Annotated in this window: 55 protein-coding genes and 1 rRNA gene (1 of these 56 running past the window's edge); 51 read left to right on the top strand and 5 right to left on the bottom strand. The window is 60.3% G+C overall.

The features are described from left to right. The 4 genes in view from carA to G463_RS0108315 are tightly spaced (at most 3 nt apart) and all read left to right on the top strand, a layout consistent with a single transcriptional unit that may run on beyond the window. Nucleotides 1-203: the 3' portion of a glutamine-hydrolyzing carbamoyl-phosphate synthase small subunit gene (gene carA / locus G463_RS0108330; RefSeq protein WP_026974803.1), read on the top strand. 922 nt of this gene lie to the left of the window's left edge; 203 of the gene's 1125 nt are visible here — the last part of the coding sequence; the start codon falls outside the window, past its left edge; it ends in the stop codon at nucleotides 201-203. Further along, entirely contained in the window at nucleotides 187-3426 is a 3240-nt protein-coding gene (carB, locus tag G463_RS0108325) for a carbamoyl-phosphate synthase large subunit (protein WP_026974802.1), read from the top strand. The genes carA and carB overlap by 17 nt, the downstream gene beginning before the upstream one ends. Continuing rightward, a complete protein-coding gene (gene pyrF, locus G463_RS0108320) occupies nucleotides 3423-4202 on the top strand; it encodes an orotidine-5'-phosphate decarboxylase (protein ID WP_051322094.1) in 780 nt (259 codons plus the stop codon). Before carB ends, pyrF begins: the two co-directional genes overlap by 4 nt. Nucleotides 4203-4205: 3 nt before the next feature. Then, entirely contained in the window at nucleotides 4206-4874 is a 669-nt protein-coding gene (locus G463_RS0108315; RefSeq protein ID WP_051322093.1) for an orotate phosphoribosyltransferase, read from the top strand. 83 nt (nucleotides 4875-4957) lie between these two features. On the opposite strand, the gene G463_RS19465 is transcribed toward G463_RS0108315, so the two are convergent. Together G463_RS19465 and G463_RS0108305 are read right to left on the bottom strand one after the other, a co-directional pair. After that, nucleotides 4958-5572: a QcrA and Rieske domain-containing protein gene (locus tag G463_RS19465; RefSeq protein WP_051322092.1), complete on the bottom strand. Its 615-nt coding sequence runs from the start codon at nucleotides 5570-5572 to the stop codon at nucleotides 4958-4960. A 238-nt stretch (nucleotides 5573-5810) separates the two neighbouring features. Beyond that, nucleotides 5811-7097 carry a Glu/Leu/Phe/Val family dehydrogenase gene (locus G463_RS0108305; protein WP_051322091.1) on the bottom strand — a complete coding sequence of 429 codons (1287 nt, stop codon included), beginning with the start codon at nucleotides 7095-7097 and terminating at the stop codon, nucleotides 5811-5813. Between the two features lie 149 nt (nucleotides 7098-7246). Between G463_RS0108305 and G463_RS0108300 the strand changes: the two genes are divergently transcribed. After that, nucleotides 7247-8731: a DUF2254 family protein gene (locus G463_RS0108300; protein ID WP_169725447.1), complete on the top strand. Its 1485-nt coding sequence runs from the start codon at nucleotides 7247-7249 to the stop codon at nucleotides 8729-8731. On the opposite strand, the gene G463_RS0108295 is transcribed toward G463_RS0108300, so the two are convergent. Next, nucleotides 8720-10492, bottom strand: a complete 1773-nt coding sequence (locus G463_RS0108295) for an Rqc2 family fibronectin-binding protein (protein ID WP_026974797.1) — start codon at nucleotides 10490-10492, stop codon at nucleotides 8720-8722. The genes G463_RS0108300 and G463_RS0108295 overlap by 12 nt on opposite strands. A gap of 302 nt (nucleotides 10493-10794) precedes the next feature. Between G463_RS0108295 and G463_RS0108290 the strand changes: the two genes are divergently transcribed. From G463_RS0108290 to spoVM, 16 genes are all read left to right on the top strand, one after another. Further along, complete coding sequence (locus G463_RS0108290) at nucleotides 10795-13497, top strand: calcium-translocating P-type ATPase, SERCA-type (RefSeq protein ID WP_026974796.1); 2703 nt, start codon at nucleotides 10795-10797, stop codon at nucleotides 13495-13497. A 176-nt stretch (nucleotides 13498-13673) separates the two neighbouring features. Continuing rightward, entirely contained in the window at nucleotides 13674-14552 is an 879-nt protein-coding gene (locus tag G463_RS0108285; RefSeq protein WP_026974795.1) for a YicC/YloC family endoribonuclease, read from the top strand. A gap of 61 nt (nucleotides 14553-14613) precedes the next feature. Beyond that, nucleotides 14614-14880: an extracellular matrix/biofilm regulator RemA gene (remA, locus tag G463_RS0108280; RefSeq protein ID WP_026974794.1), complete on the top strand. Its 267-nt coding sequence runs from the start codon at nucleotides 14614-14616 to the stop codon at nucleotides 14878-14880. A gap of 5 nt (nucleotides 14881-14885) precedes the next feature. Beyond that, nucleotides 14886-15491, top strand: coding sequence for a guanylate kinase (gmk, locus tag G463_RS0108275; protein ID WP_026974793.1), 606 nt, complete (start codon nucleotides 14886-14888; stop codon nucleotides 15489-15491). A gap of 86 nt (nucleotides 15492-15577) precedes the next feature. Further along, nucleotides 15578-15784, top strand: coding sequence for a DNA-directed RNA polymerase subunit omega (rpoZ, locus tag G463_RS0108270; protein ID WP_026974792.1), 207 nt, complete (start codon nucleotides 15578-15580; stop codon nucleotides 15782-15784). A 135-nt stretch (nucleotides 15785-15919) separates the two neighbouring features. Beyond that, the gene (coaBC, locus tag G463_RS0108265; RefSeq protein WP_026974791.1) at nucleotides 15920-17140 is read left to right on the top strand and encodes a bifunctional phosphopantothenoylcysteine decarboxylase/phosphopantothenate--cysteine ligase CoaBC; all 1221 of its coding nucleotides are present in this window, start codon (nucleotides 15920-15922) and stop codon (nucleotides 17138-17140) included. Between the two features lies 1 nt (nucleotide 17141). Further along, nucleotides 17142-19577: a primosomal protein N' gene (gene priA, locus G463_RS0108260; protein ID WP_051322090.1), complete on the top strand. Its 2436-nt coding sequence runs from the start codon at nucleotides 17142-17144 to the stop codon at nucleotides 19575-19577. Nucleotides 19578-19656: 79 nt separating this feature from the next. Then, nucleotides 19657-20136: a peptide deformylase gene (gene def, locus G463_RS0108255; protein ID WP_026974789.1), complete on the top strand. Its 480-nt coding sequence runs from the start codon at nucleotides 19657-19659 to the stop codon at nucleotides 20134-20136. Next, the gene (gene fmt / locus G463_RS0108250; RefSeq protein ID WP_035486330.1) at nucleotides 20133-21107 is read left to right on the top strand and encodes a methionyl-tRNA formyltransferase; all 975 of its coding nucleotides are present in this window, start codon (nucleotides 20133-20135) and stop codon (nucleotides 21105-21107) included. Before def ends, fmt begins: the two co-directional genes overlap by 4 nt. Further along, a complete protein-coding gene (rsmB, locus tag G463_RS0108245) occupies nucleotides 21104-22480 on the top strand; it encodes a 16S rRNA (cytosine(967)-C(5))-methyltransferase RsmB (protein ID WP_026974787.1) in 1377 nt (458 codons plus the stop codon). Before fmt ends, rsmB begins: the two co-directional genes overlap by 4 nt. 68 nt (nucleotides 22481-22548) lie before the next feature. Next, nucleotides 22549-23589, top strand: a complete 1041-nt coding sequence (gene rlmN / locus G463_RS0108240) for a dual-specificity RNA methyltransferase RlmN (RefSeq protein ID WP_026974786.1) — start codon at nucleotides 22549-22551, stop codon at nucleotides 23587-23589. A gap of 40 nt (nucleotides 23590-23629) precedes the next feature. Next, on the top strand, nucleotides 23630-24394 hold the full coding sequence (locus G463_RS0108235; RefSeq protein WP_026974785.1) for a Stp1/IreP family PP2C-type Ser/Thr phosphatase: 765 nt from the start codon (nucleotides 23630-23632) through the stop codon (nucleotides 24392-24394). Next, nucleotides 24391-26370, top strand: a complete 1980-nt coding sequence (pknB, locus tag G463_RS0108230) for a Stk1 family PASTA domain-containing Ser/Thr kinase (protein ID WP_026974784.1) — start codon at nucleotides 24391-24393, stop codon at nucleotides 26368-26370. Before G463_RS0108235 ends, pknB begins: the two co-directional genes overlap by 4 nt. Before the next feature lie 24 nt (nucleotides 26371-26394). Beyond that, complete coding sequence (gene rsgA, locus G463_RS0108225; protein ID WP_026974783.1) at nucleotides 26395-27270, top strand: ribosome small subunit-dependent GTPase A; 876 nt, start codon at nucleotides 26395-26397, stop codon at nucleotides 27268-27270. After that, a complete protein-coding gene (gene rpe, locus G463_RS0108220) occupies nucleotides 27267-27935 on the top strand; it encodes a ribulose-phosphate 3-epimerase (protein ID WP_026974782.1) in 669 nt (222 codons plus the stop codon). Before rsgA ends, rpe begins: the two co-directional genes overlap by 4 nt. Nucleotides 27936-28042: 107 nt before the next feature. Next, the gene (gene spoVM / locus G463_RS24020; RefSeq protein ID WP_084171400.1) at nucleotides 28043-28123 is read left to right on the top strand and encodes a stage V sporulation protein SpoVM; all 81 of its coding nucleotides are present in this window, start codon (nucleotides 28043-28045) and stop codon (nucleotides 28121-28123) included. Between the two features lie 132 nt (nucleotides 28124-28255). Here the strand turns inward: spoVM and rpmB are convergent, their stop codons facing one another. After that, nucleotides 28256-28447 (bottom strand): 50S ribosomal protein L28, encoded by a 192-nt coding sequence (gene rpmB / locus G463_RS0108210; protein WP_026974781.1) that lies wholly within the window; start codon nucleotides 28445-28447, stop codon nucleotides 28256-28258. A 160-nt stretch (nucleotides 28448-28607) separates the two neighbouring features. Between rpmB and G463_RS0108205 the strand changes: the two genes are divergently transcribed. The 7 genes from G463_RS0108205 to G463_RS19460 all read left to right on the top strand — a co-directional run bounded on the left by G463_RS0108205 (nucleotide 28608) and on the right by G463_RS19460 (nucleotide 36810). Beyond that, entirely contained in the window at nucleotides 28608-28973 is a 366-nt protein-coding gene (locus tag G463_RS0108205; RefSeq protein WP_026974780.1) for an Asp23/Gls24 family envelope stress response protein, read from the top strand. Nucleotides 28974-28983: 10 nt separating this feature from the next. Next, nucleotides 28984-30627: a DAK2 domain-containing protein gene (locus tag G463_RS0108200; protein ID WP_026974779.1), complete on the top strand. Its 1644-nt coding sequence runs from the start codon at nucleotides 28984-28986 to the stop codon at nucleotides 30625-30627. 6 nt (nucleotides 30628-30633) lie between these two features. Then, nucleotides 30634-32673 carry an ATP-dependent DNA helicase RecG gene (gene recG, locus G463_RS0108195; RefSeq protein WP_026974778.1) on the top strand — a complete coding sequence of 680 codons (2040 nt, stop codon included), beginning with the start codon at nucleotides 30634-30636 and terminating at the stop codon, nucleotides 32671-32673. A gap of 62 nt (nucleotides 32674-32735) precedes the next feature. Beyond that, on the top strand, nucleotides 32736-33572 hold the full coding sequence (gene asd, locus G463_RS0108190; RefSeq protein WP_035486327.1) for an archaetidylserine decarboxylase: 837 nt from the start codon (nucleotides 32736-32738) through the stop codon (nucleotides 33570-33572). Nucleotides 33573-33976: 404 nt separating this feature from the next. After that, nucleotides 33977-35125 carry an NAD-dependent epimerase/dehydratase family protein gene (locus G463_RS0108185; RefSeq protein ID WP_026974776.1) on the top strand — a complete coding sequence of 383 codons (1149 nt, stop codon included), beginning with the start codon at nucleotides 33977-33979 and terminating at the stop codon, nucleotides 35123-35125. Nucleotides 35126-35133: 8 nt separating this feature from the next. Beyond that, nucleotides 35134-36288: a glycosyltransferase family 4 protein gene (locus G463_RS0108180; RefSeq protein WP_026974775.1), complete on the top strand. Its 1155-nt coding sequence runs from the start codon at nucleotides 35134-35136 to the stop codon at nucleotides 36286-36288. A 12-nt stretch (nucleotides 36289-36300) separates the two neighbouring features. Further along, complete coding sequence (locus G463_RS19460) at nucleotides 36301-36810, top strand: GtrA family protein (protein WP_051322089.1); 510 nt, start codon at nucleotides 36301-36303, stop codon at nucleotides 36808-36810. A gap of 57 nt (nucleotides 36811-36867) precedes the next feature. On the opposite strand, the gene G463_RS19455 is transcribed toward G463_RS19460, so the two are convergent. Then, nucleotides 36868-38199, bottom strand: coding sequence for an Asp-tRNA(Asn)/Glu-tRNA(Gln) amidotransferase GatCAB subunit A (locus tag G463_RS19455; protein WP_051322088.1), 1332 nt, complete (start codon nucleotides 38197-38199; stop codon nucleotides 36868-36870). 359 nt (nucleotides 38200-38558) lie between these two features. Here G463_RS19455 and rsmD point away from each other — a divergent pair, with 359 nt between their 5' ends. The 23 genes from rsmD to G463_RS0108055 form a co-directional block, all read left to right on the top strand. Next, the gene (gene rsmD / locus G463_RS0108165) at nucleotides 38559-39131 is read left to right on the top strand and encodes a 16S rRNA (guanine(966)-N(2))-methyltransferase RsmD (protein WP_026974774.1); all 573 of its coding nucleotides are present in this window, start codon (nucleotides 38559-38561) and stop codon (nucleotides 39129-39131) included. After that, nucleotides 39128-39613: a pantetheine-phosphate adenylyltransferase gene (gene coaD, locus G463_RS0108160; RefSeq protein ID WP_026974773.1), complete on the top strand. Its 486-nt coding sequence runs from the start codon at nucleotides 39128-39130 to the stop codon at nucleotides 39611-39613. The genes rsmD and coaD overlap by 4 nt, the downstream gene beginning before the upstream one ends. A gap of 22 nt (nucleotides 39614-39635) precedes the next feature. Further along, nucleotides 39636-40445, top strand: a complete 810-nt coding sequence (locus G463_RS19450) for a patatin-like phospholipase family protein (protein ID WP_245575738.1) — start codon at nucleotides 39636-39638, stop codon at nucleotides 40443-40445. Between the two features lie 64 nt (nucleotides 40446-40509). Next, the gene (locus G463_RS19445; protein ID WP_035486322.1) at nucleotides 40510-41016 is read left to right on the top strand and encodes a YceD family protein; all 507 of its coding nucleotides are present in this window, start codon (nucleotides 40510-40512) and stop codon (nucleotides 41014-41016) included. Between the two features lie 35 nt (nucleotides 41017-41051). Further along, nucleotides 41052-41228 carry a 50S ribosomal protein L32 gene (gene rpmF / locus G463_RS0108145; protein ID WP_026974772.1) on the top strand — a complete coding sequence of 59 codons (177 nt, stop codon included), beginning with the start codon at nucleotides 41052-41054 and terminating at the stop codon, nucleotides 41226-41228. A 144-nt stretch (nucleotides 41229-41372) separates the two neighbouring features. Further along, entirely contained in the window at nucleotides 41373-42026 is a 654-nt protein-coding gene (gene fapR / locus G463_RS0108140; protein WP_342663818.1) for a transcription factor FapR, read from the top strand. After that, nucleotides 42010-43032: a phosphate acyltransferase PlsX gene (plsX, locus tag G463_RS0108135; RefSeq protein ID WP_026974770.1), complete on the top strand. Its 1023-nt coding sequence runs from the start codon at nucleotides 42010-42012 to the stop codon at nucleotides 43030-43032. The genes fapR and plsX overlap by 17 nt, the downstream gene beginning before the upstream one ends. Then, nucleotides 43029-44018, top strand: a complete 990-nt coding sequence (locus tag G463_RS0108130) for a beta-ketoacyl-ACP synthase III (RefSeq protein WP_026974769.1) — start codon at nucleotides 43029-43031, stop codon at nucleotides 44016-44018. Before plsX ends, G463_RS0108130 begins: the two co-directional genes overlap by 4 nt. 34 nt (nucleotides 44019-44052) lie before the next feature. Next, nucleotides 44053-44994, top strand: a complete 942-nt coding sequence (fabD, locus tag G463_RS0108125) for an ACP S-malonyltransferase (RefSeq protein ID WP_026974768.1) — start codon at nucleotides 44053-44055, stop codon at nucleotides 44992-44994. Further along, nucleotides 44994-45764: a 3-oxoacyl-[acyl-carrier-protein] reductase gene (fabG, locus tag G463_RS0108120; protein WP_051322098.1), complete on the top strand. Its 771-nt coding sequence runs from the start codon at nucleotides 44994-44996 to the stop codon at nucleotides 45762-45764. Before fabD ends, fabG begins: the two co-directional genes overlap by 1 nt. A 115-nt stretch (nucleotides 45765-45879) precedes the next feature. Then, a complete protein-coding gene (gene acpP, locus G463_RS0108115) occupies nucleotides 45880-46113 on the top strand; it encodes an acyl carrier protein (protein WP_026974766.1) in 234 nt (77 codons plus the stop codon). Nucleotides 46114-46187: 74 nt separating this feature from the next. Continuing rightward, the gene (gene fabF / locus G463_RS0108110; RefSeq protein ID WP_035486338.1) at nucleotides 46188-47435 is read left to right on the top strand and encodes a beta-ketoacyl-ACP synthase II; all 1248 of its coding nucleotides are present in this window, start codon (nucleotides 46188-46190) and stop codon (nucleotides 47433-47435) included. 60 nt (nucleotides 47436-47495) lie between these two features. Then, nucleotides 47496-48257: a ribonuclease III gene (gene rnc, locus G463_RS19440; RefSeq protein WP_084171398.1), complete on the top strand. Its 762-nt coding sequence runs from the start codon at nucleotides 47496-47498 to the stop codon at nucleotides 48255-48257. Further along, nucleotides 48238-51813: a chromosome segregation protein SMC gene (gene smc / locus G463_RS0108100; protein WP_026974764.1), complete on the top strand. Its 3576-nt coding sequence runs from the start codon at nucleotides 48238-48240 to the stop codon at nucleotides 51811-51813. Before rnc ends, smc begins: the two co-directional genes overlap by 20 nt. 71 nt (nucleotides 51814-51884) lie before the next feature. After that, nucleotides 51885-52805, top strand: a complete 921-nt coding sequence (gene ftsY, locus G463_RS0108095; RefSeq protein WP_026974763.1) for a signal recognition particle-docking protein FtsY — start codon at nucleotides 51885-51887, stop codon at nucleotides 52803-52805. A gap of 17 nt (nucleotides 52806-52822) precedes the next feature. Continuing rightward, entirely contained in the window at nucleotides 52823-53215 is a 393-nt protein-coding gene (gene ylxM / locus G463_RS0108090) for a YlxM family DNA-binding protein (RefSeq protein ID WP_245575744.1), read from the top strand. Beyond that, nucleotides 53208-54644 (top strand): signal recognition particle protein, encoded by a 1437-nt coding sequence (gene ffh, locus G463_RS0108085; protein WP_026974761.1) that lies wholly within the window; start codon nucleotides 53208-53210, stop codon nucleotides 54642-54644. Before ylxM ends, ffh begins: the two co-directional genes overlap by 8 nt. A 22-nt stretch (nucleotides 54645-54666) precedes the next feature. Continuing rightward, nucleotides 54667-54939: a 30S ribosomal protein S16 gene (rpsP, locus tag G463_RS0108080; protein ID WP_026974760.1), complete on the top strand. Its 273-nt coding sequence runs from the start codon at nucleotides 54667-54669 to the stop codon at nucleotides 54937-54939. Nucleotides 54940-54974: 35 nt separating this feature from the next. Beyond that, entirely contained in the window at nucleotides 54975-55214 is a 240-nt protein-coding gene (locus G463_RS0108075; RefSeq protein WP_425387063.1) for a KH domain-containing protein, read from the top strand. Nucleotides 55215-55287: 73 nt separating this feature from the next. Beyond that, nucleotides 55288-55707: a YlqD family protein gene (locus G463_RS0108070; RefSeq protein ID WP_026974758.1), complete on the top strand. Its 420-nt coding sequence runs from the start codon at nucleotides 55288-55290 to the stop codon at nucleotides 55705-55707. Between the two features lie 94 nt (nucleotides 55708-55801). Next, nucleotides 55802-56338: a ribosome maturation factor RimM gene (gene rimM / locus G463_RS0108065; RefSeq protein WP_026974757.1), complete on the top strand. Its 537-nt coding sequence runs from the start codon at nucleotides 55802-55804 to the stop codon at nucleotides 56336-56338. 16 nt (nucleotides 56339-56354) lie between these two features. Continuing rightward, nucleotides 56355-57113, top strand: coding sequence for a tRNA (guanosine(37)-N1)-methyltransferase TrmD (gene trmD, locus G463_RS0108060; protein ID WP_026974756.1), 759 nt, complete (start codon nucleotides 56355-56357; stop codon nucleotides 57111-57113). A gap of 388 nt (nucleotides 57114-57501) precedes the next feature. Next, nucleotides 57502-57671 (top strand): 16S ribosomal RNA (locus tag G463_RS0108055); the annotation flags it as partial.

The raw sequence follows: 57671 nt of genomic DNA, 5'->3' as shown, positions 1-57671 counted from the left end.
CAGAGCTGGTGCTGACGCACGTGAACCAGAATGACGGCACCGTGGAGGGGCTGGCCCACAGGCGGTTCCCCGTTTTCTCCGTGCAATACCACCCGGAAGCGCGTCCGGGCCCGGACGACTCGGACGGCCTGTTCGACGAATTCATGCAACGGATGGACGATGTTCGCGAAGGGAGATGGACGCCTCATGCCGAAACGCACTGACTTGCGCAAAATCCTGGTGATTGGCAGCGGTCCCATCACCATTGGTCAAGCTGCTGAATTCGACTACGCGGGGACGCAGGCGTGCCAGGCGCTGCGGGAAGAGGGTTATGAGGTGATTCTCGTCAACTCCAACCCCGCCACCATCATGACCGATCCGGATATGGCGGACAAGGTGTACATTGAGCCCCTGACGCCGGAGTATGTCACGCAAATCATTCGCCGGGAGCGGCCGGACGGGCTGCTGCCGACCCTCGGCGGGCAGACCGGCCTCAACCTGGCGGTTCAGTTGGCAGCGGTCGGGGTGTTGGAGGCGGAGTCGGTGGAGTTGCTCGGCACGCAGTTGAGCGCCATCGAGGAGGCCGAGGACCGGGAAAAGTTCCGCGACCTCATGCGCCGCCTGAATCAACCGATTCCCGAGAGCGCCATCGTGACGGACGCGGAACAGGCGCGGGAGTTCGCGCGAAGCATCGGTTTCCCCATCATCGTTCGCCCCGCCTACACGCTCGGCGGCACCGGCGGGGGCATCGCGAACAACTGGGAAGAATACGAAGAGATTGTGGAACTGGGACTGACCATGTCCCCCATTCACCAAATCCTAGTAGAGCGAAGCATCGCCGGTTTCAAGGAATTGGAGTATGAAGTGATTCGTGACGGCGCGGACAACTGCATCGTCGTATGCAATATGGAGAATTTCGATCCGGTCGGCATCCACACCGGGGACAGCATCGTGGTGGCGCCGAGCCAGACGCTGTCCGATGCGGATCATCAGATGCTTCGCTCGGCCAGCCTGAAAATCATCCGCGCGCTCGGCATTGAGGGCGGGTGCAACATCCAGTTCGCGCTCGACCCGCTTTCGCAGAAGTACTACGTGATTGAGGTGAACCCGCGCGTCAGCCGCTCCAGCGCTCTGGCGTCCAAGGCCACGGGTTATCCGATTGCCCGCGTGGCGGCCAAGATTGCGGTGGGCTATCACCTGGATGAAATTCTCAATCCGGTGACCGGTGAGACCTATGCCAGCTTCGAGCCCAGTCTCGATTATGTGGTGACCAAAATTCCGCGCTGGCCGTTCGACAAGTTTCAGAGCGCCAACCGCACGCTGGGCACGCAGATGAAGGCGACCGGAGAAGTGATGGCGATTGGGCGCAGTTTCGAAGAATCCCTGATGAAGGCCATTCGCTCGCTCGAGATCAAACGCGATTCACTGTGGACCAAACAGGCGGTGGAATGGTCTGACGACGAAATGGACCAGCGGCTGCGGGTGGCGGACGACGAGCGCCTGTGGGTGATTGCGGAAGCGTTTCGGCGCGGGGAGACCGTGGAGTCCATCCACGAAAAGACGCGCATAGACCGGTGGTTCCTGCGCAAGCTGCAAGGACTGGTCGCGACGGAATTGGAGCTGCGCCGACTGGGAGAACGGTCCGCGGACCCTATCGCGGTGCTTCGGGAACGCCCGGAGTGGTTCCGCGAGGTGAAGGCGCACGGTTTTCCGGATACGGCCATCGCTCGCTGGCTCGGGGTTTCGGTGGAAGAGGTGCACAAGCTGCGCACGTCGCTTGGGATCCGGCCTGTTTACAAGATGGTCGATACGTGCGCGGGTGAGTTTGCCGCGGCAACGCCGTATTACTACAGCACGTATGAAGAAGAGGACGAGGTCGAGATCACGGAAGGCAAGAAGAAGCTGCTGGTGCTCGGTTCCGGACCCATTCGCATTGGTCAGGGCATTGAGTTCGACTACTGCTCCGTACATGCCGTGTGGGCCATCCGGAAGGCTGGATATGAAGCGGTCATCATCAACAACAATCCGGAGACCGTGTCCACGGACTTCAGCACATCGAATCGCCTGTACTTCGAACCGCTGCATCTGGAGGACGTCATGCACGTCATTGAGCGTGAACGTCCGGACGGCGTCATTGTGCAGTTCGGCGGCCAGACTGCCATCAATCTGGCCGAGCCGCTCGCGCGGCTTGGCGTTCCGATTGTGGGGACCGCGGTGGAGGATATCGACAAGGCGGAGGATCGGGAGAAATTCGACGCCCTCCTGGCCGCGTTGGACATCCCCCGCCCGGAAGGCTATTCGGTCACCTCGTTGGAGGGCGCGCTGGAGGCCGCGCGGAACCTGGGCTATCCCGTGTTGGTTCGCCCTTCCTATGTACTCGGGGGGCGAGCCATGCAGATCATCTACGAAGACGACGAATTGCGCGCATACATGGCGGAAGCCGTGGAGGTGTCGCAACAACATCCGGTGTTGGTGGACCGGTACGTGCAGGGCGTGGAGGTGGAAGTGGACGCCATCAGCGACGGGGAGACCGTGGTGATTCCCGGCATCATGGAACACATCGAACGCGCTGGCGTCCATTCGGGGGACTCCATCGCGGTGTATCCGCCGCAGTCGCTGTCGGCGGCGGTGAAGGAGCGGATGGTGGATTACACCATTCGAATCGCTCGCGGACTTCGCGTGCGAGGTCTGGTCAACATCCAATTCGTGGTGCAGGGAGATATGGCCTACGTGCTGGAGGTGAATCCCCGTTCCTCCCGTACGGTGCCGTTCCTGTCCAAGGTCACGGACATCCCGATGGTGCAGCTCGCGATGCGCGCAGCCCTCGGCGAATCGCTGGCGGACCTCGGTTGGAAGACGGGATTGATGCCGGAAGCGGACTTCGTATCGGTGAAGGTACCGGTCTTCTCGTTTGCCAAACTGCGCCGCGTGGATATCACACTGGGGCCAGAAATGAAATCGACGGGCGAGGTGATGGGAACCGAACGGACGTACGCCAAAGCCCTTTACAAGGGGATGCTGGCGGCGGGGATCACGGTCCCGCTGAACGGAACCATTCTGGCCACCGTCGCGGACAAGGACAAGGCGGAGTCACTGCCGATTCTGCAAGGGTTCGCGGAGATTGGGTTCCGACTTGCCGCGACCGAGGGAACGGCCAAGTTCCTGCGCCAGCACGGTCTCGAAGTGGAAGTGGTCAACAAACTCGCGCAGGGTACGCCGAATTTGGTGGACGACATTCGCGAGGGCCGCATTCAGCTGGTGATGAACACCCTGACGAAAGGGCGAGCACCGGAGCGGGACGGATTCCGCATTCGTCGAGCCGCGGTGGAGCACGGCGTTCCGTGTCTGACGTCGCTCGACACAGCCGCCTCCCTTCTGGATGTGCTTTCGACGCTTCGTCTGGGCACGGTGCCGCTGGCGAACCGTCGCGCGGGGGTGCGTGCATGACAATATCCGATGCGGGGCTCCGCGACCTTTTGGGTGGCCCGGACTACGCGTTCGCCCGGGCGCACTCCTACATCGCGCTGGACGTTGCCTCCGAACCGCAGGCGCTGGCGCTCGTGGACGCATTCGGTGAGGCGGTCAACGGCTACAAGGTGGGCCTCGAGCTGTTCCACTCAGCCGGTATCGCGATGGTGGAACGGTTGGTGCGAATGGGCAAGCGGGTCTTCCTGGATGTGAAATTGCACGACATCCCGAACACGGTGGCCGGTGCGCTGCGGGCCCTGGCGGACACAGGCATCGAGTTGGTGAACGTTCACGCTGTCGGCGGTGTGCGCATGATGACCGCGGCGCGGGAGGCGTTGCCACCCGCTGCGGGAAGACCGAAGCTGATTGCCGTCACGGTATTGACGAGTTTGGGCGAAGCGGAACTTCGAAATCTCGGGTTGCCGGAGGCAGCGGAATGGGTGCCGCGGTTGGCAAAATTGGTATATCAGTGCGGGCTCGACGGTGTCGTAGCGTCCGCTCTGGAGGTGCCCGGCATTTACGCAGAGCTCCCCGCGCACTTTTTGACCGTGGTGCCGGGAATTCGCCCGCCGGGGGCGGCAGTGCACGACCAGGTTCGCTCTGTGACGCCGGGCGAAGCCATCGCGGCTGGCGCGTCTCACCTGGTGATTGGCCGAGCCGTGACTCGCTCTGACCAGCCACTGCAGGCGCTGCAGCGGATCTGGGATGACATGGAACGGGCGCACCGATCTGCGGTGCGGGAGAAAGGGGAATGAAGAATGGCAACACCGGCAGCATGGCTGTTGGATAGCCCGCTCAACGTACAGGAAACCTTGGCGCGGGGACTGCTTCAAATTCGAGCCGTGGAACTGAGGCCGGATGATCCGTTCACGTGGTCGTCCGGATGGAAAGCGCCCATCTACTGCGACAACCGGAAAATCCTTGGCTATCCGGTCGTTCGGGATGTGGTGGTTCGCGGTCTGCAGTCCATCGTGGCCCAGTTCTATCCTGGAACGGACATTGTGGCCGGCGCGGCGACGGGCGGGATTGCCCACGCCGCCATGGTCGCGGACAGGCTCGGATTGCCGACCGCCTACGTCCGGAGCAGTGCCAAAGGCCACGGTCGCCAACGCCGGGTCGAGGGGCGTTGCGACGCCGGCATGTCCGCCATACTCATTGAAGACACGCTGTCTACGGGCAGGTCTGCGTATGATGCGGTGGAAGCGCTGCGGGAAGAGGGCATTCACGTGCTGGCCGTGTGTGCCATCTTCTCCTACGACTTTGCGCAAGCCGCTGAGCGGGCGGCAGCCAGCGGTGTCCCGGCGTATCGCCTGTTGGATTACAGCAAGCTGATATCGGTCGCCACAGATTCGGGATACATCGAACCTGCGGATGTGGACCGCCTGCTGCAGTGGCGGACTTCGCCGGAAACGTACGGCCGCTCCTAGCCGAGCCTCGAGGTGCAGCGATAAGACGCATCCGCGGCGACGGCCGGTCGCGGACGACGAGTCGGCGCTTCATGGGCAAGCCTTCAAATCGTGGGACCGGGCAACTGGTTCCACGTTTCTTTCTTTCGGCTGACCGCTTGGCCCACGTAGATGGAGCCGTCGGCGTCCACTTTGTAGTCGTACACCGCCAGCGGGTCTGGCGCCGGAGAATTGGGCGTGGGCACGCCGTAAATGTTGTACATGCTGCCGTGGCACGGACAAAGAAACCAACTCTGCCCATTGTTGTACTTCGGAGCCACCGACTTCCCATTGTCTTCCGATCCGTTCACGTGACAGCCCAGATGCGTGCAGACATGGGACATAATCATCAGTTTGTTCTGATATTTGATGACAAAGACGTCGTTATCCTTGTCCTGGGAGTTCCAAGCGTCATCGATGTGCTCCTGGAACTTGACGTGTTTTGGCAGCTTGTCATCGAAGTCCGACACTTTCCAGTCGGTCTTGTTGAACGTGCCACTGCCGCTGCGGTGAAGCGGATCGAAAACGCTTGCCACCAGGGGTGCGCCAACCAAAGTACCCATGAACGCACCGGTTCCTCCCAGAACATAGGTGAGAAATTGACGGCGGGTGAGGGATTTGTCCAGTGCGGTCAGGTGTTCGGATGCAGGGTCCGCGGGCTGGCGTGGACGGACGTTCATACGCATACCTCCTCGCAAAACTCCGAATGATCTGAAGTCGGTGCGTGTGAAAAGGTGGGAACGGAATATACCAATCCTATGGTATCACGGGATGAGTCCACGGTATAGAGAGAGTTTGTCCGAGACAGAAACGACCGCCAACGCGGTGGGACCGGTTGGCGGTCGTTGGGCGCCCGTTTGCGCGGGCGGAGGGGAGTCCCAGCGCACCGCGCGTCAAAGCGGGGCTCGGCGCAGGCCCTTATACCCACCCGCGCCAACGCATGGCTTCCGCAAACGGCTTGATGCCCATCATGTACGCCGCCAAACGGGTGGAGACTTTATACCGTTCGGTCGTCTTCAGGACGTTGTGGACAGAGTTGACCATCATCGTTTCGAGACGGCGGTTGACCTCTTCCTCGGTCCAGTACCAGCCTTGGCTGTTTTGCACCCATTCGAAATACGACACCGTGACACCGCCAGCGTTCGCCAGCACATCGGGGACGACCAAGATATTGCGTTCGGCGAGGATCTCATCCGCCCCCGGCGTGGTGGGCCCGTTTGCCGCCTCCACGATGATGGAAGCTTGAATGTCGTGCGCGTTCTTTTCGGTGATTTGGTTCTCCAACGCGGCTGGAATCAGCACGTCGCACGGCTGCACCAGGAATTCCTCCTGCGGCAGCACGTGGTCGAACGCCGGTGTGACCATGCCGAACGAGTCGCGTTGGTCGAATAGTTCAGGGATATTCAATCCGTTTTCGTCATAAATGCCGCCGCCGGCGTCGCTGATGCCGACCACTTTCGCGCCCATCTGATGCAGAATCAGCGCGACGTTGCTGCCCACGTTGCCGAAGCCCTGCACCAGCACGCGCAAATCCTGCACCCGCCGCTGCTGCGTGGCGGCCGCTTCGCGCATGGCGACGCAGACACCGAGGGCCGTGGCTTTTTCGCGTCCCTGCGAGCCGCCCAACACCAACGGCTTACCGGTGATGAATCCGGGTGAATCATACTCTCGGATGCGGCTGTACTCGTCATACATCCACGCCATGATCTGAGGGTTGGTGTACACGTCCGGCGCAGGGATATCCTTGGCCGGTCCGACGATTTGGCTGACCGCGCGAACATAGCCGCGGGCCAGGCGTTCCTGTTCGGCGACGGACATCGCCCGCGGATCGCAAATGATGCCGCCCTTGGCACCACCGTAAGGCAATCCGAAGATGCCGCACTTGATGCTCATCCAAATGGATAGTGCCTTGACCTCGTCCAGCGTCACGCCGGGATGAAAGCGGATTCCACCTTTGGTGGGGCCGACCGCGTCATTGTGCTGAGCGCGGAATCCGGTGAACACTTCGACGCGACCGTCATCCATCCGCACCGGGATGCGTAAGGTCAATACGCGCACCGGCTCCTTCAGGAGTTCGTACACCGCATCGCTGTATCCAAGTCTGTCCAGGGCCGTTTTGACGACGTTCTGCGTATTTGTCAGCACGTTTTCACCGGGCGCGGGCATGTTGGCGCCGGCCGCCAGTCGTTTGCTGACCTGTGTCATATGTGACGCTCCTCTCACAGATGCGGGGCCAGGTTCGCCCCACGTGTACCTGTCTCCGTTTCATAATAAATCAGTCGGGGCAGGATGGAAAGTGGAACGGCGGGTACACGTCCATTTTTATCCGGTGCGTTGAAGGTGAGGTGCAGATGATGAACGAGTCGAGAGTGACGCGCAACCCCGTGTGGTCCCGTGTGCGCGGCGTCACGTCATCGGTGGCGTTTCACGTGCTGGTGTCCGCCCTCATCCTGGTGTTGGTCTTCCTGCACCCGCCGTTGATGTTTTTTGGGGACACCGACACCGCGCGCAACTACTTGAACACCATCATTTCTTCTCTATCCACCATTCTGGCGCTCTGCATCTCCATCATTCTGGTTGCGATTCAGTTGACGGCCAGCAACTACACGCACCGCGTGCTGGACTTCTACATGCGACTGCCGTACAACGGCTCTCTGTTCTTATTCTACCTGGTGACCATCATGCACAGTTTTATTTTGATGGCGGTCATTCGCGACCCTGAGCGAGATCCGCTTCCCGCCACGTTGGCCCGCGATATGAGCGCGGACCTGGTGATGGTGGCAATCTGTTTCGTCAGCTTGCTGCTGTACATGTACGCCGTGGTCCAGTTGCTCAAACCCGAACGCATCATTGAACTCGTGCTCCGCGACTACCAGCGCGCATATCGGCGCGGGAATTTTCGAGGTGCTCTGGACAACGTGGAGCAGCTCTGCGACATCGCCAAACGGGCAGCATCGTTCAGCGATTCGGTGACCGCCATGCACTGCGTGGAAGCGCTGCTCGACATCGGCAAGGCGTTGCCTCTGCCCGCTCGCCGGGATGATCCGATGCTCACCGTGCACGAGAACTTGATCAATCAATGGATGGAAATCCTGAGCGTGGCCGTCAAAGATAAGGAGACCGGGCTCATCTATGCGGTGCTGGACGGGCTGCGGGTCCAAGGCGAGCACTACATTCACCATCAGGCGTGGCAGCCGTCGGAGTTGGTCATTCGCGCGTACCGCCACCTGACGTTCAGCGATTTTCTGGCGGATGGACACGTGTTTTACGCGGACAAGGTGGCGGACCGACTGTATCACCTCGCCCATTGTGCGGCGGCGCAGGGTGAGCGCGGTGAGACGTTTTCGGTGCGCACGTTTGACGTGATTCGCATGGTGGGTGAAACGACTTTCCGCGAAAATCCGTCGGCGGTCGCCAGCCTGCTGGATGGATTTCTCCTGTCCGAACGCTTCGCGTCCACGCTCGCCGCCCTGCACAATCCGGCGCAACAGGAAGCGGGGCTCATTCTCTACTTTCAATTGTGGAAAGTGTTCGTGTCGTCCGCGGGGCGGCGGGACGTGGCTCGCTGGGCCGTGTGGTGGGAGGAAACCATGCCGCCGGCGCAGCGGCGGCTGGGACGGGAACTCGCGGTGTTGCTCGGGGTGCATGAACAGGCCGTGGACGCGGTGGAAACGATCTGTCGGATTTGGCACGCCCACGTGGCTGACATGGACTTTGCCGCGTCGGAGCAGGCGGGCCAGAGTCACGTGTTGGCCCTGTTTGACGGGTGGTCCTGGCCGAGCGTGGTGGCGCGTGCAAAATCGTTTGGCGCCAAGGATGAACGTCCATCAGGTTGTTGACGACGCGGGTTGACGCGCCATGATGGCGGCCACGCTCGGCCGGTCGGGGGTCACGTACAATGTGTGCTGATGCTTGTAGAGCACGTGGCCTGGACGGCTTCCGCTGGGTTTCCACACATTTCGGATCTCGGTGTAGTCCACCGCCACGTTCGCTGAATCCCGCCCTTTGCTGAAGTACGCGGCCAGCAGCGCCGCTTCGTGAAGGGTGCGCTCGGGCACAGGCCGGTTGCGCGGCGCGCGAATGACCACGTGACTGCCGGGCATGTCTTTGACGTGCAACCAGACGTCGAAGGGCTGGCTGGACTTCAGGGTGAGCCTGTCGTTCTGAGCATTGTTGCGTCCCACCAGAATGGTGTATCCATCCGTGCTGACGAATGTGTCCGGTTGCCCGGTGGCGGGCTTGTTCCGCGGTGACGGCTTGCGTCGTTGCCGCCGAAGCGGCCGTTCGGACAGGAATCCTTCCTTCACCAATTCCTCGCGAAGCCCTTCCAATTGGTTCGGGGTGGCGTCCTGCAAGTGAACGAGCACATTTTCCAGATACCGCATGTCGTCGTCCACCTGTGCCAGTTCCTGTTCGAGCAGTGGCAGCGCCCGCTTCTTTTTGCTCGCCTGCTTGAAGTAGCGCTGGGCGTTCTCGATGGCGCTTTGCGCCGGATGAAGGTCGATGGTGAGCGGGCGGTCTTCGTCGTAGAAGTTCGGCAGGGTCACCTCGCTGGCACCCTTTGGCACGAGATGCGGATAGGCGGTGAGCAGTTCGCCCCGAATCCGCAGCTGTTCGTGGTCTTGACTGTCCTCCTGTTGCTCCAACAGCTTCTGACGCTTTCCGCGCAGTTTGTCCAGGTGTTGGTTGACCACTCGCTCCAGTTCGGACGCCATGTGCGACGTGTGGATGCGCCCCATCCATTCGCGGTACAGCGCCTCCACCGCAGCGCCGATGCTTGCCATCGTCTGGTGAGCGGGCAAGTGCGTTAAGAGAAACGGCGCGGCGGCTTGCGGAACGCCAAGCGCATCCAGCCCAAGGCTCGCTGGTTCCGCTCCTTGGAGAACCGCCTGGAACACCTGCTGGATGGCCTGGACAACGGCGCCCGGCGCCAGTGATCCGGCCCGGTGCAGAATCTCGGCCGCCGCCAGCGGCCCCATGCCCGCGACCAACTGGCTGAGCTTCAGCTTTTGTTGCTTGGCGGGCAATGAGGCCAATTCCAGCAGCTCAATATCGTCTGCCGTGACCTGGTCGAACGACCTCTTGTTGAGCGGTGGAGCTGGTTGATAGTCAAGCCCCGGGAGCACCTGTCGGACGCGCGACATATCCCTCGTCACATGCACGATGCTGTCGATGATGCGCTGCGGGCGCCCGTCCGGATCTGTGGTCGTCAGAATCACGTTGCTGTGCTTTCCCATCATCTCGACGATGAGGAGATACGTCACCAAATCCCCGATGTCGTTCTGCGCCTCGAACGCCAGTTCCAGCACTCGGTCCCATCCCTGCTGGCGGATGGCCACGAGCCTGCCCGACTCCAGCCGCTTTCGGAGGAGCATGCAGAACATCGGCGGTTCTTCCGGATTTTGTGGACGTTCTCCGTGAAGCAGATGAACTCTCGCGTACTGGCGGTGAGCGGACAGCAGCAGACGTTCCGTCCGGTCCTTGGTCCGCAGCGTCACGACCAGTTCACGAGCATTCGGTTGGTGAATTTTTTCAACTCGCGCCCCAACCAGGCTGGCTGACAGTTCCCGGCACAGGGCGTGAAGGGTCAATGCGTCCATGAGCTACCTCTCTTTTCTTGCGAGTTTCGCGCAGTGGGGACCGCGGTAGCGGCCCGTGTTCCTACTGTACCAAAAGTCGCTGCGCGGCGGCAGGTGGCACGGTGTCCGCGAGGTTGCGCGTGGGACATGTTTGCTGCGGTACAAGCATACAGATTACGAGACAGGAACCGAGCGTTTTGCGGACGCGCGACCGGTGGCGGCCGGCGGCCAACGCATTCCGCGGGCCTCCTCGCAGCGCCTCCGCCTGCTGCAATACCCGTGGACGCCGCAAAGCGCCAAGGAATCACGAAGGGGTGGCACCAGTGGAGAAAATCTGGCATTCGCTGTCGGCGAAGGACTGCCTCGGTCTCTTGGAGAGCGGGCCCGGCGGGCTCTCCGAGGCGCAAGTGGAGGAACGTCGACAAACGCACGGGTTGAACCAATTGATTGAAGGCGAAAAGGTATCGCTGCTGACCCTCTTCTTCAACCAGTTCCGGGATTTCATGATTCTCGTTCTGCTCGCGGCGACCCTGATCTCCGGGTTGCTGGGTGAGTATACGGATGCCATCACCATCGTCGCCATCATCGTGCTCAACGGCATCCTTGGGTTCATCCAAGAAGTCAAAGCGGAACGGTCCCTGGCGGCTCTGAAGGAACTAACCGCGCCGATGGCGCGCGTCCGGCGCGACGGGCAGGTGGCGACCATCCCCGCTCGCGACCTGGTGCCCGGTGACATCGTGCTCCTGGAAGGCGGAGATCGGGTGCCTGCCGATGGGCGGATTTTACAGGCGCACGGCCTGGATGTCGAAGAATCGTCGCTGACCGGCGAATCGGTGCCCGTGACAAAACAGGCGCAGGCCATCGTGGATCCTGTCTCCGCGCTCGGCGACCGGGTCAACATGGTGTACATGGGCACGCTCGTGACGCGCGGCAAAGCCGAAGTGCTGGTGACGGGCATCGGGATGAACACGGAAATGGGCAAGATTGCCGGGTTGATGCAGCAATCCGAAGAAACCCTCACGCCGCTTCAGCGCCGGCTGGATCAACTGGGCAAGGTCCTGGTGTGGGTCGCGCTCGCCATCACGCTGCTGGTGGTGGTGACCGGTGTGCTTCACGGCCATAAACTGTATGAAATGTTCCTCGCCGGCGTGAGTTTGGCCGTGGCCGCCATTCCGGAAGGACTGCCGGCGATTGTGACGATTGCTCTGGCGCTCGGTGTGCAGCGCATGATCAAGCGGCACGCCATCGTTCGCAAACTCCCGTCGGTGGAAACACTCGGCTGCGCCAGCGTGGTTTGCTCTGACAAAACGGGCACCCTGACGCAGAACCGGATGACCGTGCAGCGCGTGTTTGCGAACGGCGAGTGGTACCAGGTGAGCGGGGCCGGTTATCAGCCGGTCGGGGAGTTCCTGTACGAGAATACGCCCATCCAGCCGCTGCGCCGCCCGGCGCTCAAGTGGTTGGTGGAAATTGCTGCGGCGTGCAACAACGCCGTGATGAAGCTGCAGAAGGTCGATGGCGGCGAGGAATGGCAGTGCGAGGGCGATCCCACCGAAGGCGCGCTGCTCGTGCTGGCCCGCAAGGCGGGCTTCGACAACCCGGAAGCAGTGTACGAACGGCTGGACGAATTGCCGTTCGACTCGGATCGCAAATTGATGTCCGTGCTGGTGCGGCGCGGCGACGAGGTATATCTGCTCACGAAGGGAGCCCCGGACGTCCTGTTGGAGCGGTGCACGCACGCGTTGTCCGGCGGGCGGGAGGAGCCCATGTCCTCCAGTTTGCGGAAACAGGCGCTGCAGGCAAATCAGAAAATGGCGGGATCCGCGTTGCGCAACCTGGCGTTCGCGTATCGCCGATTTCGCAGCGTCGAAGCGGCAAAGTCGGAGAAAGATCCGGAATCCAACCTCGTGTTTGTGGGCATGTGCGGCATGATGGATCCGCCGCGCGAAGAAGTGTTTGAGGCCATCCGCAAATGCCACACGGCCGGCATTCGAACGGTGATGATCACGGGCGATCACCAGGAAACGGCGACCGCCATCGCCCGCCAACTGGACATTCTGCCGGCGGAGGGCCGCGTATTGTCCGGCGCGGAACTCGATGGATTAGATGACGATGCGCTGCGCCGGGCGGTGGAACACACGTATGTGTACGCGCGCGTCACGCCGGAGCACAAATTGCGCATTGTGAGAGCGCTTCAGGCCAACGGCGAAATTGTGGCCATGACGGGAGACGGCGTGAACGACGCGCCGGCCATCAAGCAGGCCGATATCGGCATCGCGATGGGGATGACCGGCACCGATGTGGCCAAGGAAGCGTCGGCATTGGTGCTCGCGGACGACAACTTTGCGACGATTGTCGCGGCCGTCGAAGAAGGACGCGGTATCTACGACAATATCAAGAAATTCATACGCTACCTGTTGGCCAGCAACGTGGGAGAAATCGTGACCATGTTTGCGGCTATGCTGGCGGGATTGCCTCTTCCGCTGCTGCCGATTCAAATTCTCTGGGTGAACCTGGTCACCGACGGATTGCCGGCCATTGCACTCGGGGTCGATCCCGCCGAAGAGGAGATTATGAATCGGCCTCCGCGAAAGATCAGCGAAGGGATCTTCGCGAATGGTCTGTGGTTGAAAATCCTCAGCCGCGGCATTCTCATCGGGCTGGCGACCCTGGCGGTCTTTCTGTGGTCGCTCTGGACGTCCGGCGACGTGGCGGAGGCGCAGACCATGGCGTACAGCACTCTGACCTTGTCTCAGTTCATTCTCGTCTTCGACTGCCGCAGCGTCGAGGGCGGCATTTTCCATCGCAGTCTGTTCGGCAACGTTTGGTTGTTGATGGCGGTCGCGTCGTCGCTGGTGTTGTTCCTGTTGACCATATACGTGCCCGCGTTGTCGGCGGTGTTCAAGACCGTTCCGCTGGGACCTGGAGCCTGGGGGGTGGTCCTGGCGGCTGCGGCGGTGCCGACCTTCGCGCTGTCCCTGCGTCGGGCCGGCCGCAAAGCGTGGAAAGCCAAAGCGGCTGCGTGAATGGGATTTGGTGGCGGTTGACGATGCCGGCGAGGCATCGTCAACCGTTTTTCGCGTTCTTTCATGATGTTTGGCGTAATCTTATGAAAACCGGACCTTTCAAGAGCATGGATGAGATAACTTGTCTTCATGGCAATGGGTGGAGTAGAATAGGATCACGTTGAGGAGGCTCGACCATGGCACTGTGCAGCATGACGGGGTTTGGACAAGCGGTGGTGGAACACGGGAATTACCGGTTGAAGGTGGAGATCCGCAGCGTGAATCATCGATTTGCCGAATTCTCCATCCGGGCCCCACGAGACTGGTTGGCCGTGGAAGAGCCGGTACGGGCTTTGTTGAAACAACGGATTGCCAGAGGGCGTCTCGATGTGTTCATCACCGTCGAGGAAACGGCGGTGGCGCCGCGGCCGGTCATGGTGGACTGGTCGATGTTTGACCGTTTGTGCGACATTGAGCGGGAGGCCTGGGAGCGACAGGGGGTGGCGGAGAAGCCGCCGTCGGTGCTGACATGGCTCACGTACCCCAACGTTTTGCAGTCCATGCCGGTGCCGGTGGATGTCGACGGGCTGCAGGAGGGAATCCTGGATGCCGTGTCGCAGGCCTGTGAGATGCTGGTGGCCATGCGCGGGCGAGAGGGTGCGCGAATGGGGGCAGATCTGTCCGCCAAGGCAAACGCGCTGGAAGAGCGCATCGCGCAGATGGAGCAATTGGCCGACCGCCTGCACCACGAGCTTCACGACAAGTTGCTGCGTCGCCTGCGGGATTTGGTAGACGCGGTGGACGAGTCCCGGCTGCTGACCGAGGTCGCGCTGTTGGCGGAGCGGAGCACGGTGGATGAGGAGTTGGTTCGCCTGCGGAGCCACCTGTCGGAATTCATGTCCTTGTTGGCCGCGGGCAGCCCGGTGGGGCGCAGGTTGGATTTTATTGTCCAGGAAATGCATCGCGAAGTGAACACCATCGGAAGTAAAGCGACGGATGCGCGACTGTCGTCGCTGGTGATTGATGCGAAAACGCTCGTGGAACAGTTGCGCGAACAGGTTCAAAACATTGAATGACGGGCTTTGCTCTGCCGTTTCGGCGATGGCGGCGCGGGTCCGGGAAAAGGGGAGCTTCGCGGTGAGCATCAAACTGATCAATATCGGATTCGGAAACATTGTGTCTGCGAATCGGATCATTTCCATCGTCAGTCCGGAGTCGGCCCCCATCAAGCGGATCATTCAGGAGGCTCGGGACCGTGGCATGCTGATTGACGCCACGTACGGACGCAGGACGCGCGCGGTGATCATCACGGACAGTGACCACGTCATCCTTTCGGCGGTGCAGCCGGAGACGGTGGCGCATCGCTTGACCGCCAAGGATCAAATGTTGGACGATGAGGAATGAGGCAGATGACAACCCGGAAATCTGGGATTTTGTTTGTTGTGAGTGGACCCTCGGGCGCTGGCAAGGGTACGGTGTGCAAAGCGTTGATGGAGCGCAGACCGGAACTGTGTCTGTCTGTGTCCGTCACGACGCGTGCGCCGCGCCCGGGAGAAGTGCATGGGGTGAACTACTTTTTCGAGACCGAGAACACTTTCGAAGCCATGATTGCTAACCAGGAGTTGTTGGAATGGGCCAAGGTGTACGATAATTATTACGGGACGCCGCGCAGCTTTGTGGAAACCAAGCTGGCAGCGGGGTATGATGTTCTATTGGAGATTGATATTCAGGGGGCAATGCAGGTCAAACAGACCTATCCGGATGGGGTATTCATCTTTTTGATCCCTCCGTCCGCCACGGAGTTGGAAGCCCGCATCTTGGGGCGGGGTACGGAAACCGAAGAGTCGTTTCAAAAGCGATTCGGCGCTGCCCGCCACGAGCTGCAGATGATGAAGGAGTACAATTACGTGGTGGTCAACGATGTGGTTGAAGCGGCATGTCAACGCGTGGAGGCCATCATTGAGGCGGAGCACTGCAGCGTGTCGCGCAACCTGTATCTGCTCTCTGAATGGTGATCATGATTGCAAAGAAGTCGGCCTCCCGGCTGCACATGCACGGGGTGGACACGAAGACTTCGCGTCGGAAAGGGGTTGTCAGGACCATGTTGTATCCATCCATTGACCGATTGATGGAACTGGTCGATAGCAAGTACAGTCTGGTGGTTGCCACCTCGAAGCGGGCGCGCGCCCTGCAGGAACGGGAAGCGGCCAGCCCCGGATCGTCGACCACGCGGAACGTGAGCCGCGCGCTGTGGGAGATTGCGAACGGTCAGGTGAAGTACTTCCGGACTCGCGACGGAATTAAGTAAACATCGACAGAGATACGCATCGCTGGAACAACCGTCCGGTTGTTCTTTTTTACGTCAGGCTTTCCGTGCCTGCACCGTGCCTCGTCAGTGATTCCGCGTTGGCGGCATGGGGGCACCACGAGGGGGGAATCGGCGATGGCGAAGACCATTTTGCTCGGTGTGAGCGGGGGGATTGCGGCGTACAAAGCGGCGTCCATCTGCAGCACCCTGGTGAAGCAAGGACACGATGTACACGTGGTCATGACCGAACACGCGACCCGGTTTGTCGGGCCGCTGACGTTTCAGGCGCTGAGTCGCAATCCGGTATTGACAGACACGTTTGAGGAACCGAATCCGCATGAGATAGCACACATCGCCATAGCGGACCGGGCGGACGTATTCGTCGTTGCCCCAGCGACCGCCAACACCATCGCCAAGTTGGCGCATGGCCTTGCGGACGACATGTTGTCCACGATGGCGCTGGCGGCGCGCTGTCCGGTGCTGGTGGTGCCGGCGATGAACGTCAACATGTTCGCGCACCCGGCGGTGGTGGACAATGTGGCGCTGCTGCGGCGGCGCGGTGTGTACGTGATGGAACCTGGCACCGGTTTGCTCGCCTGCGGATGGACCGGCAAAGGACGCCTGCCGGAACCGGAGGACGTAGTGGCAGCGATTGAGCGGTTGTTGGAGGCGCGGCAGGACCTCGGTGGATTGCGGGTGGTGGTGACCGCCGGTCCGACGGTGGAGGATCTGGATCCGGTGCGGTATCTGAGCAACGGGTCCACCGGAAAGATGGGCTACGCCATCGCGGAGGCGGCGCGACAGCGGGGAGCGTCGGTCTGTCTCATCTCGGGTCCCACGGCGCTGCCTCCGGTGGCGGGCGCCGAGTTCATTCGGATCCGCTCCACCGAAGATCTGCTGGCGGCGGTTCAGGAACAGATGCCGACGGCGGATGTGCTCATTGGAGCGGCGGCGCCGGCGGACTTCCGGCCTACGGAGCGCCTGGCGCACAAGTGGAAGAAGTCGAACGGCATCCCCACCTTGACGCTGGAGCCGACGCCGGACGTGTTGGCAACGGTCGCCCGTGATAAACGACCTCATCAGGTTTTTGTGGGATTTGCAGCGGAGACGCAGGATGCGGTGGAACAGGGTAGGAAAAAACTGGAACAAAAGAACCTGGACCTCGTGGTGGTGAACGACGTCACCGAGGCGGGGGCCGGGTTCGGCGTGGACACCAATCGCGTGACTCTGGTGCGTAGAAACGGTGCGGATGTTGTGCTGCCGCTGATGTCCAAATTCGAGGTCGCGAACGCTCTCTTGGATCAGGTGGTTGACGTCCTGCACAGGAAACCGGCCGCAGCGCAGGAGCGCGATTGACGTGAGCGCGGTGGTCGTTGAGGTTGTGGTGGATGTGCGAAGCCGCGCCCTCGACCGAACGTTCGACTATTTTGTCCCGGATGTCTGGGCGGATGTGATTCAGCCGGGGCATCGCGTGTTCGTCTCGTTTGGAAAGCAGTACCGGCAAGCGTATGTGATTCGCAAACGCGAGGCGGATTCGGCGCAGGGATTGAAGCCCGTGCTCGAGTTGTTGGACGAGTTTCCCGTTCTGCCGCCGACGCTGCTCGCGCTGTGCGACTGGGTGCGCCAACGCTACGGGTGCACATGGGTGGATGCGATTCAGGCCGCTCTGCCGGCGGCGTTTCGCATGCAGCAGCGCCGGGTGTACGCGTGGAGCGGCGGTGCCCAGTGGGAGCCGGGGGATGCGGTGGAGGAAAAGGTCTGGCGTGTGCTTCGCGGCGGCCCGCTGTCATTTCACCAGTTGACGGCGCGCTGCGGCGCCGACGCGGCGTGGGTGTTGGAACGGTGGATCCGCACCGGGTTGGTGCGCGAGCAAGTGGCACACAAAGATCAGACCGGGGCGCAGACGGAATTCGTGCTGCGCCCCGTCGTGGACGCGGCGGCGCTGTGCGATGCTCTGGCGGCGCGGCGGCAACGCGCGCCGCGGCAGGCGAGTGTATTGGCTCAATTGCTGGATGCGGGGGAACTGCCGCTGAAGGCGGTCGGCATGCGGCCTTCTTCGCCGGCGGTGCAGGCGCTGCGGCAGGCGGGGCTGGTGGCCGTGGCCGAACGCCAGGTGCACCGGAGCCCACAGCCGATGGTCACGGAGGACAGGACGCGGGAGCAGCCGTTGACCGTGTGGCAGGCGCGGGCGCTGGACCAGATTCGCGATGCGATCGCGGCGAACCGACCTTCGACGGTGGTGGTTCACGGCGTGACGGGCAGCGGGAAGACGGAGCTCTACATGCGTGCGCTGGATATTGTGTTGCAGCGCGGTGGCAACGCCATTGTGTTGGTTCCGGAAATCGCATTGACGCCGCAGTTGGTCGGGCGATTTACGGCGCGCTTCGGTCAGCGCGTGGCCGTGCTGCACTCTGCGCTGTCGAACGGGGAAAAGCGGGACGAGTGGCTGCGCATCCGCCGCGGCGATGCGGACATTGTCATCGGCGCCCGTTCCGCGGTCTTCGCGCCGGTTCGTTCGCTCCAATTAATCATCATCGATGAAGAGCACGAGCCATCCTACAAACAGGACGAAACCCCGCGGTACGATGCTCGCGATGTCGCCGAGCAGCGCGCGCAAGCGGAAGGCGCGGTGCTCGTCTGCGGATCGGCCACGCCGTCGCTGCGCGCCCTCGAACGGGTTGCCGCAGGTGAAGCGAGGTTGGCGACGTTGCCGCAGCGGGCCAACGGACAACCGCTGCCACCGGTCCTGGTGGTGGATATGCGCGAGGAACTGAAGGCGGGGAACCGCAGTTTGTTCAGCCGCGCATTGTTGTCAGGACTGGAAGAGGCGGTGGCGGCGGGGCGGCAGGCCATTCTCTTTCTCAACCGGCGAGGCTACGCATCGTTTCTGTTGTGCCGCGCCTGCGGTCAGGTGCCGGAGTGTCCGAACTGCGACATTTCTCTGACGCTGCACAGGGGCAGGCACGGAGATTGGCTGCGTTGTCATTATTGCGGGTACACCGAGAACCACTCAGAGACCTGTCCGGCTTGCGGCGAACTGGCCCTGCGTCCGCACGGCGTCGGTACGCAGCAGGTGGAGCAGGTGCTGCATGAACAGTTCCCGGATTGGCGGCTGCTGCGGATGGATGTGGACACCACGCGGCGAAAGGGTATGCACCAATCCATCGTCTCACAGTTCTTGAACGGTGCTGCCGACGTCCTCATTGGAACGCAGATGGTGGCGAAAGGACTGGACTTTCCCAACGTCTCGTTCGTCGGTGTCATATCCGCCGACACGATGTTGGCGGTGCCGGATTACCGGGCGTCGGAACGAACCTTCCAACTGTTGACCCAGGTGGCAGGACGGGCGGGGCGCGCGGATGTGCCTGGACGAACCGTGGTTCAGACGTATCAACCGGATCACTACGCCATCACCGCTGCGGCAAGGCATGATTTCAATACGTTTTATCAGACGGAACGGCGGCTTCGCGAGGCGTTTGGCTACCCGCCGTTCTGCGAATTGGCGGTGTTCATGGCGAGCCATCGCGAACGCAGCTACGCGGAGGGGGCTGCCCGCCGATTTGAGCGGGAACTGCGCCGGCGCGCGGACGCAAACCCGCAGTTGACGGTGCTCCCGGCGGTCCCGGCCGGTGTGGAACGAGTCGAGGACCAATACCGATTTCAAGTTGTGGTAAAGTATTCACAATGGTTTGATGTGCGCTCGCCCATCCTGTCCGCCTTCCACGTGGTGGATGACAAAATGCGGCCCCTCGGTGGATTCTGCAGCTTGGATGTGAACGCGGGACGCATCTGAATCCAATCGGCTTTCGCGGGTCGGCGGTCGGAAATGGCTCGCCACCCCTGGACATATGCGGTTGAAAGGAGACTGTTCGTTGTCAATCAGAATCATTCGGACCGGAGAAGATCCTGTGCTGCGTCAGATTGCCAAACCCGTGCCGGAGGTCACACCCGCCATCCTCAAATTGCTGGACGACATGGCGGAGACCATGTACCATGCGGAAGGGATTGGCTTGGCCGCCAACCAAATTGGTATTGCAAAGCGCCTCGTGGTGGTGGACGTCGGCGACGACAACGGGCGCCTCGATCTCATCAATCCGGAGATTCTTTCATCATCCGGATCGCAGACCGATTATGAAGGATGTCTGTCGCTGCCCGGCATCCGCGGTCCGGTCACCCGTGCCAGTCACATCCGCGTGAAATTCACGCAACGGTCCGGGGAGACGGTGGAGATGGACGCGGAAGGACTGCTGGCGCGCTGCATCCAGCATGAGGTAGACCATCTGAACGGGATTTTGTTCACGGATTACGTGAAGGCGGAGGATATCGTGTACGAAAAGGAGTCGCGCCGATGACCGCGGGGAACATCCGAGTGGTGTTCATGGGAACACCGGATTTTGCGCTGCCAAGCCTGCGGGCGCTGGCTTCACATCCTGCGTGTCAGGTGGTGGCGGCGGTGACACAGCCGGACAGGCCGGTGGGGCGTAAGCGGGTGGTGACGCCGCCACCTGTAAAGGTGGCCGCGGAGTCGCTTGGGATTCCGGTGCTGCAGCCCGTGCGGGCCGGAGCGCCGGAGACGCTGGCCGAGCTTGCGGAACTGGCGCCGGATGTGATTGTCACGGCTGCGTACGGACAGTTGCTTCCCCAGCGGCTGCTGGACATCCCCCGCTGCGGCTGTCTCAATGTGCATGCCTCGCTGCTGCCCCGCTGGCGCGGTGCTGCGCCCATTCAACGCGCCATCATGGCCGGAGATGCAGAAACCGGCGTGACGGTGATGGTCATGGTGAAGGCGCTGGATGCGGGCCCAATGGTGGCGGTGGAGCGCGTGCCGATTCGGGATGAAGACAACGCCGGTACCCTGCACGACAAACTGGCGGACGTTGGTGCGGCGCTCCTGTGCCGTGTGCTGCCCGACTACGTGGCGGGTACCCTGGTGCCAACGCCGCAGCCGGAAGTGGGAGTGACGTACGCGGAGAAGATCACCCGGGCGGACGAATGGATTGACTGGCGCCGCAGCACGACCGAGATTTGGCGCCATGTACGGGCGCTCGCCCCGCTGCCCGGCGCCGTGGCCGACCTGCAGGGCACACCGGTGAAAATTCTGGCTGCGTCGCCCGTTCCCGCTGGCGTGGCGCTGTCGGACGAGACGCCGGGAACCATCGTTCGGAATCCGCAGGTGGGAGTCTGCGTGCGCACGAGGGATGGATGGATTCGCCTGGAGACCGTCCAGCCGAGCGGGAAGCGGCGGATGTCCGCGGAGGACTGGATGCGTGGAATGGCCTCCGATGGACTGGTGTTCAATTCGAAAACTGAGGTGGACGCATGACGGCAGCAGCACGGATGGCGGCGTTTGCAGCGCTGCTGGACGTGGAAATGCGAAATCGATACGTAAACGTGGCCCTTCAGCATGCGTTGGACGAACGCGGGCTGAAGGGGCGCGACCGTGCGCTTTGCACGGAGTTGGTCTACGGGACCGTGCAGAGGCAGCGGTCCCTTGACACGTTGCTTCAACCATTGGTGCAACGGTCGGTGTCCGACTTGGATCCGCCGGTTTTGACCATATTGAGAATGACTGTGTATCAATTGACATATCTGACAAAGGTTCCGTCCTACGCCGCTGTCCACGACGCCGTGGAGCTCGCCAAAGCACATGCCCGTCGGGCGGCGGGATTCGTGAACGGCGTGCTGCGGGCCTTCATGCGCCAGCCAGGGGCACCGTTGGACCGGCTTCGGGAGGCCGCGTCGGAGGGCGGCGCGTGGGCCGACCGAATGGGGATTTTGCATTCGTATCCAACGTGGCTGCTGGAGCGGTGGGCGGGCACGTTTGGCCGGGAGAGTGCGGAGCGTCTGGCTGTGGCCTGCAACCAGGCAGCCAGTTTTTCCGCCCGCGTCAACCGTCTGAAGGCGGCGCCAGATACGGTGTTCGCAGGGCTTGAACAAGCGTACGGCGACATTGCGGAGCCGTCCCGGATTTGGCCCGACGGGATTCGGTTTCACCGAGGTGTGGAAATCTCTCGGTGGCCAGCCCTGCAAACCGGAGAGGTGGCTGTCCAGGATGAAGGCGCGATGCTGGCGTCTCCGTTGCTCGCGCCTCCGAAAGCCGGACGCGTGCTCGATATGTGCGCCGGATTAGGGACCAAGACCATCCACATTGCGGAACAGATGGGCGATGTCGGCGAAGTGATTGCATGCGACATCCATGCCCACAAGCTGCAGCACCTGCGGCAGGCCGCGGAACGCATGGGCGTCACATGCATCCGGCCACTGCTGGCGGATGCCCGGTCGTTGCCGGACAGACCCGGGTTTGCGGGGCAGTTCGACGCCGTGCTGCTGGATGCGCCCTGCTCCGGCCTCGGAGTGCTCCGGCACCGGCCGGACATTCGGTGGCGCCGCACCCCTGAGGACGTGGCGTCCCTCGCGGACTTGCAGCGGCAGTTGCTCCGTGCGGCGGCCAGGCTCGTCAAGCCAGGCGGCGTTGTTCTATACGCCACCTGCACGCTGCTGCCGGAGGAAAACGAGGACGTCGTGCAGTCCGTGCTCGACGACGGGGACGCCCATCTGGAATGGGCCGGCGTCCATCTGCCTTCGTTGCCACCGCCGCTGCGGGATGGTGCCCGGATGGGACGCTTGTTGATTCGCCCTGACGAATTTGGCACGGATGGCTTTTTCTATGCGCGTTTGATGAAGAAGAACCCGTGAGGGATGGGCCGCTGCGCCAAGCGGGCCGGCGGCGCGAAGCCCGGCACGGACGACAAGGAGCTCTGACGATGACGCACCTGTACAATATGACACTGGCGGAAATGGAACAGTGGTTGGCCGACATGGGCGAGCCCAAGTACCGCGCCAAACAAATTTTCCAATGGTTATATCAGCATCGCGTCACATCCTTTGACGAGATGACCAACCTGCCCAAAGCGTTGCGCGAGCGCTTGAGCGCCGAAGCGAAACTCGGTACCGCGCGAGAGATCACTCGACAGGTGTCGCGCGTGGACGGAACGGTGAAGTTCCTCCTCGGATGGACGGACGATGTGACGGTGGAGACGGTGTTGATGCGGCACGATTATGGCAACAGCGTGTGCGTCTCCACGCAGGTTGGTTGCAAAATGGGATGCACCTTCTGCGCCTCCACGCTCGGCGGCATGATCCGCCAGATGACGGCGGGTGAAATGGTGGAACAGCTGCTGTACAGCCAGCGCCTGTTGGATGAGTCCGGAGAGCGCGTCTCCTCCATCGTGTTGATGGGATCCGGGGAACCCATGGACAATTACGACGCGGCCATGAAATTCATTGACATCGTCAACGATCCGAACGGGCTCAACATCGGCCAGCGCCACATCACCATTTCCACCGTCGGCCTGGTGCCGGGCATCCGGAGACTGGCCGACGACGGACGGCCCATCACGTTGGCGGTCTCGCTGCACGCGGCAACGGATGAGCAGCGCTCGGCCATGATGCCGGTGAACAAGGCGTATCCGATTGCGAAACTGCTCGAGGCCTGCCACTATTATCATGAGAAGACGGGCAAACGGATTTCCTTTGAATACGCGTTGATTGGCGGAAAGAACGATAGTTTGGAAGACGCCCGTCGATTGGCGGAGTTGCTGCGGGATTTGCCGAGCCACGTCAACCTCATCCCGGTCAACTACGTGCCGGAGCGCAATTACCAACGGACGCCGAAGGAAGAGATCCAGGCGTTTCTGACCGAACTGCGAAATCTCGGCGTGAACGCAACGGTTCGCCGGGAGATGGGGCACGACATTTCGGCTGCCTGCGGTCAATTGCGGGCGGAACACGCCGGGACGGTGTAAACGCCGGCGAAGGGCAAGTGCTTCGATGGAGGGATGGGGAATGCTTTACGCAGCGCGGTCGCACATCGGACTGGTTCGCCAGGTGAATCAGGACAGTTACGCGGTGCACAACGACGTTGGACCGTGGCAGCTGCTGGTTGTGGCGGACGGTATGGGCGGAGCTTCCGCAGGGGAAGTCGCCAGCCGCATGGCGTCGGAGGAAGTCAGCCGCTTTGTGCGCAACGAATTCGAAGCGTTCGCGGATCGGCCGCAGGAACTGTTGGTCGGCGCCGTTCATGCCGCGAACCGAAAGATCTGGGAGGCGGCGAAGACCACCGACGAATACGTCGGCATGGGGACCACGCTCGTAGCCGCGCTGTTCAACGAGGAACAGGTGATTTTTGTCCACGTCGGAGACAGCCGGGGCTATCTCGTACGCACACAGGTTCTGCAGCAGGTGACGAAGGACCATTCCCTGGTCGCCGAGCTGGTGCGCAGAGGCCAGTTGACCGAGGAGGAAGCCCAGCGCCACCCGCAGCGCAATATTGTGACGCGGTCACTCGGCACGGCGGAACAGTCCGATCCCGACGTGGAGGTGCTGGCCTGGGGGCCGGGAGACGTCCTGCTTCTGTGCACGGATGGCCTGACCAACCTCGTGACGCACCAGGAGTTGTCCAACCTGCTCGCCCCCCTTGGCGAGTCGGCGTCCGCCGACGATGTCGAGGCGGCGGCCGACGGACTGATTCGGCTTGCACTCGAGCGCGGGGGACATGATAACATCACGCTGGTGCTCGTTGTTCACCGGGAGAGGAGCGATGAGCAATGAGTCAGCGCTTGGGTGATCGCTACGAACTGCAGGAACAGATTGGCGGCGGTGGCATGGCCGTCGTGTATCGCGCGATTGACACGCTGCTCAATCGCCAGGTTGCTGTGAAAATGTTGCGGTCCCAATTCGCTGGGGATGAAGAGTTTGTGACACGATTTCGGCGCGAAGCACAGTCCGCTGCCAGTCTTTCGCACCCGAACATCGTGAATTTGTACGATGTGGGCGTAACACCCAATCTGGACTACTACATCGTGATGGAATACGTGGATGGTCCGACGTTGAAGGATGTGATTCGCGAACGCGCACCGCTGTCGGTGAAGGAGACACTCGACATCGCGCGGCAGATTTGCGACGCGCTGGAGCACGCGCATGACCACCACATCATTCACCGCGATATCAAGCCCCACAATATTCTGCTGACCAAGTCGGGGCACGTGAAGGTCACCGATTTCGGCATCGCGCGGGCCGCCACCAGCACCACCATCACCCATCACCAGAGCCAGTCCGTGCTGGGGTCGGTGCACTATTTCTCGCCGGAGCAAGCGCGCGGCGCAGCCACGGATGTGAAGAGCGACATTTATTCGCTCGGTGTGGTCATGTACGAGATGCTGACCGGGCAATTGCCGTTTTCCGGGGATTCGCCGGTCAGCGTCGCGCTGAAGCACCTTCGCGAGAAGTTTGTGGAACCGCGACAGATTAACAAGTCCATCCCGCAGAGTGTCGAAAATATCGTCCTGCGGTGTTTGGTGAAATCGCCCGAAGCGCGCTATCCGAACATGAAGGCGGTCAAGGATGACCTGCGGGATGCGCTGCTGCATCCGAACGTGCCGAAGTTCACGGTGCCGGACGACGTGTCGGATGAGACGATTGCCGTTCCCGTGGTGGGAGGGCGCATCTCCGACGCCATTCCGGAGGCGGAGAAAGCCAAGAAGGCCAAGAAGGTCAATCCCACGCCTCGAAAGAGGCGCTGGTTGGGCGTGCTCGGATGGACCGGGGTGGCCGTTGCTGCTGTCATCATCGGTGCGCTGGCCGCCTATTACATCGTCATGCGACTGGTTCAGGTCCCGGATATCGCGATTCCTGACGTGCGCAACAAAACGGTCGCGGACGCGGTGCAGGCGTTGGAAAACGCAGGCGTCAAGAAGTCGCAGATTCAGGAACAGCAAGAGACCAACGCCAAGCCGAAGGGAATTGTCTACGACCAGGACCCGGAGGGGCCTACGCATATTAAAGAAGGTCGAGTCATTACCCTGTACGTGAGCAACGGTCCTCAGCAGATGCAGATGCCGGATCTGTCGGGCATCCCGTTTGATCAGGCCAAGCAAGAACTGATCAGCATGGGCCTGAGTGGTTCCAACATCTCCGAGCAGCAGGTGCAGAGTTCGACGGTTGCCGTGGGGAATGTGGTTGCCTCCACCCCGTCGGCGGGATCCGCCATCACAACGAATACACAGGTGACCCTGCAGGTGAGTCAGGGAGACATGGTCACCGTGCCCAGTGTCATCGGCATGACCGAGTCGGACGCGAAACAGGCGCTGATTGCCGCTGGACTGCAGGTGGGGCCCACCTCATATGTGTCCGGCAACGGAGTAGATGGCACGGTGCTCGATACCACGCCGTCCAAACCGGGCGCCAAAGTTCCTGCCGGGACAACCATCAACCTGTACGTGATCCGCAACAACGGTGAGTCCGGCGGCGGGGCATCGACGTCGAACAACACCACTGGATCCGGCGGTGCACCGGATAACACCGAGACGAAGTCGGTCAACGTGCACGTGCGGACCACGCCCGGACAGTCGATTCACGTGCAGATTTACAAGACGGATGCAACGGGTACGCGCGTTCCCGTGGTGGACCAAACCATCCACGCGACGCAGACCTTCTCGGTGACTCTGTATCTCGCGCCGAACACGAGCGGAGAGATTTTTGTGTATCAAAATGGTCAATTGACCAACGATCAAAAGATTTCGTACTAATGGTCAGAAGGGGGAGAGCCAAGCGTGCTTCACGGCACCGTTATTCGCGCGTTGTCGGGATTTTACGATGTCGTGACGGAGGAAGGAATTCGCCGCTGCCGGGCGCGCGGCGTGTTTCGCAAACGGGGCATCACCGTCTTGGTGGGTGACGCGGTGGCCGTGGAACCCATCGGGGGTGCGGAGGGCGTTGTGGTGGAGGTGTTGCCGCGCAAATCCGCACTGGTCCGCCCGCCCGTCGCGAACGTCGATTTGGCACTGCTGGTGTTCTCCCTGAAGACCCCCCTGTTCCACCACGGTCTGTTGGACAGAGCGCTGGTCACCGCGCAGGCGGGAGGGATTGAACCGTTGATTGTGGTGACCAAGTGCGACCTTGGCACCGAGGCGGAGATTGCCGCGGCAACGGCGCCGTATCGACAGGCGGGGTACGAGACCCTGGCTGTGTCTTCCCTGACGGGGATGGGTGTAGATCAGGTTCGAGTTGCGATGGAGGGGCGCGTGTCGGTATTCGTGGGTCCATCCGGAGCCGGGAAATCATCGCTCGGCAACGCGCTGGCCCCTGCATTGGGATTGAAGATGGGGGATGTCAGTGCAAAATTGGGGCGCGGACGGCACACCACCCGCCACGTCGAGCTGTTCCAACTGGGCGAACGCACGTTTGTGGTGGACGCGCCGGGGTTCAGCCAATTGGAATTGAACATTCCTTCATCTTCGCTGAGGAAGTATTTTCCGGATTTCGAACGCCTGGCCGAGGGGTGTGCGTACCGGGGCTGCCTGCACATCGATGAAACGGAGTGTGCGGTGCAGCGCGCGGTGGCGGAGGGGGCCCTCTCCAGCGATCGATATGCCAGTTATCGCGCATTGTATGAAGAAATTCGCCACAAGGAGGAGACCCGGTATTGAGCATTCGCATAGCACCGTCCATATTGGCGTGTGATTTCGGTGCGTTCGCCGAAGAAACGGCCGCCGTACTGGCGGCGGGGGCGGATTGGATTCACGTGGACATCATGGATGGCGCCTTCGTCCCGAACCTGAGCATGGGGGCCGGTGTGGTCGCTGCACTCCGCAAGCGATTCGATTGCGTGCTCGATGTTCATCTGATGGTGGAACGGCCGGAGCGATTCATCGATGATTTCGCGGACGCGGGGGCGTCCATCATCACCGTACATGCCGAGGCCACCCCGCATGTTCACCGGGCGATTCAAGCGGTTCGGCAGCGAGGATTGATGGCCGGCTTGGCGTTGAATCCGGGGACCGGATTGGACGCCGTGCGGGAATTGGCGACGGACATCCAACTGTTGCTGTTGATGACGGTCAACCCGGGGTTTGGCGGACAGCCGTTCTTGTCGAGCTCCGTGGATAAAGTTCGGCGCGCGCGCCAACTGCTGGATTCGCTCGGCTGCGCGGATGTGCCCATTGAGGTGGACGGCGGCATCTCTCCAACCACCATCGGTCCCGTCAAGGCGGCGGGAGCATCGGTGTTTGTGGCCGGATCGTCCATCTTTGGTGCCCCCGACTACGGCGCGGCCATCGCCTCCCTGCGTGCCGAAGCAGAGGCAGCTCGGTGATTTCCGGGCTCCTGTGCACATATCCTGTGTTATGGAATATATATACCGATGTCAGCAGGGTATCATCGTGTGCTGTGTAGGGTTGAACACAGGGAGGCGAAGCGACGGTGAAGTTTTATACCATCAAACTTCCCAGATTTGTCGGTGGCATCGTCAAAGCATGCATCGGTGTGTTTTCGAGGGACTGATGCGGGTGCGGCATGTCATACAAGGACAAAACAAAAAGGGCACCGCTTGGGTGCTCTTTTTGTTTGCGCTTGATTCAACTGAAAACCGATTCATCGATGCCCGCCGACCCGGCGAACATCGTGGCCGGCGTATTATACAGCGCGTTTCACTTTGCCCGCCTTGAGGCAACGTGTGCATACCTTGATGCGCTTTACGGTACCGCCCTGATTGACCTTCACGGACTGGATATTCGGCAGCCAACGGCGCCGCGTTTTATTCTCCGCGTGGCTCACGAGGTTACCGGTTTGCGGTTGCTTGCCGCAAATCTCACAGCGTCTTGCCATTGTTCCGCACCTCCCTTTTGAGCCGCATCTATTCCATCATAGACCGCTTCACTCGCTGTGGTATTGTAGCACAACCCTTTCCGGCCGCGCAACTGCGCTTTCATTCCACCACCCGGATATAGTACAATTGCACACAGCAGCAGTTGCAGGGGGTGCCCTCATGCCAAAGACAATGGAGACGCCTTTGGGGACCATCGCCGTCTCCGAAGATGTGATTGCAACGACCGCAGGGTTTGCGGCGATGGACTGCTATGGATTGGTCGGCATGGCGTCCAGAAAACAGGTGAAAGACAGTTTGAGCGAACTGCTCGGACGGGAAAATCCGGGGCGCGGTGTGGAAGTTCGCGTGCGCGACGATGAGGTGCAGGTAGATTTGTACATTATTGTGAGCTACGGGATAAATATTTACGAAGTGGCTCAGAACGTTCGGGATAAAGTGCGGTATGTGCTCACCGAGACCATCGGTATCGCCGTTGATAAAGTCAACATCTTCGTGCAGGGCGTGCGCGTGACCACGGAGCGATAGGAGGACAGCAATGACCACCCAATATGTATCGGGTGCCGCGTTCGTTGCGTTGCTGCGTGCAGGGCATGCGCGTTTGAAGGAAATGCGGGATTCCGTGAACGCACTCAACGTGTTTCCGGTGCCCGACGGCGACACCGGCACGAATATGGAGATGACGCTGGCTTCCGGTGTGGCCGCGCTGCCTGATTCCATGGAAGCCAGTTTGAGTGAAGTGACCCAGGCGCTTGCGACCGGTTTGATGATGGGCGCACGCGGGAACTCGGGTGTCATTCTGTCTCAGTTGTTTCGCGGTTTTGCCAAGGCCGGGCGGACCCGTGACGCGTTGGATGTCGTCACGTTTGCCCGGGCTTTGTATGAAGGGGTCCAAATTGCTTACCGCGCGGTCGCGAAGCCGGTGGAAGGCACCATTCTCACGGTGGCGCGGGAGGCGGCTGCCGCTGGTTTGCGCGAGGCCCGACAGGGCCATGATTTCGCCGCCTGGATGGACCATGTGCTGGATGCGGCCGCGCGGGCGCTGCAGCGGACGCCGGAACTGTTGCCCGTGTTGAAGCAGGCGGACGTGGTCGATTCCGGCGGTCAGGGATTGGTGTTTATTTTCGAAGGGTTCGCCCGATGGTTTCGCGGAGGATTGGCCGGAGGGCCGATATCGTCAGCCGAGGATCAACCGATGCCCGGTCAGAGCCAACAAGCGATGGCACCCGCGTTGGACGGTGAATTCGGCTATTGCACAGAGGTACTGGTGCGCGTGCCTGCTGCGGAAACGGACCGGATTGAGGCGGCGTTGCGTCAGCAACTGACAGTGTACGGCGATTCGCTGTTAGTGGTAGCGGCCGAAGATTTGGTGAAAGTGCATGTGCACACCCTGCATCCGGGCCGAGTCCTGGAAGACGCGCTTACGTATGGGCCGCTCGTAAAGATTAAGATAGACAACATGACGGAACAGCACGCGGAGTGGACCATGCATCACGCTGCCAGACCGCCTCGACCTGCGTCGCCGTCGAAGGAGCTCGCCGTGGTGGTGGTGGCCGCAGGGGACGGGATGCGAGACATTTTCCGCAGCCTTGGGGCCGATGTGGTGATTTCCGGCGGGCAGACGATGAATCCGAGCACCGAGGAGATTGTGATCGCTTGCCAATCCACCGGCGCCGCCTCCGTCATCGTGCTGCCGAACAACAAGAACATTGTGATGGCGGCTCGACAAGCGGTTGAAATCCTCGACGATTGCATTCACGTGGTACCGACGGCGACCATTCCCGAAGGCATCGCCGCGATGATGGCCATGCAGGCCGGCATTCCCGTGGAAACGTTGGTGCAGCGGATGCGGGAGCGCAGCGCGTCGGTCCACTCGGGCTTGGTCGTTCGCGCTGTTCGAGACAGTGTGTTTCAGGGGATGGAGATTCGCGAAAATCAGTTTCTCGGCTTTGACAATCAGCGCTTGATTTACGTCGGCAATGCCCGCAGCGAAGCGGTGCGCGCGGTCGTGGAAGCGATGGCTGCAGAGGATGCCGAACTGCTGACGGTATTTTACGGAAATGACGTGTCGGAAGACGAACTGCGTACGCTCGTTGACGTCATTACGTCGGAGACGTCGCTGGAAGTGGAACTGAAGTACGGTGGACAGCCGATATACGACTATATTTTTTCCTTGGAGTAGATTCCCATGCTCCGATCGATTCCGGTTACCCATGTTCCCGGTGTTGGTCAGGCCAAGCAGCGCTGCTTGGCCGAATTGGGTATTGAGACCGTTCACGACCTGCTGCACTATTTCCCGCGTCGTTACGAAGACCGGCGCCCCCGGCCGCTGGAGGCGTTCGGTCCATCGGAACGGGTGACGGTGCGCGCGGTGGTGGAAGGGGATGCGCAGGTTCGATGGCACGGCAAAAAGTCGGTGTGCTTGGCCACGCTGCGTGTCGACTACCGCCAGCGGGTCCGAGGGATGTGGTTCAACCAGCACTACTTGAAACCGAAACTGACCGACGGGCGAATTGTGACCGTCACCGGCCGGTATGATCCGGATCGACAAACGCTGGTCATCTCGCACACGGATTTCGGGGGGCGGCAGGCGGAGGATGGCTTGGTGCCGGTGTACGCGGGCAGCAAGGCGCTGGGTTCCTCGCAATTGCAGGGTATCATCCGGAAAGCGCTGGAACGCTATGCGGATCAATTGGAGGAGCTGTTGTCGCACGACCTGATGCGCAAGTATCGCCTGTGGACACACCGGCAAGCGGTATGCAAGATGCATGAGCCGACTTCGACTGAAGATTTGCGCCAGGCGCATCGGCGCTTGGCATTTGAAGAATTTTTTCTATTTCAGCTACAGTTGCAGTGGTTTCGCGCCACGGTTCAGCCAACGCAGCAGGGAGTGGCGCGCCGCGTCCCGGACGATGCCTGGGACACGTTCCGCGCGTCGCTGCCGTATCCGTTGACCGGCGCCCAGGAGCGGGCCTGCTTGGAAATTGCCAACGATCTGGGGAGCCCGACGGCGATGCATCGACTGCTCCAGGGCGATGTGGGGTCAGGAAAAACCTGGGTTGCGTTTTGGGCAGCCTACGCCGTGTACCGCAACGGGGAACAATCGGCGTTCATGGCGCCCACCGAAATTCTCGCGGAGCAGCACATGGCGGCTGCATCCCAGCGGCTGACACCGCTCGGGATGACCGTTCGACTGTTGACCGGAAGCACGCCGGAGGCAGAACGTCGGCGGCTGCTGCAAGAAATTGCGGACGGCAGCGTGCATTTGGTGATTGGGACCCACGCCCTATTGACCGAAGATGTGGAGTTTGCCAATCTGGGATTGGTGATCACCGACGAACAACACCGGTTTGGGGTGTCACAGCGCGCCATTCTGAGACAGAAGGGACGGGCGCCGGATGTGCTCTACCTGTCCGCCACACCGATTCCTCGGACGCTGGCGTTGGCGGTTTACGGGGATTTGGACGTCACGACGCTGAATGAACTGCCGGCTGGGCGACAACCCATCCGCACCGTTTGGCTGCGAATGTCCGAGGAAGCTGCGGCCATTCGTTTGGCGCGCAGGGAACTGGCGGCCGGACGACAGGTGTACGTTGTGGCCCCGCTGGTCGAAGAGTCGGAGCACATGGCTGACGTCAGGTCCGCCACCGAACTGGAGTCGCACCTGCAGGCGCAATTCGCAGGTTATGCGGTGGCGCTCCTGCATGGGCGCATGCCGTCCCGGGAGAAGGATGCGGTGATGCGGGCATTTGCAGCGGGCGATGTGCGCGTGCTGGTGAGCACCACGGTGATTGAAGTGGGCATTGACGTGCCGAACGCTTCGGTGATGTTGATATACCACGCTGAACGATTTGGGCTGGCGCAGTTGCACCAATTGCGCGGTCGAGTGGGGCGCGGTCCACACGCCAGCCACTGTCTTCTGCTCTCGGACGCCAGTTCCGAATACGCCGTGGAACGGCTGCAGACGATGGTGGCCACGCAGGACGGATTCGAGATTGCCGAGAAAGATCTGGCGCTGCGAGGACCGGGAGAATTCCTGGGCGTCCGTCAGAGCGGTCTTCCGGAATTCAGCGTTGGGGACTTGGCGAAGGACTTCCGGATTATGGAGGTGGCGCGAGACGAGGCGGCGGCACTCATCAAGAATCCGGACTTTTGGCTTTTGCCCGCGTATCAATCGTTGCGGCGGACACTGCGCGAGGTGCCGAAATCGTCGTATTATCGAGATTAACAGCCCGCCGTCGGTGTTGTCGGAGGTGGCGGGCTTTTCGATGAAGAAGTGGGAGTGTACTGATGAAATCCATACTGGGCAGAGTAAAGTTGCGCGTGCTTCCGAAGCGGACCTTGACGGAATGGGTAGGCCATGCGGCGCGCAAGCGTTGGAGTCGCCACCTGATTCCGTGGTATATCCGGCATTACCAAATTGATTGTTCGGAGGCCGAACATGCACCCGAGCAGTATCGCTGCCTGGTGGATTTTTTTGCGCGGGGCCTGCGCGCGGATGCGCGGCCGATTGCGGAAAGCGGCGTGGTGTCGCCTGTGGATGGCACGGTCAGCGAAATGGGGGATATCCAATCGGGAACGCTGCTGCAGGCCAAAGGCAAGACGTATTCCTTGCGTGCTTTGGTGGGCGGCGAGGATTTGGCCGATGCCTTTCAGGCGGGCAGCTACATCACCATTTACCTGAGCCCACGCGATTACCACCGGATTCACGCGCCGCTCGACGGACGTGTCACGTACTGGCGGTACATTCCCGGAAATCTGTACCCGGTGAACGCTGCGGGCGTGGCTCATATTCAGGGTTTGTTCGTGCAAAATGAGCGATTGATCACGCAGTTGGCCACTGACTTTGGCACGTTGGCGCTGGTCAAGGTTGGCGCCACCATTGTCGGAAGCATTCGGACCCCATACGGCCCCCAGTATGAACGGCCCATGCGTCGCAAGCAGCGCTGCATGCAGAGCCAGCACGTGTCTTTACCGGTCCAGCGAGGGCGGGAACTGGGGCGGTTTGAGTTCGGATCGACGGTCATCCTGCTGTTTCCGCCGGGCATGGTCGACCAATTCACGGTACGAACCGGAGACATTGTACGCATGGGACAGCAAATCGCCATTTTGGCCGGTGAGCGCTGAGGGCGCGCCTGGCGACGGATAGATGTTCATCACCTCGGGAACACTGCTCTTGAGGTGATGGCTGTGCAACCGATTCGACGCGCCGTGCGGCTCTGCGGTAAAGGGGTGCGCTGGTACTGGAAATGGATGTGTTACGTCGGCGAAACCTACGGTGATTTTCACGGCCCGTGGTGAACCGGGCGCCTGCGGAACACGCTGGCGCTCATCTTTCACCCGTTTCTTCATCCTTCGTATGGACAACCTCACGTTTGACTCCTATGGCATGACAACGCTTCTCTTGACACGCTTCCACAGAGGTCTGCCACGTTGACCAGAATCACAGTTGCCCGACGCTCGCAAAACTTGTACAGTGGAGTAGAAATACCCTCAGCAATTAGAATGTTGACCGATGAGGTGACCATTGGATGAAGATTTTGATAGCCGGCGGAGACGGGTTTTGTGGTTGGCCGACCGCCCTGCACTTTTCTGCGCGAGGACACGAAGTCGCCATTGCAGACAGCATGATTCGCAGAAAGTGGGACGAAGAACTGGGTACACAGTCGCTGACGCCCATCGTTTCGTTTGAAGAGCGCATTGCGGCGTGGAAAGAAGTCTCCGGGCTAGATATTCGTACATACGTGGGAGATTTGACCGATTATGAATTTGTGGAACATGTGTTCCGCGATTTCGAACCGGAGGCCATTGTTCATTATGCGGAACAGCGGTCCGCTCCGTATTCGATGATTGATCGCGAGCATGCCGTGTTCACTCAGGTGAACAATGTGGTAGGCACCCTGAATGTACTGTATGCCATTAAAGAAATCACTCCTGAATGCCACCTGATCAAATTGGGAACAATGGGAGAATATGGGACGCCTAACATCGATATTGAGGAAGGGTACATTCGCATTCAACACAAGGGACGAGAAGATGTGCTCCCGTATCCGAAACAGCCATTCTCGTTCTATCATTTATCCAAAGTGCACGACAGCCACAATATCATGTTCACATGCAAATCGTGGGGGATCCGGGCTACGGATTTGAATCAAGGGGTAGTGTATGGTCTTTGGACCGACGAAACCCGAAAAGATCCGAGGTTGTACAATCGGATTGATTACGATGGTGTCTTTGGCACGGCGCTGAACCGGTTCTGTATTCAGGCGGCGGTTGGGCACGATCTGACGGTGTATGGAAAAGGGGGCCAGACGCGGGCATTTCTTGATATTCGGGACACGTTGCAGTGCGTGGAGTTGGCCGCGCTGCACCCGGCGGACTTTGGGGAGTTCCGCGTGTTCAACCAATTCACCGAGCAGTTTTCGGTGCTCGATTTGGCGAAGCGCGTCGTCAAGGTGGCGGCGGATATGGGCATGACAGCGAACATCGCGCACCTGGAGAATCCCCGTGTGGAAAAGGAAGAGCATTATTACCACGCCGTACACACCAAACTGCTGGACCTTGGCTTGCAACCCCATCTTTTGTCGGACGAGCTGATTCGCGACCTGATTGAAACGGCCGCCAAATACAAAGACCGGGTTGATTTTGGAGTGATTGCGCCAAACGCCACGTGGAGGTAAGTCGAACGATGCGGATTGCCATGTTCACGGAAACGTTTCTTCCCGGGACGGACGGCATAGTGACACGTCTATGTGCAACGTTGAAGCACCTGAAAACAGCAGGACACGAGGTATTGCTGTTTGCTCCGGAAGGCGGTCCGGAAACCTACGAGTCCGCAACGGTCATCGGCGTCCCATCGTTTCGATTCACGCTCTATCCGGAGAAACGGTTCGCGTTGCCCAGACGTTACATTCGGCGGCAACTGATGGCGTTCAAACCGGACTTGGTACACGTGGTCAATCCTGCGTTTCTCGGTCTCGGCGGGATTTATTACGCCCGCCGCCTCGGCATTCCGCTGATGGCTTCCTATCATACGAACGTGCCGACATATGCGCGTCATTACGGACTGGCGTGGCTCGAGCCGGCGCTCTGGTGGTATTTCCGGACTTTGCACAATCGTGCGAGCATCAATTTGGCCACCTCTCGGGCCATGGTTCAAGAGCTGGTGGCCCACGGTTTTCGCAATGTCGGGCTGTGGGAACGAGGCGTGGATCTCAACCTATACGCGAACGCCACATCGTCGCCGGATTTGCGGCGTCGGTTCGGGGCCACCGGCGATGGGGACAAGGTGCTGCTGTATGTGGGCAGGTTGGCGCCCGAAAAAGGGATTGAGCGGCTGCGTCCTTGCTTGGATAAATTTTCAAATGTCCGACTGGCCATCGTCGGAGATGGGCCGCATCGAAAGCAACTGGAAACGGTGTTTGCCGGTACGCCGACCGTCTTCACCGGGTATTTGCACGGGCCCGAGCTCGCTGCCGCGTACGCGTCGGCGGATGGCTTTGTGTTTCCCTCGACCACTGAAACGCTCGGGCTGGTGTTGTTTGAGGCGATGGCAGCCGGGTTGCCGGTGATGGCAGCCGACAGCCCTCCCACGCGGGAGGTGCTCGAAGATGGTGCCGCCGGCGTGATCTTCAATCCTGACCATCCCGAAGACATGATCCGCGCCATCCAGTCCGTTTTGTTCGATGAGGATTGTCGTTCTCAGGTGCGGGAGCGGGCGCGAATCTTGGTCCAGAATGTGGATTGGGCGCGGCCGACCGAGCAGCTGCTCCAGCACTATCACCAACTGTTGGCGAAGCGCGTACCGGTGATAACGGACGTCGTGCAACAGGGGCGTTCGTGAGGAGGCAGGGGATTGTCCATCCACTCCACAGTCGCACTGGCGATGCGGGCCGGGGCCGCAAGTCGTCGATACGTGAAATTTTTGACCGTCGGATCGCTGAACGCCGCGGTGGATCTACTGGTGCTCAATGGACTGGCGCTCTGGTTCCAACCGAGGAGCGCCGCCGCGTGGACGGTGTGCAACTCCGTCGCGGTCATCTGTGCCATTGCGAACAGTTACTTCTGGAATCGGCGCTGGACGTTCGCGGACACGGCGGACGGCAGCCTGCGGGAGAGGCTGGGGTTCCTGGCACAGGCGGTGGTGAACCTGCTGGTGAACGACGGGATTTTGTACTGGTCCAGTGGCATAATGGCACGGATGCAGGTTTGGCCTGCGGTGATTGAGAACAACGTGGCGAAGGGATTGGCGATGTTGGCCGCGTCCACGGTGAGTTACGCCTGCCTGAGGGGTTGGGTGTTCCACCGTCACCGCATGTCGGCCGTATGGCACGGACTGATGGGTGAACCTCGGAAAACTGAATAATCGCTTCCGCATGAACGGGCTGATCCGGGATGTACGCATCCGGCCAGCCCGTTTCCATTACCGGTAAGCGGGCGCCAGGGTGCTTTTGCCAAGCACGTCCTCAATGCTTTCGGCAATGTCGAGCAAACGCGCGTCGGTGTTGCGCCATCCCACCAACTGCAGTCCCACCGGCAGCCCGTCGATGGTGGTTCCGCACGGAAGCGTGATGGCCGGCAGTCCGCTCAGGTTCCAAGGGTTGGTGAGTCGGGTCAGATGTGCGCGAACGTTGACTTCCAGCGACTTCACGTGCGCTTTCCACTGGCCGATATCGGTGGCTGGCAGTCCCACGGTGGGGGTGACAACGGCCTGCACCCGATCGAACACTGTGGTCAGCGATTGAACAAAGTCCCGGCGCAATCGCTGGGCTTCAATGTATTGCGCGCCCGTCACGTCAGCGCCTGCTTCCAAGCGGCGGCGGACATCCTCTCCGTACACCTCCGGATGTGCGGCGAGCAGCGACGCGTGTACGGCCGCCGCCTCGCTGGCGATGGTCCGCCGCTGCATTTCCGGAACGTCGCTCATCATGGGGATATCGACTTCTTCGAATAACACTCCGTTGTCCCGCAGTTTCTGCAGTGCTGCGTGCATCACCTGTAGCACGGAAGGATGGCAGCGTTCAAAGAAGAAGCCGGTTGGCACACCGAGACGAACCGGTGTCGGCGTGCGGCCGCGCTCGAAGGTACGCACGGGGCGGTGCAGGGTGTTTGCGTCGTTTGGGTCAGGACCGGCCAACAGCGCCATCATCAAGCGCGCATCGGCCACCGACCGTGTCATCGGGCCCACATGGTCGAGCGAAGGGGCCAGTGGAAACACGCCGTACGTGCTCACCAGTCCGTGCGTCGGTTTGAATCCCACGTGTCCGCACAACGCGGCCGGGATGCGAATGCTCCCTCCGGTGTCGGTGCCAAGCGCCGCAACGCTCAGTCCGGCAGCCAGCGCGACCGACGATCCGCCGCTGGACCCACCGGCGATTTTGGAAGTGTTCCACGGGTTTCTCGCGTTTCCGAAATGCGGATTTTCTGTGGTGGTTCCGTATGCGTATTCGTGGAGATTGGTCTTTCCAAGCACGATGGCGCCCGCCTGTTCCAAGCGAGAAACGGCGGTAGCGGTCGCCCGCGGCAGATGGTTGACGTAGTGCTTCCCGCCGTACGTGGTGTACAGGTGTGCGGTGTCAAGCAGATCTTTCACAGCAATCGGCGCACCCGCCAACGGACGGTGCTCCTCACCGCGAGTGCGCCGGGCGTCGACGGCTTTCGCCTGTTCCAGTATTGTGTCGGAGAGACTGAGGAAGGCGTTGAGACTGGCGTTGTGCCGAGTCAGTCGCCTGAGATAATGCTCTGTCAGTTCCACACTGGAGATGTCCTTTCGTTGAAGGGCCCTCATTGTTTCTGTGAGCGTCCACGTGTGTGGCTGCAATCCCCAAACCCGCCTTTCCCGGATGCAATTCTGTTGAGGGGATTATAGCAGAAAACCCACGCCCGGGTACGCGTGGGTTTCTGCGATCCGCGCAAGCGCGGACCATTCTGGGAGAGGAGAAACCGGAGGGAAGCGCTTATGGGGAACGTAAGCCTTCACCCGCGGTTGCCTACAACAGCTCTCGCCGTTGTTATCCATAGTGTTGCCGGTTTTACCGGAAGTATACCTGGACATGCAGATTTTTCTGTGCCATTTTCGTGTGGTACAGTGGTGGAGAGAAAGTGGTGAATGGAATGCGCGTAATTGCCGGTGCGTGGAAAGGCATGCCGCTGCACGCCCCACGGGGGACGGCAGCTCGCCCGACAACGGATAGAGTCAAGGAATCGATGTTCAATTTGCTCGGTCCTCACTGGTCCGGCCGGACGGCGGTGGACCTGTTCGCCGGTTCTGGAGCCCTTGGCCTGGAGGCGTTGAGCCGCGGCGCCGAGTCGGCCATTTTTGTCGATCCGAATCCTCTGAGCGTACAGGCCATTCTGGCGAACATACGCCGCTGCAAGGCGGAAGCGCAGACCCAGGTCTGGCGAATGGACTGGCAGACGGCGTGGGCCAGGGTGTGCGCCGAAGCGGTGGATGTGGGTTGGGTGTTTGTCGATCCCCCGTATGCAAAGCAGCTGTGGCTGCCCGTCCTCGAAACCGTGGCGAAAGGAACTGTCCCCGTTCTCCACGGGGTGGTGTGTGAACATCCGCGCACCGTGTCACTTCCCGAACGCGTGGGGCCGCTGGAACGGGGTAAACACCGGTCCTACGGGGATATCGCGGTATCTATTTATTATGACGAGAGAGAGAACGCGGGGGATGAACGATGAGACGCGCGGTTTATCCAGGCAGTTTTGATCCACTGACCAACGGACACCTCGAGGTGCTGCAAACGGCGGCACAGCTGTTTGACGAAGTGGTGATAGCCATTCTCGTCAACCCCGATAAGCGCCCCTTGTTCTCCGTGGAGGAGCGCATGCAGTTGATTGCCGAGGCGGTGAAGGGGATTCCCAACGTTCGTGTCGACCAATTCCAGGGCTTGCTGGTGGATTATATACGACGCATCCAAGCGCACGTCATTGTCCGCGGGGTGCGGGAACCGGCGGATTATGAGAATGAGGTCAAGCTGGCCCACATGAATCGCAGCATGGAACCGTCCGCTGTCACGGTATTCCTGCCGACACATCCGACGTTGTCGTATGTGAGCTCATCGCTGGTGAAACAGGTGGCCGCCTACGGCGGAGATGTCCGTGCCCATGTGCCCGAGTGCGTGGCTGTCGCCCTGCGGAAGAAGTACATGAACACGCCATAGAAATCAGGCGGGGGTGTTGGATGTGCCGCGAAAGACGCTGGGGTTGGCGCTCGGATCCGGCGGCGCCAAAGGATTCGCACACGTGGGTGTGTTGAAGGCGCTGGAGGAACACGGTATTCGCCCTGACGTGGTCACCGGATCGAGCATGGGCAGCCTGATTGGGGCATTTTATGTAACGGGGATGCGCCCCGCCTTCATGGAGCGACTGGCGACCACGCTCAGCTGGCGGCATTGGATTGACCTGACCGTTCCTCGGATGGGCCTAATTTCCGGTCAGAAGATCCATCAGATGGTGACCATGCTTACGCGCAGGCTGCGGTTTGAAGACGTTGAACCGCGGTTTGGCGTGGTGGCCACGGAGCTCACCCAGCGTCGGAGTGTACTTTTCGCCAGCGGATCCATCGCCGATGCGGTTCGAGCGAGCATCGCCATTCCCGGGGTTTTTGTGCCATACGTCAATGCGGACGGCGTGTTTGTCGACGGCGGAGTGCTGGAACGAGTGCCAGTCCACGCCTGCCGTACGTTGGGGGCGGACGTGGTGATTGCGGTCGACGTGGCAGCCGTGCTGCGCTCGGCCGTACCCGAAACCATCATGGACGTCATCATGTATTCCATCGACGTGATGCAGCAGCAGTTGGTGGAACCGCGGGTTCAACACGCGGATCTCCGTATCGAGCCGGATTTGTCCGACATGGGCACCTCGCAGTTTCAACGCGCAAAGGAAGCGATGGCCAGAGGCTACGAGGCGGCCATGGCCATGATGCCCCAGATTGTGGCGTTGGCAGCGTCGTGCCGCGACGATGGTTCCGGCGGAGGATTGGATGGCAAGTAAAACACCTTGACACCGTCGCTGGCCTGAGGGTATACTCGAATCTGTTGCCGATAGGGTGGTACTGATGCAAATTAGCTTTCGAAGTGTTCAGAAGTCCGGTGCGGGCGTCCACGTTACGGGATGTGTCACATTGCCGAGAGTGGTCGAGGAGAACCAACAGGTTCGAAGCATCGGGCCGGTACGGGCGGATTTGCACGCAGAGGGGACAGCACATCAGTGCCGAGTGCAGGGTGCGCTGACGGCCGATGTGATCTATCAGTGTTCGCGGTGTCTGGAAGACGCCGAGCAAACGCTCCATGTCCCTTTTGAAGAGTCGTTTACGGATTTGCCAGCCAAGGAAAACGAGGATGTTCACCTCGTGGAGCAGGACGAAATCGTCCTGGATCCGTACGTCGAAGAAGCCATCAATCTGGCGCTCGATTATTGTCCGGTCTGCGCCGAGAATTGCCTTGGGTTGTGCCCGGTTTGCGGACGAAATCGCAACCAGGACCCATGCGACTGCGTGGTGCAGAGGGTGGATCCGAGACTGGCCGCCCTGCAGGACTTGCTTTCCTCGGACGAGTCAAAGTAAGATGGTATCCGGCAGTTTGTAAAGGGGGTGTCTTGATGGCGGTACCGCAACATAGAACGTCGAAAACCCGCAAGCGTCTGCGTCGCACGCATTTCAAGCTGGAGTTGCCGGGCATGGTCCAGTGCCCGCAGTGCGGAGAATACAAACTGGCACACCACGTGTGCAAGAATTGTGGTTCCTACAAAGGACGTCAGGTGCTGAAAGTAAAGTGAGTCAAGGAAGCCGGTGATTGCACCGGCTTTTTTGTGTTTTTGGGCAGGTCATCGCAGTCCTTTTGACGGAGAGTCAGACCGGACCGGCATGGAAAACGGGATGGGATATCCATAGATTGTCTTGCACACTGTGACGTCGTTCGCATACAATTTAGCAGCAGGTCATATGATCTGGTTGTAAACAGGGAAGGAGGGGCGGTACTGAAAAAATCGGAGCGCAGACAAGCGCTGATTCAGTATCTTCGCGACAATCCGTTTGCGACCGACGAGCAATTGGCGGCGCGGTTCGGCGTGAGTATTGCCACCATTCGGCTGGACAGGGCTGCGCTGAAAATTCCGGAAGCACGGGAGCGCATTCGCCAAGTGGCTACCGAGCGCCACGACGCGGTTCGTGCCCTCGACCAAAGCGAAGTGGTGGGCGAGGTGGTGGAACTGCAGTTGAACCATCGCGCGGTATCCGTGTTTACCGTGCAGCAGAGCCACGTCTTCAGCCGGACGGAGATTGTACGTGGACACCATCTGTTCGCGTTGGTCAATTCGCTGGCCACTGCGGTGATGGATGCGGACATGGCGGTCACCGCCAAGACGGAACTTCGCTTTCACAGAATGGTGCGAGTGGGCGAAACGCTCCGCACCGAGGTGCAGGTGGTGGCCCGGAAGGGACAGGTTGCCCAGTGCCGGGTGCAAACGACCGTCGGTGAGGATTGTGTTGTGGATGGAATGATTTGGGTTGTCACGAATCCCTCTGGGATGAACGCAGGGTTACCAAGGGAGTGGAATGATGAGAATTGCGATTGACGCCATGGGCGGGGATCATGCACCGATGGCTCCTGTGCAGGGGGCCTCAGCATTTGCCGAAGAACGGCCCGACGTGGAAGTGCTCTTGATTGGCGACGAGGCACAGATTCGGCAGGTGCGTGCACTGCCTGCCAATGTGCGCGTTGAACATACAGTCAGTGTGGTCGAGCCGGGAGAGGAGCCGGTTCGCGCCGTTCGGCGGAAACCGGACTCGTCCTTGGTCACCGCGGCGCGCATGGTGAAGGAGGGAGCGGCGGACGCCATGGTCTCGGCGGGCAACACGGGAGCGCTCGTGGCCGCCGGACTATTGGTGGTGGGGCGACTCGAGGGGATTGACCGTCCCGCCCTGGCGCCCGTGCTTCCCACTTTCGACGGGCGCGGTGTCATGCTGCTCGACGCCGGCGCCACCATGGATGCCAACAGCCGCCATCTGTTGCAGTTCGCACTGATGGGCAGCGCGTATTCCAAGTACGTCCTCGGCGTGGAGCGGCCGCGGGTGGGGCTGTTGAACGTCGGCACGGAAGAAGGAAAAGGGAACGCTGTCGTCAAAGATACGTATGGCGTGTTGAAGGCATTCGAGCAGATTCACTTCGCGGGCAATGTGGAAGCACGCGATTTGCTGTCCGGCAGCGTGGATGTGGTGGTCTGCGATGGCTTCGTGGGAAACGTGGTCCTGAAACTCGTCGAAGGAGTCGGCGCGGGAGTATTTGGTGCTCTGAAGGAAGCCTTCCTCAAAAACTGGTGGACCAAATTGCGCGCGGCTGCGATTGCGCCCACGCTGCGTCCGTTTCGACGTCGTTTTGACTACGCCGAGTACGGAGGTGCGCCGTTTCTCGGCGTTGCCGGCGGGTGTTTCAAGGCACACGGCAGCAGCAATGCGCGGGCGTGGTATGTCACCTGCACGCAGGCAGCCAGGTTCGTGGAAAACCGCTTGCTGAATCACATTGCAGAGGATTTGCAATCAGACCGCACAGAGGCGGAAGAATTGGGGAGGAACGAACGATGACCGAACGTATACGAGCCGGCATCCTGGGGACGGGATCGGCGTTACCCAAACGCGTGTTGAGCAACGCGGACCTGGAGAAAATGGTGGACACCAGTGATGAGTGGATTGTGACTCGGACCGGCATGAAAGAGCGTCGAATTGCCGAACCGGGCGAAGCCACGTCGGATTACGCTGCCGCCGCCGCCGAGCGGGCGCTGGAGGCTGCGGGGGTCGCGGCGGAGGATGTCGACATGATTCTGTGTGCCACGGTGACGCCGGACATGATGTTTCCCGCGACGGCGTGCCTCGTGCAACACCGAATTGGCGCGGTCAAGGCGGGGGCGTACGACCTGTCGGCCGCCTGCAGCGGTTTTCTGTATGGGTTGGCGAACGCCGTCAGCATGATTGAAGCGGGTCGCATCCGCTATGCGGTGGTGATTGCCGGCGATCTGTTGTCCCGCATCACCGACTATACGGATCGCAGCACGTGTGTTTTGTTCGGGGATGGCGCGGGAGCCGTGGTGTTGGGCCCCGTGGAAGGAGACCGCGGATTTTACGCGTTTGACCTCGGTTCGGACGGCGGTGGTGCGGACTACCTCTGTTTGCCGGCCGGTGGATCGCGGATGCCGGCGACGGCGGAGACCGTCGCCAACAAGCTGCACTATCTGCGTATGCAGGGGCAGGAGACGTTCAAGTTTGCGGTACGCGCGATGGCGGCGTCGACCGAGAAAGTGCTGACGCAGTCCGGGTTTGAGAAAGAGGATATTGATCTTTTGGTGCCGCACCAGGCGAATATCCGCATCATTGACGCGGCGAGAAAGCGGTTCGGTTTGGATGAGGACAAAGTTGTGGTGACGGTGCACAAGTATGGCAATACGTCTGCGTCGTCCATTCCCATCGCGCTCGACGAAGCGGTTCGGGAGGGTCGCGCAAAGCCCGGCGACCTGCTGGTGATGGTTGGCTTTGGCGGTGGTTTGACCTGGGGAGCGACGGCCGTTCGCCTGTGAACCGGAAACGGTCGAAGGTGGGAGGAATGATCGGTTGAAGAAGACAGCGTTTGTGTTTCCTGGGCAAGGTGCCCAGTACGTGGGCATGGGGAAGGAATTATTGGATAACTACGAAGTGGCGCGCCGCACGTACGCCGAAGCCGACGAGGCCCTCCGCTTCTCGTTGAGCCGGTTGATTCTCGAGGGTCCCGAGTCCGATTTGAAATTGACGTATCACACCCAGCCTGCGCTGTTGACCACGAGTATTGCGGCGTATCGGGTCTTCGCGGAACAATGCGACCTGGTGCCGGCTTGCGTCGCGGGACACAGCCTCGGAGAATACACGGCTCTGGTGGCCGCGGGGAGCCTGGCGTTTGCAGACGCGGTGAGGTTGGTGCATTGGCGCGGCAAATGGATGGACGAGGCGGTACCCGCTGGTGTTGGGGCTATGTCCGCTGTCCTCGGCATGGGAGCGGACGACTTGGCGGAGGTCTGCCGGGACGCATCGAAGGGCGACGAAGTGGTGGAACTTGCCAACCTCAATTGCCCGGGGCAGATTGTCATTTCCGGGACGCGTGCGGCGGTGGAGAGAGCGGGTCAGATGGCGAAGGAACGCGGCGCCAAGCGGGTAATTCCGCTGGAGGTGAGCGGCCCATTTCACTGCCGTTTGATGCGCCCGGCTGCGGATAAACTGAAGGCCGCGCTGGCAGACACCGCCGTTCGCGAAGCGGACATCCCGGTGGTGGCCAATGTGGATGCGGTGGCTCGGACGAACGCGGACGAAATTCGCAGCGCTTTGGAAGTTCAACTGTACTCTCCAGTGCGCTGGGAAGACGATGTGCGCGCCATGTTGGCCATGGGCATAGCGTCGTTTGTCGAGTTTGGCCCTGGAACGGTGCTGTCCGGGCTCATCCGCAAGGTGTCGCGCGAAGTCGCGACGTACCACGTGGAGGATGAGGCTTCGCTCTGGCAGACGCTGGAAGCGTTGCAGGGATGATGGCACCGCAGGCAGACTGGGGAGGGAACTGTGTGGAAGGTCGTGTTGCGATAGTCACTGGATCATCGCGCGGAATTGGGCGCGCCATCGCGGTTGAGCTCGGCCGGGACGGCGGCTGCGTGGTGGTGAATTATGCCGGCCGCGAGGAGGAGGCGAGAGAAACAGCTCGCCTGGTCGAGCAGGCCGGTGGACGTGCGATTGTGGAGCAGGCGGATGTCAGTCGGTTGGAAGACGCCGACAGGCTGGTGGAATCTGCACTGGCCGCCTTCGGACGATTGGATATTGTGGTGAATAACGCGGGCATCACTCGCGACACGCTGCTTCTCCGCATGAAAGAGGAGGAGTGGGACGCGGTGCTCAACACCAATCTCAAGGGTGCGTTTCACATGATCAAGTCGGCGGCGCGGCCCATGATGAAACAGCGATTTGGCCGCATTGTGAACATCGCGTCTGTGGTGGGCCTGATTGGCAATCCGGGACAAGCCAACTATGTGGCCGCCAAGGCGGGGTTGATTGGCCTGACGAAGACAGCGGCTCGCGAATTGGCGACTCGCGGCATCACCGTGAATGCCGTCGCCCCGGGATACATTGCCACGGACATGACCGCCGAATTGAATTCGGAAATTACGTCGAAAATGGTAGAGCAGATCCCGCTCGGCCAGGTCGGCCAACCGGAGGATGTGGCGGCTGCGGTGCGCTTCCTCGCCTCGGATGCAGCGCGTTATATCACTGGGCAAGTTTTGAATGTCGACGGAGGCATGGTCATGTAGTATACTCTTGTCCAGGAGCTTGCCGGAAGCTCATGGTTTACCGCATGTGTGCAGATGGTCGCGATTTCGGCCGAGGCGGCGATGGCGCGGCGCTGCTGATTCAGGAGGTGGAAACATGTCTGATACGTTTGAACGTGTCAAGAACATTATTGTGGACCGCTTGGATGTGGACGAATCGAAAGTGACGCTCGACTCCACGTTCAAAGATGACCTGGGGGCCGACTCCCTGGATGTGGTCGAGCTGATTATGGAATTGGAAGATGAATTCGATCTCGAGATTTCCGATGAGGATGCCGAGAAAATCCGGACGGTTGGTGACGTAGTTACATATATTGAGCAACACCAGTAACCACCAGCTTTCTAAGGAAGCAACAGAGTCCCGTGCGGTTGCCGGGGCTTTCTGTTATCTTTGGGGGTGACGGCGTGAAACGAGTGGTCATTACTGGAGTGGGCGTTGTATCGCCCATTGGCAATGACGTTTCAACGTTTTGGGACCGCCTGATTACTGGCCAATCTGGTATTGCCCGCATCGAGTCCTTTGATGTAACGGATTATCCGTGTCAAATCGCCGGGGAAGTGAAAGATTTCGATCCGGCTCTCTATATGGACAAGAAGGAAGCCCGGCGCTTCGACCGTTTCACGCAGTTCGCGGTGGCGGCGGCCGTACAGGCGCTCGAGGATTCCGGCCTCAAGGTGACACCGGAGAACGCCGAGCGTTGCGGCGTTTACATTGGTTCGGGCATTGGCGGCATTCATACACTGATTGAGAACTATCGTACGTTGGTGGAGCGTGGACCAAAACGGGTCAGTCCGTTTGTCGTGCCGATGATGATTTCGAACATGGCATCTGGCCAAATCTCCATCATGTTTGGCATGAAGGGGCCGAACAGTTCACCCGTATCCGCGTGCGCCACGGGCAGTCACGCCATTGGCGACGCCTTCAAAATGATTCAGCGCGGGGCGGCGGATGTGATGGTTGCGGGCGGATCGGAAGCGGCGATTGTGGAACTGGCGTTGGCCGGCTTTGGCAACGCGAAGGCGTTGTCCACGCGCAATGACGATCCGCAACGGGCCAGCCGGCCGTTTGACCTGAACCGGGATGGCTTCGTCATGGCGGAAGGTGCGGGCGTCCTGATTCTGGAATCCTTGGAGCATGCACAGGCGCGCGGGGCAAAGATTTACGCGGAAGTGATTGGGTATGGGATGTCCGGCGACGCATACCACATCACGGCACCGGAGCCTGAGGGCGACGGCGCATATCGGGCGATGCGGGACGCCCTGCGCGACGCGGGGATTGAACCCGAAGCGGTGGATTACGTCAACGCCCACGGGACGTCAACGGATATCGGGGACAAGCAAGAAACGCTGGCCATCAAGCGGGCGTTCGGAGAACACGCTCGGAAACTGGCGGTGAGTTCCATCAAGTCGATGACCGGGCATATGCTCGGGGCCGCCGGGGCTGCGGAAGCCATCGCGACGGTGAAAACCATTGCGGAGGGCATCATCCCGCCGACCATCAACTACGAAACGCCAGATCCGGATTGTGATTTGGACTATGTGCCGAATCAGGCGAGAAAACAGGATGTCCACATCGCCATCTCGAATTCGTTTGGTTTCGGTGGACATAACGCAGTCATTGTGTTTAAGCGCTATTCATCTTCCATATCGTAATCGGTGGAGCACCCCCGACCCGGGTCGGGGGTGTTTTTCTAAGCCTGCGTTCGCCAGGTGATGTCAGAAGAAATGAGTCAAGGGGTTTTGTCGACGATGCCGGAAACAAAGTGGGATGACCTGCAAGCCAATCTGGGTGTACAGTTTTCATCGCAAGTATTGTTAAAGCAAGCGTTCACACATGCTTCGTATCGAAATGAACATCGCAAGCCGCAGTTGAAGGACAATGAACGATTGGAATTTCTCGGCGATGCGGTGCTGGAACTCGTGGTCAGCGAGTATCTGTACCGAACCAAGGCTACGTTGCCGGAAGGCGAGTTGACCAGACTGCGCGCGTCCATTGTCTGTGAACCGAGTCTGGTTCAATTCGCTCGCCGTCTGAATTTCGACCGGTATATCCGATTGGGTCGCGGTGAAGAGCGATCCGGCGGACGCCATCGCCCAGCCTTGCTCGCCGACGTATTCGAGGCGTTCATTGGTGCGCTGTACTTGGATCAGGGGCTTGCGGCCGTTCAGTCATTTATGGATGTGCACTTTTTTCCTTACCTGAACGAATACGCTGCCGGTTTCGACTACAAGACCGCGCTGCAAGAATGGGTGCAGCAGCACGGCGCTGGCCGGGAACTGCGGTACATCACGGTGGAAGAGCGGGGGCCCGCGCACGCGCGCGAATTTGTCGTGCAGGTCTGGATTGGGACCGACATTATGGGGCACGGCATGGGCCGTTCTAAGAAAGAAGCCGAGCAGAAAGCGGCGGGCCAAGCACTGGAGCAACTGCGCAGACCGCCAGGAGGTGATGCGGGTGTTCCTCAAACAGATTGACATCGTGGGCTTCAAGTCGTTTGCCGAGAAGACACACATTGAATTTTCGTCCGGCATCACGGCGGTGGTGGGACCCAACGGCAGCGGCAAGAGCAACATTGCCGACGCCATCCGGTGGGTCCTCGGCGAACAGAGCGCGCGAAACCTTCGAGGCAGCAAAATGGAGGATGTCATCTTCGCCGGGAGTGACTCCCGGCGTGCCACGAATTTTTGCGAAGTGTCGCTGACCCTGGACAATTCCGATGGATATCTTCCGGTGTCCTTTTCGGAAGTGGTGATCACCCGACGCGTGTATCGGTCTGGTGAGAGCGAGTATCTTCTGAACAAGAAAAGCTGCCGTCTGAAGGATATCCACGAATTATTCATGGACTCCGGCATGGGCCGCGAATCCTACTCCATCATCGGTCAGGGGCGCATTGAAGAAATGTTGTCCACGCGGCCCGAAGATCGACGGGGGCCGTTTGAAGACGCCGCAGGCATCGTGAAATACAAGTTCCGCCGCCGGGAAGCGGAGCGAAAGTTGGAAGAAACCGCGGCCAATATCGTCCGCGTGGACGATATCCTCGCCGAGCTGGAGCGGCAGGCGGGCCCTCTCGAACAAGAAGCCGCACGCGCAGAGCAATATCGTCAATTCGAGTCTGAGTTGACGAACTTGGATATCTCTCTGTTGATTCGGGAGATTGAATCGCTGCAGCAGCGTTGGAAGGACATGGCGAACGGTGTGGAACAGGCGGTGCAGCAGCGGCAGGCCGCGGTGGAAAACGTGACGGCGGCAGACGAGCGATTGCAGGTTGCGAAACGTGCGTTCGACGCGAAGCACGAGGAAGCGGACGCGGTGCAGCGACAGCTCTTGCAGGCGGTGGAGCAGCGGCAGCGGGCGGAGGGCCATTTGCAGCTGACCATGGAGCGGGCCCGGAATGCCGCGCAGAGCGCCGCTGACAGGCAGCAGCACCTGGCGGAGACGGCGCAGGAGATTGACCAACTGACGGAACAAATGCGGAGCGTGGAAGCTCGTCGTTCGACGGTTGAGGCGACGCTGGCAGTGAAAAGCGGCGAACTTGAAGCTGCCGCCCATGCGCTCAATCCGGAGCATAAACAGCGTTTGGAGCAGGACATCGCCAATCTGAACGCCGAATTGATTGAGCAGCATCATCTCGCGGCCACCCTGCGCAACGAATTGAAGATGTCCGAGGAGTCGATGTCCAACGAGGACGCGCGGCGAACCCGAGTGGCCGCGGAGGTGGAGCGCTGGACGGCCGAGGTGGAACGGTTTGCGGCGCTTCGCGCCCAGGTGGATGAAGAGGGCCAACGCACCGTGGCGGAGCTGCAGCGCATGACGGGCCAGTTGGAGCAGGTGGCCGAACAGTTGCGTGCGTCTGCCCGGGAAGAGGCGGCATTAGTTTCGCAGATCAACCGGGCCAGCGCGCAAGCTGCGTCGCTGCAATCCAAGTATGATCTCCTCCGAGAGCTCGAAGAAGGCTACGACGGCTATGCACTGGGCGTAAAGACGGTCTTGCAACAGGCGGACAAAGGTCGATTGACGGGTGTGCACGGTCCATTGGCCGCTCTCATCCAAGTCGACACATCCTTCGAGTTGGCGGTGGAAACCGCGCTCGGTGGAGCACTCCAGAATATTGTGGTCGGCACAGAAGCCGACGCACGTGCGGCCATCGAGTTGTTGAAACAGCGACAGGCAGGGCGCGCCACGTTCATGCCGCTCGCCGTGGTGCGAGGACGCTCGTTGGCGAGCGGTGAGCTTGAAAAAGTCTCGGGCATGGCGGGATATGTCGGCGTGGCGAGTGAATTGGTGCGTTGTCAAGACCAATATCGCGAAGTGGTTCGGCATCTGCTCGGGAACGTGGTGGTCGCCAAAACGTTGGTGGACGCCAACCAACTGGCGCGGGCCCTCGGTTATCGGGTGAGGATTGTCACCCTGGACGGCGACGTGGTCAGCCCTGGCGGTGTGATGTCCGGTGGTAGTCATCACCGCAAAGGACCGGGATTACTCGGCCGCTCTCGGGAGCGGTCGGCCGCTGAAAAGTTGCTGCAGCAGGCGCAGCAACAGGTGATGGAGTTGGAGCGGGCCCAGGCTGAACTCCGCCGCAGAATGACGGCGCTGCAGAACCAACAGAAGGACAGTCTGCAGGCCAGTGAAGATCTGAAGCGAACGCTGCAAGCGTTGCAGGCGCAGAGCCGGGAAGCATCGGCGAACGAGCAGAACGCTCGCGATCGACTGCAGAGTGCACAATGGGAATATGAACAATTATCCTCTGGGCAACAGATGTGGCGGGAACGTCTTGAAAGCGCCCGCGATCAACTGCGCGCGGTGGAACAGAAGCTTCGGGATCTGGAACAGGCACTTGCGGATAAGCGGAAGGCGCTGCAGGACCTGGAGGTCCAGGCGGCCCGTGCGCAGGAATCCATGACCGAGCTGCGCGTGGAGGTGGCGACCCTACGCCAAGAATCCGATGTGTTGGGGGCGCAACTGCAGGATTTCAGGCAGCGCATCAGACGCTTGGGGGAGCGGCAGTCACAGCTGTCGTCCGAGGCGGCGGACTTCGCAGCGGCGGAACAGACGTCCAGGGATGAGATCGCTCGGCTCGAGCGCGAGTCGATGGAATTAGAGAATCTCGTGGGCGAGCTCGAGTCGCGGTTGTCGGTGGTTCGCCAGGAGCGCCAATACGCAGAGGCCGAAGCCGTGGCCGCCGATAAGGCCTACCGCGCTGCCCAGCAAGCCGTGACGTCGGCGGATGAACAACTGCACCGGGCGGAGGTGCTCGCCGAAAAGACGGACATGGAGTTAAACCACGCGTTGCGCAAACTGGGCGAACGGTACCATATGACCTACGAGTGGGCAAGGGAGCACTATGAACCTGCTGCCGACGTGGATGCGGTCCGGCGCCAAGCCGATGCACTTCGGCGACAGATGGCCGCGCTTGGCGATGTCCAGCTGAGCGCCATCGAGGAATGGAAACGCCTGTCGGAGCGCATGACATTTCTGCAACGGGAGCGCGCCGACTTGGATGAGGCGAGGGATAAACTGGAAATTGTGATTGCGGAGATTGACGAGGAGATGTCCCGTCGATTCGGGGAAGTGTTCGAACAGATCCGCCTGGAATTTCAGATCTCGTTTCGCCAATTGTTTGGTGGTGGGCGCGCTGATCTGACCCTCACCAACCCCGAGGATCTGCTGACTACCGGGATTGACGTCATCGCTCAACCGCCGGGCAAGAAGCTGCAGAACCTTAATCTGTTGTCCGGCGGCGAGCGTGCGTTGACGGCCATGGCGCTGTTGTTTGCGATGCTCAAGGTTCGTCCGGTTCCCTTCTGCGTGTTGGACGAGGTGGAGGCAGCCTTGGACGAGGCGAACGTCAGCCGGTTTGCACAACAGTTGCGCCGCTTTTCCGCGGATACGCAGTTCATTGTCATCACCCATCGCCGCGGTACCATGGAGGAGGCGGACGCGCTGTATGGTGTCACCATGCAGGAGTCAGGGGTGTCCACACTGATTGGGGTTCGCTTGGCGGACGTGGACGCGGAAGGAGAACCCGCATGACAGCTGTGCTCGCGAGCAGCAGCGGGAGGACTGCGTGAAACGGGATCAGGCAAAGGGAAGGGTGAACGCCATTGGGGCTGTTTGATAAATTTCGAAAAGGATTGGAAAAGAGCCGGGAAGCGGTCTTTGGCCGGTTGGGGCGGCTCTTTCAAGGACGGAAACTGGATGAATCTCTCTACGAGGAAATGGAAGAAGTCCTGATCTCGGCGGACGTTGGCGTCGAGACATCACTGTGGCTGGTGGAACGGGTTCGACGCCTGGCGCGGGAGCAGCGCGTGACAGAGGCAGAGCAGTTGACGCCGTTGCTGCAGCAGGCGATGGAAGAGGCGCTTGCGGAAAATGATCCGGCCATGCGCACGGCCGCGTCCGGACCTACGCTTTACCTGTTTGTGGGCGTCAACGGCGTGGGCAAAACTACTACCATCGGCAAGCTCGCACACCGATACATGCAGGAAGGGAAAAAAGTGCTGCTCGCGGCCGGAGACACGTTTCGCGCCGCTGCCATCGACCAACTGGTGGCCTGGGGGGAGAGAGCCGGATGTGATGTGGTTCGCCACGTACAGGGCGCCGATCCGGCCGCTGTCGTGTACGACGCGATGATGGCGGCCAAGTCCCGTGGGGCAGACATCATTCTCTGCGATACCGCGGGACGTTTGCACAACAAGGCCAACCTGATGGCGGAATTGGCGAAGATTCGCAAGGTGGCGGCACGGGAACTCCCCGATGCGCCACACGAGGTCCTGCTGGTGGTGGACGGGACGACGGGACAAAACGCCATTCAACAGGCACAGGCGTTTAAGGAAGTGGTGCAGGTCACCGGATTGGTGGTAACAAAGCTGGACGGAACGGCGAAGGGCGGCGTGGTGTTGCCCATTGTTCGCGAACAGGGGATTTCCGTAAAATGGGTGGGGCTTGGTGAAGGTCTCGACGACCTGGAGCCGTTTTCCGCGGAATGGTTCGCGGAAGCCATCTGCCGTCCGGATCATGTGTAAAGGAGATATACTTGACAGTGACCCGCGATCACCGTATGATTGATAAAGTCACGCGGACAGTCAGCCTGTATGATTGGTATGGCGCCCTGTTGACGGACAGGCAGCGCGAATTGATTGAGCTGTACTATTTTGACGACCTGTCTCTGGCTGAAATCGCTGAACAGCTGAACATCAGCCGTCAGGCGGTGCACGACAACCTGAAACGCGCGGAAGAGCAATTGGAGCACTTTGAGGGTGCGCTGCACCTGCTGGCTTCGGAGGCGGAGCGGCGGAGCATGGTCCGCCAGGTGTGGAGTGCATGGTCGGAGATAGAGGACAAAGTGCCTGCGGCTGACCGGGAGCGGTTTGAATCTGCACTCCGTCGGTTGATATCGACCGACGCACCGGAAAGGGGTGACGACCATGCTTGAAGGGCTGTCCAACAGTTTGCAAAAGGCGCTGAGCAAGCTTCGGGCAAAAGGCAAGCTCGCGGAGGAAGACGTCCAGACGGCCATGCGGGAAGTTCGCCTTGCCCTGCTGGCGGCGGACGTCAATGTGAAGGTCGTCAAGCAGTTTGTGGACAGAGTTCGCGAGCGCGCAGTGGGTCAAGAGGTTCAGCAGAGTCTCACACCGGGTCAGCAGGTTGTCAAGATTGTCTACGAAGAGCTCACGGACCTGATGGGCGGTGCCGAGGAAAGGGTCCGGATGGCCGCGAAACCACCGACGGTGGTGCTTTTGGTCGGGCTCCAAGGCGCTGGGAAAACGACCGCAGCTGCGAAGTTGGCTCTGTCGTTTCGGAAACATCAGCACCGACCGCTGTTGGTGGCGGCGGACGTGTATCGCCCCGCGGCGATTCAGCAACTGCAGGTGCTTGGCAAGCAGATTGACGTGCCGGTGTTTACACTCGGCACGGATGCGAATCCGGTGGAGATTGCGCGGCAGGGTCGCGAGGAGGCCATTCGCCAAGGCGCGGATGTCCTGATTATCGATACCGCTGGCCGCCTGCACATTGATGAACAGCTCATGGACGAGCTGTCTGATATGAAGGCGGCGGTGCCGCCCGACGAAATCCTGTTGGTCGTGGATGCCATGACCGGGCAGGATGCGGTGCATGTCGCAGAAAGTTTCCATCAGCGCCTGCAGATCACGGGCGTGATTCTGACCAAGCTGGATGGGGATACGCGTGGCGGTGCGGCGTTGACCGTTCGTGCGGCCACCGGGTGTCCCATCAAGTTCGTCGGTCTCGGGGAAAAGATTGAGCCGCTCGAAGTGTTCCATCCGGATCGATTGGCGTCGCGCATTCTCGGTATGGGCGATGTGCTGAGCCTGATTGAAAAGGCGCAGGAGACGTTTGATCTCGAAAAGGCCAAGGAGATGGAGCAGAAGCTTCGCACGGCCCAATTTACGCTGGACGACTTCCGTGAACAGCTGCAGCAGGTGCGGAATCTGGGGCCTCTCGACCAGATTCTCAAGATGCTTCCGGGTGTTGGAAGGTTGAAGGCGCTCGAGAACATCCAGGTGGACGAAAAGAAGTTCCTCCATATCGACGCCATCATTTCGTCGATGACGAAAGAGGAGCGCGCCAATCCGTCCGTGATGAATGCCAGTCGACGGCGGCGCGTGGCGCTCGGCAGTGGTGTGACCGTTCGCGAAGTGAACCAGGTGCTCAACCAGTTTGAGCAGATGCAGCAAATGATGAAGCGGTTGACCGGCGGCAAGAAGCTGGGGCGCAGGAATGCGCTCGCTGCCCTGAAATCACTGGGTGGGCTTGGCGATCTGTCGTCAGGGTTGAATGTGCCGCAGGTCGGTACACCCACCGGGGCGTCTCGGCGACCGCATCGCAAAAAGAAAAAACATTGAGTGATTGTTGGAGGTGCCTAGAATGGCAGTAAAAATTCGTTTGAAGCGCATGGGTGCAAAGAAGGCTCCGTTCTACCGCGTGGTTGTGGCTGAATCCCGCTCTCCGCGCGACGGTCGGTTCATCGAAGAAATCGGTACGTACAATCCGTTGACCGACCCTGCGCAAATCAAGATTGACGAGGAAAAGGCGCTTCGCTGGTTGGGTACCGGCGCGCAGCCGTCCGATACCGTTCGAGATTTGTTCCACCGTGCAGGAATTCTGAAAAAGTTCCACGAAGCTAAATTGCAGAAGTGATTTAGCGCGCCAACGTTGTGGCACGTTGAGAGGATGTGACGAACATCAAGGAACTGGTGGAGTTTTTGGCCAAGTCCCTGGTCGAACATCCTGAAGCGGTGAAGGTACGGGAGGAACAGCGTGGAGAGACCACCGTCTTCCACCTTTCCGTCGCCGCAGAGGACATGGGTAAGGTGATTGGCAGGCAAGGGCGCATTGCAAAGTCGATACGCAACGTCGTCAGCGCCGCTGCATATCGTCAAGGCAAGCATGTCGTCGTCGATATCGAATCGTAACATCGACGGGGTCGTGGTCAAACCTATCACCGAGACCCGGTCACCGTGTCGCGTGCCAAAAGGAGGAATTTCGGTGCTTACGATTCGTCAACCAGTGGCTGTGAAAATTGTGCTGACCGAAACGACGAAGCAGCAGATACTGGAGGAACAGCGCCGACAGGTGGAACGCTTGACGGCCGAGATTGATCAAATCGAAGAACAGGGAAAAGTCCTGTTGGAACAGGCGATGGCGCAAGGAGGCACACAAGCCCAGGAATTGCGCCAGCGGTTGGAGCAGGAGAAGAACAACCGGGTTCAGCAACGTGAGCAACTGATTCAACAAATTCAACAGATCCAGCAGATGGAGCTCGGCACGGAACTGCAGAACATGAACGTGGAAACCACGATTGATGTTCGCGTGGGTGACGACTGGACGAAGATTCTGCGCGGATCGGAAATCATCGTGAAGGACGGTATCGTTCACGAGATTCGCCGAGGCGGAGAGCCGGTGTAACCGGAGCGTCACCGTGAATCATTGCGAAACGGGGTCACAACATCGGCAAACGATGTTCTGGCCCCGTTCGTTTCGAAAGGAGGAAGCCTGTGAAGTGGCAGAAGCGTATTTTTCCGTGGGCTTGATTGTGGGTACGCATGGCATTCGAGGCGAGGTCAAGGTTTTGTCCAAGACGGATTTCCCAGAACGACGGTTCAAGCCTCGGTCAGAACTGTGGCTGCGCAAGGAAGGCCAGGATCCGCACCAATCGTTGGTGGTCCGCTCCGCGAGACCTCACAAGAATGTGTGGTTGGTGGCATTCGAAGGATACCAGGATATCAATCGGGTCGAGGGCTGGCGCGGTATGCAACTGTGCGTTCCTGAATCTAAGCTCATGCCGCTGCCGGAAGGTACATACTACATTCATCAGTTGGTGGGGCTGGATGTCCACACGGACGATGGGAAATACGTCGGCAAGTTGGTGGACGTGCTGATGCCGGGCGCGAACGATGTGTATGTGGTGCGCGGGCCGCTTCAGAAAAAGGACGTGCTGATTCCGGCCATTGCGGACGTGGTTCAGGAAGTCAATCTCGAGCGCGGCACCATGACCGTACATCTGTTGCCTGGACTGCTGGATGCAGACGAGGTGTGAGCGAATGTCCGGATCGCTGGAAATTGTGATCTTGACCTTGTTTCCTGAAATGTTTCACGGTGTGCTCAACGAAAGTATTTTAAAACGGGCGATTGACGAAGGGCATCTTTCGGTGCGCTTGATAAATTTTCGGGACTTTGCCGACGATAAGCACAAAACGGTGGATGACTACCCGTTCGGGGGTGGTGCGGGGATGGTGCTCAAGCCGGCTCCCATTTTCCGCGCGATTCAGTCGTTGCGGGAAAGCAATCCGGCGCCGGCTCGCGTGGTGATGATGACGCCCCAAGGCAGGCGCTTCACGCAGGCTCTGGCGGAGGAATTCGTCGCTGCCGGCCGTTTGGTGCTGCTCTGCGGACATTATGAAGGCTTCGATGACCGGATTCGGCAGGCGTTGGTCACGGATGAGGTGTCACTGGGGGATTTTGTGCTGACCGGGGGCGAGATTCCGGCGATGGCCATTGTGGATGCGGTCGCACGGCTGGTACCCGGTGTTCTTGGTAATGACGATTCGGCGGCGGACGATTCGTTTTCGTCCGGTTTGCTGGAGTACCCGCAATATACGCGACCGGCGGTTTTCGAGGGCATGGCGGTGCCCGAAGTCTTGCTGTCTGGTCACCACCAACGGATTGAGGAATGGAGGCATCGGCACGCCCTGTATCGGACGTGGCTGCGCCGACCGGACCTGCTCGCGGCGTATCCATTGAGCCAACAGGATAAGATCTGGATTTCGAAATGGGAAGCTGGAGACTTCCAAGGTATTGATGTCCGGGAATGAGCGTGTGGGCGTTCCACGGTTCCGGCAGAAATTCGACGCAGTCCGTGGACCCGTGAAGAGGCCCCATGGTTTCTCTGTACTGTATCCCTGTGAGAAGCCATGGGGTTATTGTATGGTATGGTATGCCGCCGGTTTCCGTTCTGGATGGTTGTCCTGAAAGTGGAATGGCCAAAATCTCATTCATCTACTTGATTTGATCCGTTGAGCGTGGTATATTACACATTGTCGCTCCGGTGACGGCGCGGCAAACGGTGAGAACACCACCCCAACACTTGACAAGTACATGAGTTGTGTGGTAAGGTGTTCGAGCTGTTTTGAGTGGTTCCTTGAAAACTAAACACGCACAGAGAGTGAATCAACACGCAAGTGTTGTTTTGAGCGAGACAACTTTTTTGAGAGTTTGATCCTGGCTCAGGACGAACGCTGGCGGCGTGCCTAATACATGCAAGTCGAGCGGACGGAAGGGAGCTTGCTCCTGGAAGTCAGCGGCGGACGGGTGAGTAACACGTGGGTAATCTGCCTGTCAGACCGGAATAACGCCTGGAAACGGGTGCTAAT

Source organism: Alicyclobacillus contaminans DSM 17975 (assembly GCF_000429525.1).
Classification (GTDB): Bacteria; Bacillota; Bacilli; order Alicyclobacillales; family Alicyclobacillaceae; genus Alicyclobacillus_A; species Alicyclobacillus_A contaminans.
The sequence above is the reverse complement of the archived record's forward strand: the minus strand, read 5'-3'. Positions and strand labels throughout refer to the sequence as shown.

What these genes read in the sequence shown, in the direction of transcription:
- fabG (WP_051322098.1), top strand. Translation starts at nt 44,994, where the DNA reads ATGGCACCGCAGGCAGACTGGGGAGGGAACTGTGTGGAAGGTCGTGTT.
- G463_RS0108305 (WP_051322091.1), bottom strand. Translation starts at nt 7,097, where the DNA reads ATGACACAGGTCAGCAAACGACTGGCGGCCGGCGCCAACATGCCCGCG.
- rpsP (WP_026974760.1), top strand. Translation starts at nt 54,667, where the DNA reads ATGGCAGTAAAAATTCGTTTGAAGCGCATGGGTGCAAAGAAGGCTCCG.
- rpmF (WP_026974772.1), top strand. Translation starts at nt 41,052, where the DNA reads ATGGCGGTACCGCAACATAGAACGTCGAAAACCCGCAAGCGTCTGCGT.
- rsmD (WP_026974774.1), top strand. Translation starts at nt 38,559, where the DNA reads ATGCGCGTAATTGCCGGTGCGTGGAAAGGCATGCCGCTGCACGCCCCA.
- G463_RS0108205 (WP_026974780.1), top strand. Translation starts at nt 28,608, where the DNA reads ATGCCAAAGACAATGGAGACGCCTTTGGGGACCATCGCCGTCTCCGAA.
- rpoZ (WP_026974792.1), top strand. Translation starts at nt 15,578, where the DNA reads ATGTTGTATCCATCCATTGACCGATTGATGGAACTGGTCGATAGCAAG.
- G463_RS0108130 (WP_026974769.1), top strand. Translation starts at nt 43,029, where the DNA reads ATGACCGAACGTATACGAGCCGGCATCCTGGGGACGGGATCGGCGTTA.
- G463_RS0108180 (WP_026974775.1), top strand. Translation starts at nt 35,134, where the DNA reads ATGCGGATTGCCATGTTCACGGAAACGTTTCTTCCCGGGACGGACGGC.
- coaD (WP_026974773.1), top strand. Translation starts at nt 39,128, where the DNA reads ATGAGACGCGCGGTTTATCCAGGCAGTTTTGATCCACTGACCAACGGA.
- carB (WP_026974802.1), top strand. Translation starts at nt 187, where the DNA reads ATGCCGAAACGCACTGACTTGCGCAAAATCCTGGTGATTGGCAGCGGT.
- G463_RS0108185 (WP_026974776.1), top strand. Translation starts at nt 33,977, where the DNA reads ATGAAGATTTTGATAGCCGGCGGAGACGGGTTTTGTGGTTGGCCGACC.
- recG (WP_026974778.1), top strand. Translation starts at nt 30,634, where the DNA reads ATGCTCCGATCGATTCCGGTTACCCATGTTCCCGGTGTTGGTCAGGCC.
- G463_RS19465 (WP_051322092.1), bottom strand. Translation starts at nt 5,572, where the DNA reads ATGAACGTCCGTCCACGCCAGCCCGCGGACCCTGCATCCGAACACCTG.
- G463_RS0108235 (WP_026974785.1), top strand. Translation starts at nt 23,630, where the DNA reads ATGCTTTACGCAGCGCGGTCGCACATCGGACTGGTTCGCCAGGTGAAT.
- G463_RS0108295 (WP_026974797.1), bottom strand. Translation starts at nt 10,492, where the DNA reads ATGGACGCATTGACCCTTCACGCCCTGTGCCGGGAACTGTCAGCCAGC.
- acpP (WP_026974766.1), top strand. Translation starts at nt 45,880, where the DNA reads ATGTCTGATACGTTTGAACGTGTCAAGAACATTATTGTGGACCGCTTG.
- rnc (WP_084171398.1), top strand. Translation starts at nt 47,496, where the DNA reads ATGTCAGAAGAAATGAGTCAAGGGGTTTTGTCGACGATGCCGGAAACA.
- G463_RS0108285 (WP_026974795.1), top strand. Translation starts at nt 13,674, where the DNA reads ATGGCACTGTGCAGCATGACGGGGTTTGGACAAGCGGTGGTGGAACAC.
- pknB (WP_026974784.1), top strand. Translation starts at nt 24,391, where the DNA reads ATGAGTCAGCGCTTGGGTGATCGCTACGAACTGCAGGAACAGATTGGC.
- rsmB (WP_026974787.1), top strand. Translation starts at nt 21,104, where the DNA reads ATGACGGCAGCAGCACGGATGGCGGCGTTTGCAGCGCTGCTGGACGTG.
- G463_RS19445 (WP_035486322.1), top strand. Translation starts at nt 40,510, where the DNA reads ATGCAAATTAGCTTTCGAAGTGTTCAGAAGTCCGGTGCGGGCGTCCAC.
- fmt (WP_035486330.1), top strand. Translation starts at nt 20,133, where the DNA reads ATGACCGCGGGGAACATCCGAGTGGTGTTCATGGGAACACCGGATTTT.
- G463_RS0108315 (WP_051322093.1), top strand. Translation starts at nt 4,206, where the DNA reads ATGGCAACACCGGCAGCATGGCTGTTGGATAGCCCGCTCAACGTACAG.
- asd (WP_035486327.1), top strand. Translation starts at nt 32,736, where the DNA reads ATGAAATCCATACTGGGCAGAGTAAAGTTGCGCGTGCTTCCGAAGCGG.
- rlmN (WP_026974786.1), top strand. Translation starts at nt 22,549, where the DNA reads ATGACGCACCTGTACAATATGACACTGGCGGAAATGGAACAGTGGTTG.
- gmk (WP_026974793.1), top strand. Translation starts at nt 14,886, where the DNA reads ATGACAACCCGGAAATCTGGGATTTTGTTTGTTGTGAGTGGACCCTCG.
- G463_RS0108300 (WP_169725447.1), top strand. Translation starts at nt 7,247, where the DNA reads ATGAACGAGTCGAGAGTGACGCGCAACCCCGTGTGGTCCCGTGTGCGC.
- ffh (WP_026974761.1), top strand. Translation starts at nt 53,208, where the DNA reads ATGCTTGAAGGGCTGTCCAACAGTTTGCAAAAGGCGCTGAGCAAGCTT.
- pyrF (WP_051322094.1), top strand. Translation starts at nt 3,423, where the DNA reads ATGACAATATCCGATGCGGGGCTCCGCGACCTTTTGGGTGGCCCGGAC.
- rpmB (WP_026974781.1), bottom strand. Translation starts at nt 28,447, where the DNA reads ATGGCAAGACGCTGTGAGATTTGCGGCAAGCAACCGCAAACCGGTAAC.
- plsX (WP_026974770.1), top strand. Translation starts at nt 42,010, where the DNA reads ATGAGAATTGCGATTGACGCCATGGGCGGGGATCATGCACCGATGGCT.
- G463_RS0108200 (WP_026974779.1), top strand. Translation starts at nt 28,984, where the DNA reads ATGACCACCCAATATGTATCGGGTGCCGCGTTCGTTGCGTTGCTGCGT.
- coaBC (WP_026974791.1), top strand. Translation starts at nt 15,920, where the DNA reads ATGGCGAAGACCATTTTGCTCGGTGTGAGCGGGGGGATTGCGGCGTAC.